The 57671-nt window shown below is 74.4% G+C and carries 25 protein-coding genes (1 of these 25 cut by a window edge); 16 read left to right on the top strand and 9 right to left on the bottom strand.

Annotated features, from left to right (window positions below):
• Nucleotide 1, top strand: partial view of a CGNR zinc finger domain-containing protein gene (locus SNE206_RS19415; protein WP_407914677.1) — a 1-nt sliver only. 551 nt of this gene lie to the left of the window's left edge; a 1-nt sliver of its 552-nt coding sequence is all that appears in the window; the start codon falls outside the window, past its left edge; the stop codon is cut by the window's left edge — 1 of its three bases falls inside, at nucleotide 1.
• 229 nt (nucleotides 2–230) lie between these two features.
• Here the strand turns inward: SNE206_RS19415 and SNE206_RS19410 are convergent, their stop codons facing one another.
• Complete coding sequence (locus tag SNE206_RS19410) at nucleotides 231–347, bottom strand: class III lanthipeptide (RefSeq protein WP_407914676.1); 117 nt, start codon at nucleotides 345–347, stop codon at nucleotides 231–233.
• A gap of 314 nt (nucleotides 348–661) precedes the next feature.
• Nucleotides 662–3247: a class III lanthionine synthetase LanKC gene (gene lanKC, locus SNE206_RS19405; RefSeq protein WP_407914675.1), complete on the bottom strand. Its 2586-nt coding sequence runs from the start codon at nucleotides 3245–3247 to the stop codon at nucleotides 662–664.
• Between the two features lie 1126 nt (nucleotides 3248–4373).
• Here lanKC and SNE206_RS19400 point away from each other — a divergent pair.
• On the top strand, nucleotides 4374–5408 hold the full coding sequence (locus tag SNE206_RS19400; RefSeq protein WP_407914674.1) for a 3-oxoacyl-ACP synthase III family protein: 1035 nt from the start codon (nucleotides 4374–4376) through the stop codon (nucleotides 5406–5408).
• Between the two features lie 78 nt (nucleotides 5409–5486).
• On the opposite strand, the gene SNE206_RS19395 is transcribed toward SNE206_RS19400, so the two are convergent.
• Complete coding sequence (locus SNE206_RS19395) at nucleotides 5487–6770, bottom strand: amidohydrolase family protein (protein ID WP_407914673.1); 1284 nt, start codon at nucleotides 6768–6770, stop codon at nucleotides 5487–5489.
• A 243-nt stretch (nucleotides 6771–7013) separates the two neighbouring features.
• Here SNE206_RS19395 and SNE206_RS19390 point away from each other — a divergent pair, with 243 nt between their 5' ends.
• The 3 genes from SNE206_RS19390 to SNE206_RS19380 all read left to right on the top strand — a co-directional run bounded on the left by SNE206_RS19390 (nucleotide 7014) and on the right by SNE206_RS19380 (nucleotide 10354).
• Nucleotides 7014–8096 (top strand): alpha/beta fold hydrolase, encoded by a 1083-nt coding sequence (locus tag SNE206_RS19390; protein WP_407914672.1) that lies wholly within the window; start codon nucleotides 7014–7016, stop codon nucleotides 8094–8096.
• Nucleotides 8097–8462: 366 nt separating this feature from the next.
• Nucleotides 8463–9800, top strand: coding sequence for a type III PLP-dependent enzyme (locus SNE206_RS19385; RefSeq protein ID WP_407914671.1), 1338 nt, complete (start codon nucleotides 8463–8465; stop codon nucleotides 9798–9800).
• Nucleotides 9797–10354 (top strand): GNAT family N-acetyltransferase, encoded by a 558-nt coding sequence (locus SNE206_RS19380; RefSeq protein WP_407914670.1) that lies wholly within the window; start codon nucleotides 9797–9799, stop codon nucleotides 10352–10354. The genes SNE206_RS19385 and SNE206_RS19380 overlap by 4 nt, the downstream gene beginning before the upstream one ends.
• A gap of 127 nt (nucleotides 10355–10481) precedes the next feature.
• On the opposite strand, the gene SNE206_RS19375 is transcribed toward SNE206_RS19380, so the two are convergent.
• The 5 genes from SNE206_RS19375 to SNE206_RS19355 form a co-directional block, all read right to left on the bottom strand.
• The gene (locus SNE206_RS19375; protein ID WP_407914669.1) at nucleotides 10482–11822 is read right to left on the bottom strand and encodes a glutamine synthetase family protein; all 1341 of its coding nucleotides are present in this window, start codon (nucleotides 11820–11822) and stop codon (nucleotides 10482–10484) included.
• A 173-nt stretch (nucleotides 11823–11995) separates the two neighbouring features.
• Nucleotides 11996–12814 carry an ABC transporter ATP-binding protein gene (locus SNE206_RS19370; RefSeq protein ID WP_407914668.1) on the bottom strand — a complete coding sequence of 273 codons (819 nt, stop codon included), beginning with the start codon at nucleotides 12812–12814 and terminating at the stop codon, nucleotides 11996–11998.
• Nucleotides 12811–14688 (bottom strand): dipeptide/oligopeptide/nickel ABC transporter permease/ATP-binding protein, encoded by a 1878-nt coding sequence (locus tag SNE206_RS19365; protein ID WP_407914667.1) that lies wholly within the window; start codon nucleotides 14686–14688, stop codon nucleotides 12811–12813. The genes SNE206_RS19370 and SNE206_RS19365 overlap by 4 nt, the downstream gene beginning before the upstream one ends.
• 2 nt (nucleotides 14689–14690) lie before the next feature.
• On the bottom strand, nucleotides 14691–15659 hold the full coding sequence (locus SNE206_RS19360) for an ABC transporter permease (protein WP_407914666.1): 969 nt from the start codon (nucleotides 15657–15659) through the stop codon (nucleotides 14691–14693).
• 14 nt (nucleotides 15660–15673) lie between these two features.
• Nucleotides 15674–17257 carry an ABC transporter substrate-binding protein gene (locus SNE206_RS19355; RefSeq protein WP_407914665.1) on the bottom strand — a complete coding sequence of 528 codons (1584 nt, stop codon included), beginning with the start codon at nucleotides 17255–17257 and terminating at the stop codon, nucleotides 15674–15676.
• Nucleotides 17258–17467: 210 nt separating this feature from the next.
• Between SNE206_RS19355 and SNE206_RS19350 the strand changes: the two genes are divergently transcribed.
• From SNE206_RS19350 to SNE206_RS19300, 11 genes are all read left to right on the top strand, one after another.
• A complete protein-coding gene (locus SNE206_RS19350) occupies nucleotides 17468–19171 on the top strand; it encodes a DUF885 domain-containing protein (protein ID WP_407914664.1) in 1704 nt (567 codons plus the stop codon).
• Nucleotides 19172–19462: 291 nt separating this feature from the next.
• Entirely contained in the window at nucleotides 19463–19864 is a 402-nt protein-coding gene (locus SNE206_RS19345) for a DUF5132 domain-containing protein (protein ID WP_407914663.1), read from the top strand.
• 307 nt (nucleotides 19865–20171) lie between these two features.
• Nucleotides 20172–22343: an ATP-binding cassette domain-containing protein gene (locus SNE206_RS19340; protein WP_407914662.1), complete on the top strand. Its 2172-nt coding sequence runs from the start codon at nucleotides 20172–20174 to the stop codon at nucleotides 22341–22343.
• A gap of 102 nt (nucleotides 22344–22445) precedes the next feature.
• Nucleotides 22446–46553, top strand: a complete 24108-nt coding sequence (locus SNE206_RS19335) for a non-ribosomal peptide synthase/polyketide synthase (RefSeq protein ID WP_407914661.1) — start codon at nucleotides 22446–22448, stop codon at nucleotides 46551–46553.
• 3 nt (nucleotides 46554–46556) lie between these two features.
• A complete protein-coding gene (locus SNE206_RS19330; RefSeq protein WP_407914660.1) occupies nucleotides 46557–46772 on the top strand; it encodes an MbtH family protein in 216 nt (71 codons plus the stop codon).
• Between the two features lie 11 nt (nucleotides 46773–46783).
• Complete coding sequence (locus SNE206_RS19325) at nucleotides 46784–48088, top strand: cytochrome P450 (protein WP_407914659.1); 1305 nt, start codon at nucleotides 46784–46786, stop codon at nucleotides 48086–48088.
• Between the two features lie 30 nt (nucleotides 48089–48118).
• Nucleotides 48119–48868 carry an SRPBCC family protein gene (locus tag SNE206_RS19320; protein ID WP_407914658.1) on the top strand — a complete coding sequence of 250 codons (750 nt, stop codon included), beginning with the start codon at nucleotides 48119–48121 and terminating at the stop codon, nucleotides 48866–48868.
• A 9-nt stretch (nucleotides 48869–48877) separates the two neighbouring features.
• Complete coding sequence (locus SNE206_RS19315; RefSeq protein WP_407914657.1) at nucleotides 48878–49078, top strand: hypothetical protein; 201 nt, start codon at nucleotides 48878–48880, stop codon at nucleotides 49076–49078.
• Nucleotides 49079–49080: 2 nt separating this feature from the next.
• Complete coding sequence (locus tag SNE206_RS19310) at nucleotides 49081–49851, top strand: thioesterase II family protein (protein WP_407914656.1); 771 nt, start codon at nucleotides 49081–49083, stop codon at nucleotides 49849–49851.
• A 312-nt stretch (nucleotides 49852–50163) separates the two neighbouring features.
• Nucleotides 50164–52545, top strand: a complete 2382-nt coding sequence (locus SNE206_RS19305; protein ID WP_407914655.1) for an FHA domain-containing protein — start codon at nucleotides 50164–50166, stop codon at nucleotides 52543–52545.
• A 717-nt stretch (nucleotides 52546–53262) separates the two neighbouring features.
• On the top strand, nucleotides 53263–54993 hold the full coding sequence (locus tag SNE206_RS19300) for a ricin-type beta-trefoil lectin domain protein (protein WP_407914654.1): 1731 nt from the start codon (nucleotides 53263–53265) through the stop codon (nucleotides 54991–54993).
• A 164-nt stretch (nucleotides 54994–55157) separates the two neighbouring features.
• Here the strand turns inward: SNE206_RS19300 and SNE206_RS19295 are convergent, their stop codons facing one another.
• Nucleotides 55158–57266 carry a cellulose binding domain-containing protein gene (locus tag SNE206_RS19295; protein ID WP_407914653.1) on the bottom strand — a complete coding sequence of 703 codons (2109 nt, stop codon included), beginning with the start codon at nucleotides 57264–57266 and terminating at the stop codon, nucleotides 55158–55160.
• Nucleotides 57267–57671: the final 405 nt, after the last annotated feature.

The following is a 57671-nucleotide window of genomic DNA, read 5'->3' as shown; positions in this document are numbered from 1 at the left end:
AGCGTGCGTCCGGCGCCGTTCCCGACGCCCGGGCCCGTACGGGCGCGCCGCCGCACCGGCTGATCCGGTGCCGGCCCGTGGCGCCCGGGACGGCGATGCCCGCTCCCGCCCGGGCCGGTCGGCGTTCGCGCCGCACGGCCCGGGCGGACACCAACAGGTGCGGCCCGCCACGGCCCTGGAGCCGACGGTCACCGGAACGCCGGGCGGCGACGCGGCGGTTCCGGTCGGTGCTACAGCGTCTCGTAGTAGTAGCTGGCGAAGATGCTGAGGCACGGGTATGCCGCGTCGGCCTCGGGCTCGGACCGGGTGTCGGCTTCGAGCTGCTGGAGGGCGAGGATCTCGGTCATGGACGGTTCCTTCCTGGTCGGGACGGGGCCGGCGGACGGCGTCGGTCAGGAGAGCTCGGCATCGACCCACGAGCTGGCGTAGATGCTGAAGCAGGGGAAGGCGGACGCCTCCTCCACCTGGTCGAGTTCGAGCTGCTGGAGGGCGAGGATCTCGGTCATGGACGGTTCCTTCCTGGTCGGGACGGGGCCGGCGGACGGCGTCGGTCAGGAGAGGTCGGCGTCGACCCACGAGCTGGCGTAGATGCTGAAGCAGGGGAAGGGGTACGCCTCCTCCACCTGGTCGAGTTCGAGCTGCTGGAGGGCGAGGATCTCGGTCATGGACGGTTCCTTTCGCTTTCCTGTGGGTGGGCGGGATCCAGGGTGAACCAGTCGTCACCCGGGCCGTGGAGGGCTCGGTGCAGCGTCAGCAGGATCCCGGCGCTGCCGCTGGCCACATCGGCGCTGAACCGGAGCGAGCCCGTTCCGAGCCAGCGGACGCCGTCACCGTGGGGGACGGCGTACTTGAGGAGTCCGGTCGCGAGCCGCACCGCGTTCCGGCGGTCGGCGGCGTCCCGGGTGAAGTCGGCGTGTTCCGCGAGCAGGTAGGCCAGTCCGGCGAAGCCGTCGTGCAGGCCGGCCTGCACCGCGCAGGCCTTGCGGGCGTCCGCGACGACGCGGGGCAGTGCCGCGGCGCAGCGTTCGTCCGCCGTGGCGGCCGCGTAGCGCAGCAGGACCGTTCCGATGCCGGCGGATCCCGTGGCCAGGTAGGGCATGACCCGTCTGTTCACGCTGTTGTCGGCGAACGAGAGGGAGCCGTCGGGCAGTTCCACCGCGCGGTCCAGTTCCTCGTGGAGGAGCCCGAGCCCGGCCGCCAGGTAGTGCTGTTCGCCCGTCGCGCGGGCGAGGTGGTGGAGGAACAGCGCCAGTCCGGAGCGGCCGTGGAACAGCCCGCGGGCGTCGTGGGTGCCGAGGGTCGGGGCCAGGTCGGGGGTGCGCAGGACCGCGTCGCCGGCGGCGGCGGCCCGCTCCAGGTGGTGCGGGTCGCCGGTGTGCCGGTGCAGGGCGAGCCAGGCCAGGCCGACCCCGGCCCGGCCGCCGGCCAGTGTGGTCGTGGCGGCCGCCAGCGGATGGCGGTCGGCGGTGCGCAGCAGGTCGACCGCCTCGTCGAGGTGCCCGGCCCGGGCCAGCACCCTTCCGACTCCGGCCGAGCCGACGGCCAGCCCGGGGGGCAGCGTGTCGGCCGCGGCCAGGGCGTCCCGGCGCAGCCGTTTGTCGACGTCGTCCGGGACGGGCAGGCCGGCCCGGTGCAGGGCGTGCACCACGCCGGCCGTTCCGTACGCCACGCACACCGTGTTGGTGTGGAACGCCAGGGGCGACGGGGGGAAGACCCAGTCGGGCCGGCCGGGGTCCGCCAGGTCGAGCAGCCCCTGCGCGGTCCGGTCGGCGAGCCGGGCCAGGCAGCCCAGCGGGTCGGCGTCCACCTCCTCGGGGGCGGGCAGCACCGGGGGTGCGTCCCGGCCGGGCCGGTGGAAGGCGGTGGCCCGCTGCCACAGGTCGCCGGGCACCGGCGCGGTCGCCGCCAGGTCGCGCCGGAGCAGGGCGAGGTTGGCCGGGGTCAGCTGGGGCGCGTTGTGGAACGGTGCCAGCAGGGTGAGGGTGACGGCCGCCAGGCCGTAGCGGTCGGTGAGGAAAGGGTCGGAGGGGTGCTCGGAGGCGAGGCCGGGGGGCGGTGCGAAGCCCGGGGTGCCCATCCGGGCGGGGCGGTCGGCCTGCGGGGTCACGGACTCGAAGTCGACGAGCCGGGCGTCGCCGGCGGGGGTGACGATGACGTTCCCGGGGCTGACGTCGCCGAACCGGAGCCCCAGCGCGTGGAGCCGGTCGAGGGCCGTGTCCAGCGCGGCGAGGACGCGGCGGCAGGCGGCGTGGTACCGGTCGAACTCCTGGACGGGCCGGTCGGCCTGGAGACCGGGCGAGCTGCGGTTGATCCACTTCACCAGCGGGAGGCCCTCGACGTGTTCCATGACGAGGAAGTCGTGCTCCCACGCGGTGAACAGCTCCAGCGGTTCGGGGCAGACGCCCGGGGCGCCCGCGTGCACGGCGGTGAGGGTGTCGTACTCCTGGCGCAGCCGCTCCTGGGCGCTGACGCCGTCCCAGGTGTAGCCGGTGTGCGGGCGTGCCTCCTTGACGAGGACCAGGCGGCCGGTGCGGGTGTCGCGGGCCTCGTACGCGCCGCCGGCGTTGCTCGGCTGCAGCACCCGGACGACCTCGTAGTCGCGGATCCGGATCGCGCCCCGGTGCGGCGCCGGCTCCTCGGCCACGAAGGGATCGGTGACGCCGTCGGGCAGGACGAAGAACGGCTGCCGCACGTCCGGCACCTGGTGTCCGTGCCCGTCCGTCAGCAGTGGTTCCGCGGTGCCGTCGGGCCGCAGCCGGCTCCGGCGGGCGAACGCGCCGTAGCGGTAGTGGACGGTCCGGGAGTCCCGGTAGCGGCGGTCGCTGAGGACGTAGGCGCCCTCCTCGCCGTGCAGGGCGTCGGCGAGGAGGGCGAGCATCCGTCCGGCGGTCCCGGTGTCCGCCGGGTACACGGCGCAGAACTTGCCCGACTGGGACCGGGCCGCGTGCTTGTGGTGGAGGGTGAGGAAGAAGAGGCGCGCCGACACGTGCTTGAACGGCACCCCCTCGGCGAAGCACGTGTCCGCCACCGTGTCGAGGACCTCCTGGGCGCGCTCCAGCCGCGCCGACACGTGGATCTTCCAGCCCTGCTCCGCCCGGCGGACCCCGGGGCCGTCCCACGCCGTCCAGATGTCCCGGTCGGTTCCGTGCCAGCCGGCCGGCACCCGGGCGGGGGCGAAGCGCCGGCCGGGGTCGGCCATCGTGCCGAGGGGCGCGTAGAACTGCTCGTCGGACAGTGCGTCGAACAAGGGTCCTCCTCCAGTGGTCGTGCGTCCGCCCGGGATCAGCCGGTTGGCCGGTGGCGGGCAGGCGCAGCAGGCCCCTGCCGGGGAAGAGCCCGGCCTGCCGCGGGTCGCCGGCCGCGCGGGCACGTCCGAGGACCTCCGGCGACTCCTCGCGGCGGCCCGTGCCCGTTCGGCACCGGCTCGCCGGAGTGCACGCGCAGGGGCAGCGCGACGGACGTCGGCCGGGAGCCCCGGGCCGTCGTCAGGCCGCCGACCCGCAGCAGCCGGAAGTCCCGGTTCCCGCCGAGCGTGCCGCCGTTGCGCGCCGCGACGTTCAAGGATGCCCCCGGGTCCGTCCGCAGTCCCCGGAGCGGCCATCGCCCCGGCGGACAGGACGCTAGGCACCGCGGGTTCCCCAACGGTCAAGCCGCGGTATAGGAACGGTTCTCCACCCCGGGCCGCGGCGACCGTCGCAGGCCTGTGCGCCGACCTGCGCGCCGGTCTCCCGCCGGCCCGGCTCCAGGCCGTCCGCGCCGCGGGTGACGACACCTTCCGTCTCGCCACCGGCCCCGTGTCCGGCTGCGGATCGGGCAACGGCGAATCCTGCGCCGTCATGACCAGGTACTTCCCGAAGATTTCGGCCGGACCGGGCCTTTCCGATTCCTGATTCGGCTTCCGTGACGGCTTGTCGGTTCAGCGGACAATCGGATGAGACGTGCACGGTGGGGCTTTGACCGTCCCGGTTGCCGGGGCTTGGCGGGATGTCACCCTGGCCGAATGCTGCGGTCGGATCGCCTGCTGACCGTGAGGAAGCGAATGATGCCGTTCAGGCCCGTTCCTCCTACTGGCCGGCTTTTCGGTTGCCCTCGGCCGGAACCGCCGACCGTTCGGGCCGCGCCGTCATGCGGCCTTTTGCTTTGCAGACGAACACCGTGGCGAATTCCGGAGCTGTGACGTCAATCGGTCGGACATTCCGTCACGCGCACGGATGACGGCATGACATCCGGGTCCGCTGCGCCGTGGGACGATGCGACGGCGCCGAAATCCGGCGGACCCGGCAACATCGGTCCATGCACGAACTGGCAGAGAAGGAGCGGAACATGGGATTCCCCCGAGGCGAACAGATCGCGCACGATCGGAGTGCCGCGGCATGACCGCCACCCTGGACGAGACGCTGTTCCACCAGACCGGCGCCGGCCTGCCGGTGCCGTTTGCCGTCGCCGGGACCGGGATGCACCTGCCGCCGGCCGTCGTCACCAACCAGCAGCTCACCCGCACCCTGGACACCAGCGACGAATGGATCACCAGCCGCACCGGCATCCGCGAACGCCGCCGCCTGGCCCCGCACCTGGCGACCTCCGACATGTGCGTCGCCGCCGCCCACCCCGCCCTGGACGCCGCCGGCATCGCGCCCGCCCGGCTGGACGCGGTCGTCGTCGCCACCTACACCGGGGACCAGCCGTTCCCGTCGACCGCACTGATCGTCAAGGACGCCCTCGGCGCCCACCGCGCCCTGTCCCTGGACATCACCCAGGCCGCCTGCGCCTCCGGTGTCCAGGCCATGCTGATCGCCGCCCACCTGCTGCAGAACCCCTCCATCACCACCGTCCTGCTCATCGCGGCCGACTGCGCCTCCAGGGTCACCAGCCCCACCGACCGCACCACCGGCGTCTTCTTCGGGGACGCCGCAGCAGCCGTCGTCCTCACCCGCACCGACACCCCGGGAGCGGGCCTGCTCTCCTACGACCTGGGCTCCCAGCTGTCCTACGACGTCCAGATCCCCGCCGGAGGCTCCCGGCTGCCCGCCACCACGGCCACCGTCGCCGCCGGGGAGCACTACCTGCAGATGGACGGCCGCGCCGTCTGGAACGCCGCCACCACGCGTCTGCCCGAGAGCATCACCGGCGCCGTCCGCCGCGCCGGCGTACCGATCGACCGGATCCGCCACTTCTTCCTGCACCAGGCGAACCTGAACATCCTCACCGAGACCATGACCGCCCTGGGCGTTCCCCGCGACCGTGCCCCCGTCACCGTCGACCGGCTGGGCAACACCGGATCGGCCGGCCTGTTCACCGCGCTCCACTCCACCGCCGCCGGGGGCGGCCTGCTCCCCGGAGACGTCTACGTGCTGTCCGGGATCGGCGCGGGCTTCCAGTGGGGAACCCTCTGCCTCCGACACGCCTGACCGGCCCGCAGAACCGCGAGGGGTCGCACGTGCCGGCTCCGGACGTGCCGACCCCGGCCGTGCGGAAGCCGGTCCGTGTCAGCCGAGCTCGTTCTTGTGGACGACGCCGTCCTTGACGATGAGGCGCAGGTTGCGTCCGGGATCGGCGAGGACGGACAGGTCGGTGGTCGGATCGCCGTCGACGACCAGGAGGTCGGCCCATGCTCCCGGAGCGACGACCCCGAGCGGCGCCGCGCGGTAGGGGTCGCGGAGGCCGGACAGGCGGAACAGCTCCGCGTTGCCGGAGGTGGCCGTCCTCAGGGCCTCGACCGGGCCGATGAGGGCGCCGAGCCGGACCAGCATCTCGTTCTGGCGGTGGGCCTTCCCGGGGGCGAGCACCAGGTCGGTGCCGAAGGCCAGCCGCACGCCGTGCTCCACGGCCCAGCCGAAGGTGCGGGCTGCGCCCTCGCACACCTCGCGGTTCTTGCGGTCGCTGTCGGGGGAGGCGTAGTGGTGGTCGTCGACCTCGAACGGCTGGCTGCTCAGCCACACGTCCTTCTCCGCGAGGTGGCGGATGGTGTCCTCGTCGACGAGGTGCCCGTGCTCGATGCAGCGCACCCCGGCCTCCACCGCGCGGCGGACGCCCTGGGAGGTGTAGGCGTGCACGGCCACGTAGGTGCCCCAGTCGGAGGCCGCAGCGACCGCCGCCTCCAGTTCCGCAGGGGTGAACTGCAGCACGTCCAGCGGGTCGTACGCGGAGACGACGCCGCCGCCGGCCATCAGCTTGATCTGCGTGGCGCCCTTCCTCAGCTGTTCGCGCACGGCCGCGAGCACCCGGTCCGGCCCGTCGGCCACCCTGGTGAAGCCGATCCGCTCGGACCGGGCCGGCGGCCCGCCCAGGGCGGTCGGGGCGTCGTGGACCGCTCCGAAGTCGCCGTGGCCGGCCGTCTGGGAGATGGCCGCCTGGCTCGGGTAGATCCGTGGCCCCGCGAACAGTCCGCTGTCGAGGACCCCTCGCAGCGGCGCGGTGTCGCCGGCCATGTCCCGCACCGTGGTGAAGCCGCGCATCAGCATGTCGCGGGCCGCGGCCAGGGCCTGGTAGTAGACGGTGCCGGTCGGTGCGAGCTCCAGCTCCGCCATGGTGCTGCCCGTCGCGAACAGGTGGACGTGGGCGTCGGTGAGGCCCGGGATGAGCGTGCCGCCCCCGCCGTCGAGCACCGTCGTCCCCCGGGGGACGCTGCCCGGGAGGGGGCGGTCCGCCACCACCTCCGCGATCCTGTCCCGTTCGACGCGGACGTACCCCGGCACCGCCTCCCCGCCGATCCCGTCGAAGACGCGCACGTTCGCCACCAGCAGCCCGGTACCCGAGTCGTCGACACCCATGCCGCCATCCTCGACCGGCCACCGGGCCGGTACCAGGGGGACGGGACCGATCGGCCGACGCCCGGCCGGCATCCGGCCGGCATCCGGCCGGCACGGCCCCGCGCGTCCCGCCGTCCCGGGCGGTGACCCCGGGTTCCCGGGCGTGCGCCGTGCGTTCCCGGGCCGTTGCGGGGTGAGGGCGCGGGCGGTCGGGGGAAGAAAACGGACAGGGACCGGTTGTCGGACTGCTGCCACGGAGGACCGATGCGACGGGACGGACGGGTGACGAACTCCCTGCTCGCGCTGCTGAGCCGGGACTGGGCGGGAGTGCCGGTCGCGCTGGCGGTGGCAGGAACGGGCGGCGGCCTCGTCGGGGCGGAGGCGGCCTGGGCGGTCGCGCTGGGTGGTCTGCTGGTGGCTCTCGGCGCGGTGCTGCTGGCCGGGGCCGTCCGTCACCTGGTGCTGGTGGCCCGCGAGGGGCGGAGGAATCCGCCGCCCGGGCGGCTGGTCGATGTGGGCGGTCACCGGATGCACCTCCTCGCCGAGGGGGAGGCCGGGAGCGGGCCGACGGTGGTCTGGGTGCCGGGCGGGCACGCCCCCGGTGAGGAGTTCCGGGAGCTGCACACGATGCTGAGGACCCGGACCCGTTCGGTCCTGGTCGACCGGCTCGGTTCGGGGTGGAGCGACGTCGGGCGTTTCCCGAGGACGACGGCGGGCGAGGCGGAGGAGTTACCGGCGGCGCTGGAGAGGGCGGGGGAGCGCGGCCCGTTCGTGTTCGTCGGCCATTCCTTCGGCGGGCTGCTGGTCGCGAACGTGGCCAGGCGCCGGCCGGACCTGGTGGCCGGGCTCGTCCTGCTGGATCCGACGCCCCTGGAGGTGATCGCCTTCGCACCGGCCGGCGGTCAGCTCGCGGGGATGCGTCGTAGCTTCCTGCTGACCTCGGTGCGGCAGCTGTTCGGCGCGCACCGCGGCCCGGGCGGCCGGACCGGACAGGGCTGCGCCGCCGCGTCGGTCTTCGCCGAGCTGTCGCCGTCCGGGCTGGCGGCGGTGGGCTGGGAGACCGTGGTGTACGACGGGGATCTCGGTGACCTGCCGCTGGTGCTGGTGATACCCCGGGATCTCATCGGGGGCGAGGCGGTGCTGGCCGGCGCCCGGGACGCGGTCGAGGCCGAGCGGATCAGCCGTTTCTACCTCCGGAGCAGGGTTCGGTACCTGGCGGCGTCGACGGAGTCCCGGCTGGTGCACGCGCCGGAGGGGACGGGTCACGACTTCCCGCGCGAGGAGCCCGGGTTCGTGGCCGGCGTGGTCGGGGACCTGGTGCGGGAGCTGCGTGCGGTCAGCCCGTGACCGTCCGCACGGAGCCTGCCAGGACCGGGCAGCAGCGGGAGGAGGAACCCGGGTCCACGCACGTCGGAGCGCCGGCGGGACCTGACCGTCAAGGCGGTGGAGGCTCGCACCGACGCCGTTCGGGTGGTTCTGTCCGTCGGGCGGTGGCCCGCGGCACCGCTGCAACCGCCCGACGGCGCCTTGCCGGAGCGGGATCTCCGTGCGGGGCGCGCAGCAGGTGCAGGCACAGGATCGTGCGTATATGGAGTGCCGCAGGGAGGGAGTCCGGGCCGGGTGTCACAACCGGCCTCCGGGCTCCCTTCCTTCGTCTCGTGCGTGCCAGCAAGCCCCTGGCATCAACCATCCAGTCGGACCGGGAGTTCACACGTGAGGCCTCAGACCACCGACATGGGCCGGACGGCCGACCGTGGCAGAACCGGTCACCGCGCCCTGACCGCACCGGCCACCGTGCCCGCATCCGCCGTCCCCCTCCCCGGCCGGCACGACCACCCCGGCCGGCGCGATCATCCCGGCCGGCGCGATCATCCCGCCCTGCGCGCCGCGCTCGCCGCCGCCGCCGAGGACGCCGTCATCTACGACCTGGACGGCATCGGCCGCCAGTACGCCGCCCTGTGCGCCGAACTGCCCGGCGTCGCCGTGCGGTTCGCGATGAAGGCCTGCCCGGTGGACGAGGTGCTCGGCCACCTCGCCCGGCTCGGCTCCGGCTTCGACGCGGCGAGCCCGCAGGAGATCGCCCAGGCCCTGCGCACCGGGGTGGCCCCCGGACTGATCCACTACGGCAACACCGTCAAGTCGGACCGCAACATCGCCGAGGCCTACCGGCTCGGCGTGCGCGACTTCGCCACCGACTGCCTGGAGGACGTCGCCGCGATCGCCGAACACGCCCCCGGATCACGGGTGTTCTGCCGGATCGCGACCACCGGCGAGGGCGCGCTGTGGGGCCTGAGCCGCAAGTTCGGCTGCTCGCCCGGGGACGCCCCGCGGGTGCTCGACGCCGCCCGCACCGCCGGGCTGGTGCCCTCCGGCCTGTCCGTGCACGTCGGCTCCCAGCAGATGACCGCCGAGGCCTGGGTCGAGGCGATCGAATCGCTGGCCGCCGTCCTGGAGGCGCTCGGCTGGCGCGGCATCACCCCGGACCGGATCAACCTCGGCGGCGGACTGCCCGCCCTCGGCGTGCTGGACCGGCGCGGCCGGCCGCTGGAACCGCCGCTGGACAAGATGTTCGCGGTGATCCGCGAGGGCGTGGAGCGGCTGCGCGCCGTCAACGCAGCCCCGCTGGAATTCCAGCTGGAGCCCGGCCGCCACCTGGTCGCCGACCACGGTGCGATCCGCGCCCACGTGGCGCGGCTCTCCGCCCGCCGCCGGCTCGACGGCACCCGCGAGGACTGGCTGTACCTGAGCTGCGGAAAGTTCAACGGCCTGTACGAGATGGACCAGTTGCAGTACCGGCTGGAGTTCCCGACGCACCCCGGCGGGCAGTTCGTCGACGCCGTGGTGGCCGGCCCGACCTGCGACAGTGACGACGCGTACGCCCAGGAGGGCGGCCTGGTGCGGGTTCCGCGTGCGATCGCCTCCGGCGACCCGGTGTGGGTCCACTCCTGCGGCGCGTACGCCACCGCCTACGCCACCCGGGGGTTCAACGGCTTCGCGCCGCTGCCGTACACCTGCGTCGGCGGCCCGGCCCCGGACGGAGGAGACGCATGACCGGCACCCGGATCCGGCTGCTCCGGGAGGAGGACTGGGACGAGGTGGTCGCGCTGGAGGAACGCGCCTACGCCGCGAGCGGCCTGTCCGAGGGGCGGGAGGCGCTGCGCTCCCGGCACCGGGCCTCGCCCTCGACCTGCTTCGTGCTGGAGCACGCGGGCGGCTTCGGCGGCTACCTGCTCGCACTGCCCTACCCGCTGTTCCGCTGCCCGGACCTGAGCCTGGCCGAGGAAGGCGCGGTGCAGGAGAACGACCGGGGGAGCAACCTGCACGCCCACGACCTGGTGATCACCGAGCGGGCGCGCGGCCGGGGCCTCGCCCCGCGGATGATGCGCCACCTGCACGACACCGCGCTGGCGGCCGGCCACCGGACGGTCTCGCTGGTCGCCGTGCACCGCTCGCAGGCCGTGTGGGCCCCGCTGGGCTACCGGGCCCGGCCCGATGTCGGGCTGCCCGCGAGCTACGGCGCCGAGGCGGTCTACATGGCGAAGCCGCTGGAACCCGCTGTCACCGCTCCGGCTCCCGGGTCCTCGCCCGGAGCCGGAGCGGGCTGACGCATCCAGGGGTCCGGCAGCCGTACGCCGGGGGCCGCGCCCTGCCGGGCTCCGTGAAGCCCGACGGCTGCGAGCAGGTCTTCGACCGGCTCGCAGCCCGGGCCGGAGGAGTGGAGCCGATGCCCCGTCAGTAGCGCCAGCGGACGGCCTCGATGACGTCCGTGTCCGTGTGCATCGCGAACAGCTCCGCCTCCGCCCGCCGGACGGCCAGCACGGCCTCGTACAGCTCGGGGCCGAGCGCCTGCCGCAGCAGTGCGGACTTCTCGAACGCGTCGATCGCCTCCGGCAGGCTCGCCGGGAGGCGCTCGGCGCCGTCGAGGGCGGCGGGGTCGTTCGGGGTCTCGGGCGGGAGGGGCAGGCCGGCGTCCAGGCCGGCGAGCCCGGCGGCCAGCACGCCGCCGATCTCCAGGTACGGATTGGCGGCGGCGTCGAAGCACTTGAGCTCCGCGTTGGCCTGCCCGGCGGCGGAGCCGGTGATCAGGCGCAGCGCCGCCTCACGGTTCTCCAGGCCCCAGCAGCGGTAGGCCCCGGCAAAGCGGGAGGGGACCAGCCGCAGGTAGGAGGCGACGCCGGGCGCGCCGAGGACGAGGAGGGCGGGCAGCTCGGCCAGTACACCCGCGAGGAACTGCTCGGCGTCGGGGTGCAGCCCGTGGCGGCCGGGGCCGCCGTGCCCGAGGTTCCGGCCCTCTCGCCAGAGGCTGAGGTGCAGGTGGCCGCCGTTGCCGACCGAACCCTCGGTGAAGACGGGCGCGTACGAGACCCGCAGGCCGTGCCGGGCGGAGACGGCCCGGACGGTGTGGCGCACCAGCATCGTGGTGTCGGCCGCCTCGACCGGCCCCTCGGCGGCGACCGAGACCTCGAACTGCCCGGCGGCGTACTCGGGGTGGAGCTGGAGCACGGCCAGCCCCTGATCGGTGAGGGCGCGCAGCACATCCCGCAGGTAGTCGGAGTGCTCGACGAAGCGGGTCATCCCGAACGCGGGCCCGGTGGTCGCGGGGGCCCCGGCGGCGTCGGCCACCACCCACTCGATCTCGATCCCGGCCCGCACCGAGAGCCCGCGCCGCTCGACGGCCTCGGTGGCCCGGCGGGCGAAGTGGCGCTGGCAGCCGGGGTGCGGGGTGCCGTCCTGGGTGTAGCGGTCGGCCGGGGCCCAGGCCCAGCCGGGCTGGGCGGCGAGCGGGGTGAGCCGGTCGAGGTCGGGGACGAGCCGCAGGTCGCCCACCGGGCCGGTGCTCGAAGGCGCGGCGGTGATGGAGTCGTCCACCAGGGAGACGTCGAAGCAGGGCACGGCGCCGACACCGTACTCGGCGGCGTGTTCGAGCTGGGCGAGCGGGACGGACTTCACCCGGGTGAGCCCGGCGTTGTCGACCCAGCCGAACACCACCCCGTCGATTCCGTCGGCGGCGAGCTGTGCTTCGGCCGCCCGGGCCCGGGCGGCCCGCTCGGCTCGGGGGTACGTGGTGGTCATGCCGCCCATGCTGGCGTTCTCGGCGGCGGGCGCGCCAGGGGCCATGCGGGAGTTCACTCGTCCGTGAACGGTCGGAGCTGCGACGTGACGAGGGCACGGGCAGGGGCACGGGTGACGGGTACGGGTGACTGGTACGGGCAGTGTCCGGGGAGGTCCCTCCGGTCGGACGACGGTCACGACGGCCTCTCCTCGGACGAGGGCGAGGGCAGGGGCGAGGGCACGGGCCGGGGCGTGCGCAGGCTCGGCACGGCGGCGAGCAGGGCCCGGGTGCAGGGGTGCTGCGGGGTGCGCAGGATCGTCTCGGTGGGGGCGGTTTCGACGATCCGGCCGTGCCGCATGACCGCCACGACGTCGGAGACGTGGCAGACCGCGGGCAGGTTGTGGCCGATGAGGAGCACGGACAGGCCGAGCCGCTGCTGGAGTTCGCGGATCGTGTTGAGCACGGCGGCCTGCACCGAGACGTCGAGCGCCGAGGTGATCTCGTCGGCGATCAGCAGGCCGGGTCCGACGGCCAGGGCGCGGGCGACGGCGACCCGCTGGCGCTGACCGCCGGACAGGTGGCGGGGCAGGCGGTCGGCGAGGCGGGGGTCCAGGCCGACGAGGCCGAGCAGTTCGGCGACGCGCGCGGCCCGGGCTGGCCGGTCGAGCCGTTGGAAGACGGTGGCCGCTTCGGCGAGCGTGCGGCCGACCGTCATCCGGGGGTCCAGCGCGGTGTCCGGGTCCTGGAGGACGACCTGCACGAGGCGGCCGAGCCGGCGCCGGTCGCGGACGGTGCGGACGCGGACCTCCCGGCCGTCGAGCAGGACCCGGCCGCCGTGCACGGGGACGAGACCGACGATCGCGCGGGCCAGGGTCGACTTCCCGGAGCCGGACTCGCCCACGAGCCCGAGCGTGGTGCCGGACGGGATCTCCAGCGAGACGCCGTCCACGGCGGCGGGCCCCGGCCGGCCGGGGTGGCGGACGGAGAGGCCGGCCACCCGGAGGGTGGTCATGGGACGACCGCCGTCGCCGGGTCCACCGCGACCGGTGCCGGGTGCCGGCAGGCGACCCGGTGGCCGGCATCGAGGTCCTCCATCGGCGGAGCCTGCTCGGCGCAGTGGTCCCGGCGGCTCGGGCAGCGGGGCTCGAACGGGCACCCCGGGGCGGGCGCGAGCGGGTCGTGCGGGTCGCCCGGCACGGTCGGCAGCGGCCGGTCGCGGTCCGCGGTGAGGTCCGGGACGGATGCGACCAGGGCCCGGGTGTAGGGGTGCCGGGCGCCGTCGGCGAGGCGGTCGGCGGGCAGGGCCTCGACGACGAGCCCCCCGTACATCACCAGGACCCGGTCGCAGAACTCGCCCACGAGCGCGATGTCGTGGCTGATGAACAGGACCGCGGCGGAGGTGTCCCGCCGGATCCCGGAGAGCAGCCGGGTGATCTGCCGCTGCACGGTGACGTCGAGTGCGGTGGTCGGCTCGTCGGCGATGATCAGGGCCGGCCGCACCGTGAGCGCGGACGCGATCATCACGCGCTGGCGCTGGCCGCCGGAGAGCTGGTGGGGGCGGGAGCGCAGCACCGACGGGGGGAGGGCGACCCGGCGCAGGGCGTCGGAGGCCTCCGAGGCGGCCTGCGCGCGGCTCGCGCCGCGGTGGGCCCGGACGGCCTCGGTGAGCTGGGTGGCGACCCGCAGAGCCGGGTTGAGCGCCGAGGCCGGGTTCTGGAAGATCACCGCCAGCCCCGTCGCGAGGTGGCGGTCCCGCTCCTTCGGCGTCATGGCGGCGAGGTCGGCCCCGAGCAGCCGGAGGGTGCGCCGGGACATCCGGGCCCCGTCCGGGAGGAGGTCGGCGATGGCGAGCGCGGTGAGCGACTTGCCGGATCCGGACTCGCCGACGAGCCCGACGATCTCGCCCGGGCGCAGCGCGAGGCTCACCCCGCGCACCGGCCGGACCACGCCGTCCGGAGTGGGGATCTCGACGTGGAGGTCCTCGACCTGGAGCACGAGGCCGTCCTCGGCGGGCCCTCTCGGGGCCGGGGCCGGTGCCGGGAGCGGCACGGGTGTGCGCGGTGCCGGGTCGCGCCGGGCGACGCCGCCGGCCAGGACCTCGCCGAGCAGTTGGAAGGCCAGGGCCGCGTAGAGGACGGCCAGGCCCGGGGCGAGGGCGGGCAGGGGTTCGGCGTAGATGCGGTCGAGGCCCTGGTTGAGCAGTTGCCCCCAGTCGTAGCCGGGCGGCTGGACGCCCAGGCCGAGGAAGCTCAGCCCGGAGAGCGCGACGAGGGCGGTGCCCGCCGCCGTGGTGGTGCTCAGCAGCAGCGGTTCGGCGATGTTGGGCAGGACGTGCCGCCACAGCAGCCGGTGCCGGCGCAGGCCGAGGACCCGGGCCGCGGCGAGGTGGTCGGTGCCCGCCACGCCGGCCGCGAGGGTCTGGGCGAGCCGGGCGAATCCGGGGACGCCCGCGACCGCGAGGGCGAGCACCGCCCCGCCGCCACCCGCGCCGAACACGACCGCGAGGAACATCGCGACCAGGAGCGCGGGGAAGGCGAGCAGGAGGTTGATCAGGCCGGCGAGCAGCCGACGGGCGCGGGGGCCGAGGACGGCGGTGGACGCCCCGAGGAGGACGCCCGCGGCCGCGCCGAGCAGGACCGCCGTCAGCGCCGGCACCAGGGAGGGTCCGGTGGCCGTCAGGACCCGGGCGAGGAGGTCCCGGCCGAGGTTGTCGGTGCCGAACGGGTGCGCTGCGGAGGGGCCCTGGAGCACCGCGGAGAGGTCGGGGCGGTCGGCCGCCGCGCCGCAGAGGAGCGGGCCGGCCGGTGCGAGCACGGCCAGCGACGCCAGCATGGCCGCCGTGACCCAGGTCAGGGGGGAGCGCCGGCGGCCGGGGGAACGGGGCACGGTCACATCTCCCGGATCGCCGAACGGGGATCGAGCACGGCGAGCAGCACGTCGACCAGGAGACCGGCGAGCAGCACGGTCGTGCCCAGCACCAGCACCGTCGCCTGGACCACCGGGTAGTCCTGCGTGACCACGGACTGCGCCATGGCCGAACCGATGCCGGGCCAGGAGAAGACCCTCTCGACCAGCACCGTGCCGGCGATCAGGGCGGGCAGCAGGCCCCCGGCGACGGTGAGCACGGCGGTCGCCATGTTCGGTGCGGCGTGCCGCAGGTGACGGCGGGCGGGGGACAGTCGTTTCGCCCGGGCGGTGCGCAGGTAGTCCTCGCGCAGCACCTTCAGCGCCTCCCCCCGGACGATGCGCGCCAGGACGGCGGTGGGCGCGAGGGAGAGCGCGAGGACCGGCAGGACGAAGGATCCCGCGCCCGCCGCACCGGCCACCGGGAGCAGCCGGAGGCCGACGGCCAGCAGCGCGGTGAGCCCGGCGGCCAGGACGAAGTCCGGCACCCCGGCGAGGCCGGCGGTGACCGTCGTGAACGCCAGCTCGGTGCGCGGATGCCGCCCGTCGCGGGTGCGGACGGCCGCCAGCAGACCGCAGGGCAGGGCGACGGCGAGGGTCACGAGGAAGGCGAGGCCGGCGATCTCCAGGGTGGCCGGCAGCCGGGTGCGGATCAGTTCCGCGACCGGGGTGCCGGTCACCAGGGAGGTGCCGAGGTCGCCGTGCACGAGGCCGTCGAGGTAGTGCCGGTACTGGGACGGGAAAGGTGCGTCGAGCCCGAGGGCGTGTCTGCGGGCGGCCACGAGGTCGGGTGCGGCGTCCACGCCGAGCGCCGCGCGGACCGGGTCGCCGGGGACGAGGCGGATCATCGCGAACGACGCGGTGAGCACGACCCCGAGGGAGAGGGCCAGCCGGGCGGCGCGGCGGCCGAGGAACGTCGTCCAGGGGTGCCGCAGCAGCCGGGGCACGGGCACGGTGGATCCCCCGGTCACTGGTGGAGGCGGATGCTGGTGGGGACGAGCCGGCCGCCGAAGGTGGTGGCGAAGGTGGTGCGGTGGCCGTAGACGGTGCTCCGGCCGTCGGCGATCGGGAGCGCGTCGGCCGAGCGGAGGAGGGCGGCGGCGGCCCGGTTCCAGGTGTCGCAGCCCGCCGTGTCCGTCTCCCGGAGCGCCCGGGCGACCAGCGCGTCGTACTCGGGGTTGACGACCCCCGCGAAGTTGAGGCCCTGCGCGGGGGCGGGGCCGGAGAAGAAGGGGACGAAGCCGGCCGGCAGGGCGAAGCCCGGCGAGGTGCCGGTCACGACGTCGAACTCGCCGGTCCGGTACATGGCGTTGACGAGGGCGGGCAGGCTCTCGGTGACCAGGGTGACGTCCGCGCCGAGCGCCGTCCAGGTCCGGGCCGTCAGCTCGGCGACGGAGGGCAAGGTCGGGCCGAGGTCGGCGCTGGTGACCAGGCGCAGCCGGAGCGGCCGGCCGTCCTTGGTGAGGGGGCCGCCGCCGGTGCGGGTCCAGCCGGCGGCGCGCAGGGCCCCGGCGGCGTCCTGCGCGGGCAGGTTGGCGGCGGCGAGGTCGGCGTGGCAGAGGGAGCCCTCGGCGCCGAAGTCGGTGGCGGGCCGGCCGGTGCCGCCGACGGCGACGTTGGCGAGCCCCGGGCGGTCGAGGGCGGACACCAGGGCCCGGCGCAGCGCGCGGTCGGCCAGGGGGCGGCCGGGGCGCTGGTTGAAGAAGGTCAGCCCGACGACGGTCGCCACGTCGGTGGTGGTGAGGCCGTGGCCGGTGAGCCGGGCGCGGTCCGGACCGGTCACGTTCGCGATGTCGACGCCCCCGGTGAGCAGCAGGTTCGCGGTGGTGGAGGCCTGGGGCACCACGGAGACGACGATGCGTGCGGGGAGGCCGGGCTCCGCGGTCGTCGCCCCGGCCGGTCCCCAGGCGTAGCCGTCGCGGACGGTGAACTCGTACGGCCCGCCGGGGGTGTAGCGGGTCAGGACGTAGGGGCCGGTGCCCCGGGTGGTCCGCTCCAGCGACCGGGGCCGGTCGAGTCCGGCGGGGCAGACGACCGGCAGCAGGCCGAGGGTGCGGGTGAGGAAGGGGAAGGGGGTGGCGGTGGTCGCCGTCACCGTGCCGGCCGCGTCGTCGGCTCCCGCGGTGAACGGGACGTTCGGGAGGACGGTCCGGGCGCCGGCGAGCTGGTGGGCCGGGTCGCCCGCGTAGGTCAGTGCCCGGGCCACCGCCGAGGCGGTGAGGGGCGTGCCGTCGGAGCAGGTGATGCCCGGGCGGAGGGTGAAGGCGGCGGTGGTGGTGGTGGCCTGCCAGGACGAGGCCAGGCCGGAGACCAGGGTGCCGTCGGCGGTGACGTTGACGAGGGAGTCGTAGGCGTAGTGGGCCTGGGCGGCGCCGAAGGCGGAGTACGGGTCGAAGCTGGGCGTCTCGCTGGTGACCGCGATGCGGACGGTCCCGCGGTCCACCAGGGGTGTGGTCGTCGAGGAGCGTCCCGGGCTGCCGCAGCCGGTCAGCGCGACGGCCGCGGCGGTCACGCCGACCGCCAGACGGGTCGGCAGGGGGCGACGGGGCATGGCGTCATGGTGTCACCGGGATCCGGTGGCGGAGTGCCGGCCCGTGGGCACGGCGGACGCGTCCGAGGAGGGGGAACCGCCTGCCCGCTTGGCCGGAGGCCGCCGGGGCGGGCGGGGGACGGCCGGTGTGATTCGCCCGTTCGTGGGACACCGCGGTCCCTGTCCGGCCGACCGGCGACCGGGAGGGCGTGCCGTCGCCACACTTGCGGTATGAGGACGAACGAACCGGGCCGTGAGATCGGCCGCCTGGTGGACCGTTACTGGCAGTTCCTGCTGGAGCACGACCCGCTGCTGAGGGCCCGTCAGGGGCTCCCGGTCGAGACCCTGCCGGAGGTGTCGCCCGCCGAGGCCGAGGAACGGGCGCGGTTCGCCCGGGGCGTGCTGGACGGTGTCGGGGCGCTCGACGGCGCGGAGCTGTCCGGTGCGGACTCCGACACTGCGGCGTTCCTCACAGCGCTGGCCGAGCAGGAGTTGCGGGCCTTCCGCTGCTACTGGCTGACGCCCGCCGCCACGCCGTACCGGCTGTTCCCGCTGTCGCTGTACGCCGACGCGGTCCTGCGCCCGTTCTCCTTCGCCGGACGGCCGGACGTCGAGCGGTACCTGGGCCTGGTGCACCGGCTGGCCCGGGTGGTCGGCTCGATCGGCGACAAGGTGGCGGGGCAGGCCGCCCGCGGCTTCCGGGTGCCCGCGCCGGCCCTGGCCGGTGTGCGCGCCACCGCGGCGGGGCTGCGGGTCTCCGTGGCGCGCCGGGCGGAGGTGGACGACGACCGGCTCGGCGGGCTGGGGCCGGCCGACCGGGGCCGGATCCGGGACGGCGTACGACGGCTGGTGGAGACCGGTCTGGTGCCGGCCTTCGACCGCCTGCTCGCCGTCGTCGACGACCCGGCGCACCCGGGCGGGGCGCCGCAGGCCGTCGGCTGGGCGCAGTACGAGGGCGGCGAGCAGGCGTACCGGGAGTTCGTCCGGACGCACACCGGGGACGACGTGCCGCCCGAGCGGCTCCACGAGCTCGGCCGCGAGCAGTGCCGCGAGCTCGCCGAGCGGATGGCGGAGCTGCGGGCGGCCCTGGATTTCCGGGGTTCCGAGGGCGGGTTCCACGACCGGCTGCGGGCCGAGCCCCGCCTGTACGCCCGGACGCCCGAGGAGGTCGAGGCCCGGTACCGCGGCCACCTCGACCGGCTGGCCCCGCTGCTGCCGCGCTGGTTCGCCGCCCTGCCGGCCGCCCCGTACGGGCTGGCCCGGCTGGACCCGGCGCTGGAGGCGGGGATGACCTTCGGGTACTACGAGCCGCCGACCGCGGCCGGCCCGGTCGGGCGCTACCGCTACAACGGTTCGGACCTGGACCGGAGGTCCCTGCTCGGCTCGGCCTCGCTGATCTACCACGAGCTGGCGCCCGGGCACCACTTCCACCTCGCCCGGCAGGCGGAGAACCGCGCCCTGCCGCAGCTGCGGCGCGAGGTCGCGGAGTTCGACGCGTTCAACGAGGGCTGGGCCGAGTACGCGGCCGGCCTCGGCTGGGAGATGGGTCTCTACGACGACCCGTGGGACGCGTACGGGCGCCTCGCGCAGGAGCGGTTCACCGCGCAGCGGCTCGTCGTCGACACCGGGCTCAACCTCGGGACGATGGGCCTGGAGCAGGCGCGGGACTTCATGCGCGCCAACTCCACGGAGGCGGACGGCCAGATCGACTCCGACCTGCTGCGGTACTCGACCGACCTGCCGGGGCAGGCGCTCTCCTACCGTGCGGGGTACCTGGAGTTCGTCCGGCTGCGGGCCGGGGCCGAGGCGGAGCGGGGCGCCGGGTTCGACGTGCGGGCCTTCCACGAGGCCGTGCTGGGAGGCGGCGGGCTGCCGTTCCCCGCCCTCCGGCGGCGGGTGGCGCGCGAGCTCGGAGAACCCCGTCGGGCGGGATGAAAAACACCGGCCGGTCGTTCGTTCCACGTGCGTTCGGCAATTGGTGGCGCCCTGGATGCCAGGAGCACTCGCACGGGTGAAATCGGCCTGGACTGTTTGGTCCCGACGGACATGGTTCGACTACGGTGGTGCCGGAGCGGGCGGTGCAACCCGTCGATGAGGGATTCGGTCCGCCGGATGGGGCGGAGAATCCCGGAATCGGGTGCTTCCGTCCGCCCGGCTGTGCGCTGCTTCGGTGTTCGCAGTGCCCGGGTTCCCTGTCATACGTATGCGTAGAGAGGATGGAGCATCATGCCGCCCGTAGTACCGCCCTTCCTGATCGGCCTCGTCGTCGCGCCCCTGGCCAAGCGTCTCCTCAAGCCGCTTGTGCGGGGTGTCGTCAAGACCTCCGTGGGCCTCGTCCTTGAGGTGAAGAAGGCGGCCCATGAGGCCGGGGAGAACATCCACGACCTCGCCGCCGAGGTCGCCGCCGACGTGGTGGCGGCGCAGATCGTCGCCGGTGACATCGGAGTCCGCTCGGGTGACGGCCGGCAGGCCGCCGCCGGGGACGGCTCCCGGAACGGGGGGAGCACCTCCCAGGGCGGGGGGAACGGCTCCCCGGCCGGCGGGAAGGGTGACTCCGCCGACCGGTCCGAGGGTGAGGCGAGGACCTCGAAGATCCGCGCGACCGCCGGTGCGGGCAAGGCGCACTGACGTTCCACCCGGCGGCCCCGGCCGCCCGGGCGCATGTTCCGGCGGGGTCCGGAGGTGTGCCCGGGCGGTGACCGGCCGCAGGCCTTCCGGCCGTATTTCCTCTTTCTCGACAATTCCACTTCCGTCGCCTTGATCCGTCGTGCCCGTGACGATTTCGGCGACCTCCGCAAAACAGGTGATCGTACACATGCCATCTCTGCTGGGTGCCACAGCCGGGAATCTCTCCGTGGATTCGGGCGTGCACTCGCGCTCGGTCATTCCGGGCCGCCAGCGATGGGACGTCAAACCGATTCTCGGGCGGCCCCAGGTGGCCGAAGTCCTCGCCGCGACCCTGCGGCGCATTCCCGGGATCACCCAGGCGCAGGCCAGCCCGGTCACCGGCGGGGTCCTCGTCCGGCACGACGCGCGCGTGAGCGCCACGGACGTCGGCCGCATCGTGCGCAGGGCCGTCACCCTGGTCGTGGAGGGCCTGGCCGGTGCCGCCCGTCCCGCACCGGCGCGGCCCGCCGCCGAACCGGCTGCGCGCGCCGACCGCGGCGTCGTCGTCCGTCCCGTGCTCGCCGTCGGGGGCGGGGTGGCGGCCGGGATCGCCCTGATCCGCGGGTCGGCGCTCAGCCGGCAACTGGTCGCGCTGGGCGGCGTGGTGGTGGCGACCGGGGCCGTCGTCCGGAAGGCGTGGCGCAGGACGGCCGACGCGGCCGACGGCCTGCCCGGGACCGCACGGCACCCCCTGCTGGAGATCGTCGGACCGCACCGCCGGCAGCTCTGCCGCGCCTCCGTCCTGTCGGTCGCCGGCCAGATCTCGGAGATGGCGCTCGGCACCTTCCTCGGCTGGACGGCGCTCGTCCTCATCAAGGGCGGGGCCGCGCCGCTGGTCCGCTTCGGACTGACCACCGCCTCCGCGCAACTCTGGGGACTGGCAGGGCTGGTGGCCGTCGCCTGCGCCGCCGTGGCGGGCCTCTCGTACGCATCGAACCTCCAGTGGCGCAAGCTCGGCCAGGACATCGAGCACGACTGGCGCAACCGGACGTACGCCCACGTGCAGCACCTCGAACTGCGGCACCTGGAGGGCGAGCGGACCACCCGGGTCGCCGGCGCGCTCACCGACGACGTCCGCCAGCTGGGCGCCTTCTTCGCGACCTCGGCCGGCGACCTGCTGCACCTGGGCACGAGCCTGGCCGTCCTGGTGCCGCTGTTCCTCCTGCTGGCACCGCAGATCGCCTGGATCGCGTTCCTGCCCATCCCGGTCATCGCCTGGCTCTCCTTCCACTACCAGGACGAGGTCGCGGCCGCCTACGCCGTCTCCGGCGAGGACCGGGCCAGGCTGCACAGCCAACTGGTCAACACGCTGGAGGCCGGCGCCACCGTCAAGAGCTTCTGCACCGAGGACTACGAGGCCGAGCGCATCGACGGGCTGAGCGGGGAGGTGCAGGAGAGCAGCCGGCGGACCGACCGGAGCACGATCCGCCATGCCGAGATCGTCCGGGTCTGCACGACCAGTTCGATGGCCGGCACGCTGCTGATCGGCGGCCGGTCGGTGCTCGACGGCAGCCTGCCGTTCGAGGTGTTCAGCCCGCTGATCGGGCTGCCCCAGATGGTGATGATGCGGATGAACCGGCTCGGCGGAATCGTCGACCAGTACCAGCGCACGCTCGCCGCCCACGACCGGGTCCGGCGGCTGCACGCCCTGCCGGTCGAGACCGCGGGCACCGGCGGCCCGCTCGACCTCGGGACGGTGCACGGCGAGATCGTCCTCGACGACGTGACCTTCGCCTACCCGGGCCGGCCGCCGGTCCTGGAGGACCTCTCGCTGACCATTCCCGCCGGGCAGGTCACCGCCCTCGTCGGCGCCACCGGTTCCGGCAAGACGACGATCGCCAAACTGTTGATGCGCTTCCAGGACGCGGAGTCCGGCAGCGTGCTGCTCGACGGGCGCGACGTGCGCGACCTGCCGCGGCGCGACCTGCGCCACGCGATCGGGTTCGTCGCCCAGGACCCCTTCCTCTTCGACGGCAGCATCGCCGACAACATCCGCTACGGCAGCTTCACGGCCTCGGACGAGGCCGTGGTCGAGGCGGCCACGATGGCCGAGGCGCACGCCTTCGTCGCGTCGCTGCCCGACGGCTACGACACGGTGATCGGCGAACGGGGCGCCGCCCTCTCGGGCGGCCAGCGGCAGCGCATCGCCCTGGCGCGCGCGATCCTCAAGGACGCGCCGGTCGTGATCCTCGACGAGGCCACCTCCGCCGTCGACAACGAGACGGAGGCCGCCATCCAGCGCACGCTCCGCGTCTTCGCGGCCGACCGGACGATGGTCGTCATCGCCCACCGGCTCTCCACCGTCCGCCACGCCGACCGGATCTACGTCATGGACAAGGGCGGCATCGTCGCCGAACAGGGCACCCACGACGAACTCCTCGCCCGGCACGGGCTCTACGCATCCCTCTGGCAGCTCCAGGCCGGCGAACTCGCCGCCTGACCGCAGTACCCGCGCCAACCGCCGACCGCGTGACACCACCGCGGTCGGCGTGGTCCGGCGCGCCCGGCGATCCCGCCCGCCCACACTTCTGGAGGTACCCCCATGTCCCGTCGCGACGGCGACGTCCTTCCCCTGACGGCGGCCCAGCGCGAGATCTGGTTCGCCGAGCAGCGCTCCCGCACGGCGATCCCGGGCTACCGCGTCGGCGAGTGCCTGGAGATCCACGGGCCGGTGGACCCGGAGCTGTTCGAGACCGCGCTGCGCCGGGTGGTCGACGAGGTCGACGCCCTGCACGTGACGTTCGCCGACGACGGCGAGGGCCCGCACCAGATCCTCCGCGAGACCTGGGCCTGGGCGCCGGTGCACCTGGACCTCGGGGGGGAGCCCGCACCCCGTGCAGCGGCCGTGGAGTGGATGCAGCGGGACCTGATGCGCCCGCTGGACCTCGCCCGGGACCCGCTGTTCGGGCACGCGCTGATCAGGCTGTCGCCGACCGAGTTCCTCTGGTACCTGAACTACCACCACGTGGTGCTGGACGCGATCAGCAGCGCCCTGGTCAGGCAGCGGGTCGGTGACGTGTACTCGGCACTGGCCGGGGGCGGGCCGGTGACGCCGTCCCCGTTCGGTTCCCTGAAGGACCTGGTCGACAGCGACGCCGCCTACCGCGCGTCGGCGGCCTTCACCGCCGACCGCTCCTACTGGACCGGGCGCTTCGCCGACCTGCCCGCCCCGACACGGCTCACCGACAGCCCCGCGACCGACCCGCACCGCGCCCTGCGCCTGGCCGGGGAGCTGGAGCTGCGGAGCCCCGAGGCGTTGCGGGCTGCGGCGGGCCGGGCCGGTGTCCGGTGGTCCCGGGTGGTGATCGCGGCGACGGCGCTCTACGCCCACAGGCTGAGCGGCGCCCGGGACGTGGTGCTCGCCCTCCCCGTCACCGCCCGCCGGGGCTCCGACCGCGACCTGATGTCGGTGCCCGGCACGATGTCCAACGTGGTGCCGCTGCGGCTGACCGTGCGGCCGGACATGCCGTGGCGTGACCTCGTCGCCCAGGTGGCGCAGGAGGTCGACGCGGCCGTCGCGCACGAGCGCTACCGCAGCGAGGACCTGCTGCGGGACCTCGGTGCGCCCGGCAGCATCGGGACGGCGTTCCCGCTGATCGTCAACATCATGGCCTTCAACTCCAGGCCGAGCTTCGCCGGACACCCCGCCTCCGTGCACCACTTCGTGTCGGGGTCGACCACCGACCTGGCGGTCTGGGTGTTCGACTACCGCGACGGCAACCCTCCGCTCCTCCGGCTGCACGGCGCGCCGGAGGCGTACGGCGACGACGACCTCGCCGCCCACCAGCAGCGGCTGCTGGCCCTGCTCGACGCCGTCGCGGACTGCGACCCGGACGAGGCGGTGGGCCGGATCGACCTGCTCACGGCCGGGGAGCACCGCGAGGTGGCGGCCCTCGGCACCGGGCCGGTGGTTCCGGGACAGGCCGCGAGCCTGCCGGAGCTGTTCCGGGAGCACGTGCGGGCGACCCCGGACCTCGTCGCGCTGGTCTGCGGGGACGTCTCGCTGACGTACGCGGAACTGGACGCGCGGGCGAACCGGCTGGCGCACGCCCTGATCGCGCGGGGAGCGGGGCCGGAACGGCTGGTGGCGGTGGCCCTGCCGCGCTCGGCCGAGCTGGTGACGGCGATCCTCGCGGTGCTGAAGACCGGCGCGGCGTACGTCCCGGTCGACCCCGAGTACCCGGCCGCCCGGATCGCGTACCTGCTCGACGACGCCCGGCCGGCCCTGGTGGTCACCGACGCCCGCAGCGGGGACCGCCTGCCCGACACCGGTCCCGTCGACCGGCTGGTGCTCGACGACCCGGCCACGGCCGCCCTGGTGGCGGCCTGCCCGGCGGCCGACCCGGGGGTGGCCGTCGATCCGGGCCACCCGGCGTACGTCATCCACACCTCCGGCTCCACCGGACGGCCCAAGGGCGTGCTGCCGACCCACAGCGGCCTGCTCAACCTGCTCACCGACCTCCGCCAGGCGCACCTCCCGCCGCTGCCGGGCGGCCGGCGGCTGCGGGTGGCCCTGACCACCTCGGTGTCCTTCGACGCGTCGTGGAACCAGCTGCTCGCCCTGTTCGCGGGCCACGAGCTGCACGTCCTGGACCACGCGACCTGGACCGACCCCGACGCCTTCGTCGGTCACGCGAGGCGCTGCGGACTGGACTTCGTCGAGGCCACCCCCTCCTACCTCCGGGTCCTCCTCGCCCACGGGCTGCTGAGCGATCCGCAGCGACGCCCGGCCATGGTCGCGGCGGGCGGCGAGGCCGTCCCCGAGCAGCTGTGGGCGGACCTGCGGGCGGCCGACGGGGTGTCCTGCCTCAACTTCTACGGACCGTCCGAGTGCACCGTCAACTCGGTGGTCGCGCCGATGGGGACGAGCCCCCGCCCGGTCATCGGCCGGCCCGCCACCAACACCCGGCTGCACGTGCTCGACGGCGCCCTGCGGCCGCTGCCGGCCGGTGTGCCGGGTGAGCTGTACATCGCCGGTGCGGGTCTGGCGCGCGGTTACCTGAACCGGCCGGGGCTGACCGCGGGGCGGTTCGTGGCGGACCCTTCCGGGCCGGCCGGTGCGCGGATGTACCGCACCGGTGACCTGGTGCGGTGGGGACCGGACGGGAACCTGGAGTTCCTGGGCCGCACCGACGACCAGGTCAAGATCCGCGGATTCCGGGTGGAACCCGGCGAGATCGAGGCCGTCCTCGCCGGGCACCCCCGGGTCGCGCGGGCCGCCGTCACGGTGCGCACCGACGGGGAACCCCGGCTGGTCGCCTACGCCGTCCCCGCGGCGGGGCAGGTCCTCCGGCCGGACGTGCTGAGGACCTGGCTGCGGGAGCGGCTGCCGGAGCACATGGTGCCGTCGGCGTTCGTGGTGCTGGACGCCCTGCCGCTGACCCCGAACGGCAAGCTCGACCGGCGGGCCCTGCCGGCCCCCGAGCCCCAGGCCGCCGCCCCGGGCCGCGCCCCGCGCACCGCGACCGAGCACCTTCTCGCCGGCCTGTTCGCCGAGGTGCTGGGGGTCGCCGGGGCCGGGCCGGACGACAGCTTCTTCGACCTCGGCGGGCACTCCCTGCTGGCCACCCGGCTGGTCGCCCGGGCACGGTCGGTGCTGGGCGTGGAGCTGAGGCTGCGCGACCTGTTCGACGCGCCGACGGTGGCGGAACTGGCGGCGGCGGTCGACGTCGCGGGCCGGGCCCGGCCCGCGCTCACGGCGCGCGAGCGGCCCGGGGCGGTCCCGCTGTCCTTCGCGCAGCGCAGGCTGTGGTTCCTGCACCGCATGGAGGGCCCCAGCGCCACCTACAACATCCCGCTGACGCTGCGGCTCTCCGGAGACCTGGACCAGCGGGCCCTGGAGACCGCCCTGGCGGACGTGGTCGAGCGGCACGAGAGCCTGCGCACCGTCTTCCCGGTGGTCGACGGCGTGCCGTGCCAGCAGGTGCTCGACCTCGACGCGGCCCGGCCCCGGCTGCGGGTGACCGCGGCCGGCGGGCGCGACCTGCCGAACCGGCTGACGGAGGCGGCGCGGTACGCCTTCGAGCTCTCCCAGGAGCCGCCGCTGCGTGCCGAACTGTTCCAGCTCGGCACCGAGGAGCACGTGCTGCTGCTGGTCGTGCACCACATCGCCGGTGACGGCTGGTCGACGGGGCCGCTCCTGCGGGACCTGACCACCGCCTACGCGGCCCGTGCCGAAGGGTCGAAGCCGGAGTGGTCGCCGCTGCCGGTCCAGTACGCCGACTACGCCCTATGGCAGCAGGAACTGCTGGGCGACGGCGCGGACCCGGACAGCCTGCTGAACGGCCAGCTCGCCTACTGGCGGGAGCAGCTGGCGGACCTGCCCGAGCAGGTCGAGCTGCCGTTCGACCGGCCCCGGCCGGCGGCGATGTCCTACCGGGGCGCCCACCTGCCGGTGCGGATCGACGCCGAGCTGCACCAGGGCCTGCGCGCGCTCGCCCGTGACGGCGGCGCCAGCCTCTTCATGGTGCTCCAGGCCGGACTGGCCGCCCTGCTGGGCAAGCTCGGCGCGGGCAACGACGTCCCGATCGGCACGCCGATCGCCGGCCGCACCGACGAGGCCCTGGACGACCTGGTCGGCTTCTTCGTCAACACCCTGGTGCTGCGCACCGACCTGTCGGGCGACCCGTCGTTCACCGAACTGCTGGGCCGGGTGCGCTCCGACGCCCTGGCCGCGTACGCGCACCAGGACGTGCCGTTCGAGCACCTGGTCGAGGCGCTGAACCCGACCCGGACCCTGGCGCACCACCCCCTGTTCCAGACCATGCTCGCCCTGCAGAACGCGCCGCTCGGCACGTTCGACCTGCCGCGGCTGCGGGTGGCGACGGACCTGGTGCCCACCGGGACGGCCAAGTGCGACCTGACCTTCGTCCTGGCCGAACAGCCCGGCGCGGACGGGCTGTCGGGTCTGGTGGAGTACGGCACCGACCTGTTCGACGAGGCCACCGTGGCGGAGATCGTCGACCGGTGGCTGCGGCTGCTCCGCGCCGTCGTCGCCGACCCCGGCCGACGGATCGGCCAGGTGGACGTGCTGTCCGCCGACGAGCTCCGCGCGCTGCTCCCCGCCGACGCCGACGCCGACCGGAGCGGGGAACTGCCGGAGAACAGCCTGACCGCGCTGTTCGAGCGGCAGGTGCGGGCCGACCCGGCTGCCGTCGCCCTCACGGACGGCGGAGTCACCCTGACGTACGGCGAGCTGAACGCCCGGGCCAACCGGCTCGCGCACGCCCTGATCGACCGGGGCGTGGGACCGGAGCAGTTGGTGGCACTGGCCCTGCCGCGCTCGGCGGAGCTGGTCGTGGCGGTGCTCGCGGTGCTCAAGGCCGGCGGCGCGTACGTCCCGGTGGACCCGGCGTACCCGGCCGCCAGGATCGCCTACCTGCTCCGGGACACCCGCCCCGCGCTGCTCGTGACGACCGGCCGGACCGGCGAGCTGCCGGGGGCGGACCACGTGGACCGGCTGCTGCTGGACACCACCGACCTGGACGGCCTGCCGGACACGGACCCGGGGGTCGCCGTCGATCCCGGCCACGCCGCCTACGTCATCCACACCTCCGGCTCCACCGGCAACCCCAAGGGCGTGGTGGTCCCGCACCGCAACGTGGTGCGCCTGTTCGACACCACCCGGGAGCTGTTCGGCTTCTCCGCCGACGACGTCTGGACCCTCTTCCACTCCTACGCCTTCGACTTCTCGGTGTGGGAGCTGTGGGGCGCGCTGCTGCACGGCGGCCGCCTGGTGGTCGTGGACCACGAGACCGGCCGCACGCCCGGCCGGTTCCTGGAACTCCTCGTCCGCGAGCGGGTGACGGTGCTCAACCAGACGCCGTCCGCCTTCTACCAGCTGATGCAGGCGGACGCGGAGGCACCGGAGACCGGCCGCGAACTCGCCCTGCGCACGGTGGTGTTCGGCGGCGAGGCGCTGGAACACGCCCGGCTGGCGAGCTGGTACGACCGGCACCCGCAGGACGCGCCGCGGCTGGTCAACATGTACGGCATCACCGAGACCACCGTGCACGTCACGTACGCGGCGATCGACCCCTCGGGCACCGCGGCCGGCGAGGTCGGAGCGGCCCTCCCGGACCTGCGGACGTACGTGCTCGACGGCGGCCTGCGGCCGGTGGCCCCGGGCGTGCCCGGCGAGCTGTACGTCGCGGGCCCCGGGCTGGCGCGCGGCTACCTGAACCGGCCGGGCCTGACCGCCGGGCGGTTCGTGGCGGACCCGTTCGGACCGCCGGGATCGCGGATGTACCGCAGCGGCGACGTGGTGCGCCGCCGCGCGGACGGCGGCCTGCGCTACGTCGGCCGGGCCGACCAGCAGGTCAAGGTGCGCGGCTTCCGCATCGAGCTCGGCGAGATCGAGGCGGCGCTGGCCGCCCACCCCGGCGTCGCCCAGGTCGCCGTCCTCGCACGGCAGGACCGGGCCGACGACACCCGGCTGGTCGCGTACCTGGTGCCCGCCGCGGGCGCCGCACCGAGGCAGGCCGACCTGCGCGGGTACCTGCGCGAGCGGTTGCCGGAGCACATGGTGCCGTCGGCGTTCGTGGTGCTGGACGCGCTGCCGCTGACCGCCAACGGCAAGCTGGACCACCGGGCCCTGCCCGCCCCCGGCCTCGCCCCGGCGGCCACCGCCCGCGCGCCGCGCACCCCGCAGGAGCAGATCCTCTGCGAGCTGTTCGCCGAGGTCCTGGGCGTGACGTCGGCCGGCGTCGAGGACGGCTTCTTCGACCTGGGCGGGCACTCCCTGCTGGCCACCCGCCTGGCCGCCCGGATCCGCGCGACGCTCGGCGTGGAGATGCCGCTGCGCACCCTGTTCGAGGCGCCGACCCCGGCCGGCCTGGCCGCCGCCCTGGTGGCGGCCGGACCGGCGCAGACCCCCCTGACCCGGCGCGAGCGCCCCGAGGTGATCCCGCTGTCGTTCGCGCAGCGGCGGCTGTGGTTCCTGCACCAGCTGGAGGGCGCCGGCGCGAGCTACCACATCTCCCTGGCCTGGCGGCTGTCCGGGGACCTGGACCGGCGGGCCCTGGAGGCTGCCGTGGCGGACGTGGTGGCCCGGCACGAGAGCCTGCGCACCGTCTTCCCGGCGGTGGACGGCGTGCCGCACCAGCAGGTGCTGGACGCCGTGGCGGGCCGCCCGCGGCTGCTCGTGAGCCGCACCACCGAGGCCGGGCTGCCGGCCGTCATGGCGGAGGCGAAGGCCCGCCGGTTCGACCTGGCGGCCGATGTGCCGCTGCGTGCCGAGCTGTTCGAGCTGGCACCGGACGAGCACGTGTTCCAGCTGGTGCTCCACCACATCGCGGGTGACGGCTGGTCGCTGGGCCCGCTCGCGCAGGGCCTGACCGCCGCCTACGCGGCGCGCTGCCGCGGCGAGGAGCCGCAGTGGGAGGAGCTGCCGGTCCAGTACGCCGACTACACCCTGTGGCAGCACGAACTGCTCGGCGACTCCGCCGACCGGGACAGCCTGTTCGCCGGCCAGGCGGCCTACTGGACGGAGGCGCTGGCCGGCCTGCCGGAGCTGATCCAGCTGCCGACCGACCGGCCCCGCCCGGCGGTCGCCTCGCACCGGGGCGGTTCCGTGCGGGCCGGGCTGGACGCCGAGCTGCACCGCGGCCTGCGCGAGCTCGCCCGCGCCCACGGGACCAGTCTGTTCATGGTGCTCCAGGCAGGACTGGCGGCGCTGCTGAGCAAGCTCGGCGCGGGCGACGACATCCCGGTCGGCAGCCCGGTCGCGGGCCGGACCGACCAGGCGCAGGACGAGCTGGTCGGCTACTTCGTCAACACCCTGGTGTTCCGCACCGACACCTCGGGCGATCCGACGTTCGCCGAGCTGCTCGGCCGGGTCCGGGACACCGCGCTGGCCGGGTACGCCCACCAGGACCTTCCGTTCGAATACCTGGTCGAGGTCCTGAACCCGTCCCGGTCGCTGGCGCACCACCCGCTGTTCCAGGTCATGCTGGTGCTGCAGAACGCACCCCGGGCCGACTTCGCGCCGCCCGGGCTGCGCGTCGGCGACATGCCGTCGACGTCGACCACCGCCAAGCTCGACCTGATCTTCACCCTGTCCGAGCGGCACGCCCAGGACGGTCCCCCCGGGCCTGGCGGCCCGGGAGGCGCCCCCGCCCCGGAGGGGATCGACGTTTTCGTCGAGTACACCAGCGACCTGTACGACCCGGCCGCCGTCGAGACGATGGTCGGGCGGTGGGTGCGGCTGCTCCGCGCCGCGGTCGACGACCCGCGGCGGCGGCTCAGCCGGTTCGGCCTGCTCACCGCGGAGGAGCACGGCGAGCTGACGGCGCTGGGCACCGGCCCGGCCGCCGAGGCCTTCACCGCGAGCCTGCCGGAGCTGTTCCGGGCCCAGGTGCGGGCGACTCCGGACGCCCTCGCGCTGGTGGGGCCGGAAGCCTCGCTGACGTACGCGGAGCTGGACGCGCGGGCGAACCGGCTGGCGCACGCCCTGATCGCGCGGGGTGCGGGGCCGGAACGGCTGGTGGCGGTGGCGCTGCCGCGCTCGGCCGGGCTGGTGGTGGCGATCCTCGCGGTGCTGAAGGCCGGCGCGGCGTACGTCCCGGTCGACCCGGAGTACCCGGCCGCCCGGATCGGGTACATGCTCGACGACGCCCGGCCGGTCCTGGTGGTGACCGACGCCCGCACCCGGGAGCGGCTGCCGGAGGCCGGTCCCGCCGGGTGGCTGGTGGTCGACGACCCGGCCACGGCCGCGCTGGTGGCGGGCTGCCCGGTGACGGACCCCGCGGTGGCCGTCGATCCGGGCCACCCGGTCTACGTCATCTACACCTCCGGTTCCACCGGCAAGCCCAAGGGCGTGGTGGCGACGCACGGCGGCCTGTCCAACCTGTTCGCCAACCAGCGCCCGCTGCTCTTCGGGACGGGCAAGCGGGTACGGATGGGGCTGACCACGTCCGTCTCGTTCGACGCCTCCTGCGACCAGATGTTCGCCCTGTATGCCGGCCATGAGCTGCACGTCCTGGACGAGGCGACCTGGACCGACCCGGAGGCCTACCTCGGGTACGCCGTGCGGGCCGGGCTGGACACCGTCGGCGGTACCCCGTCCTACCTGCAGGTCCTCGTCGAGAACGGCCTGCTGGACGACCCGCGGTGGCGTCCGCCGATGGTCGCGCTGGGCGGGGAGGCCGTTCCGGAGCGGCTGTGGGAGCGGCTGCGGGCCGTCGAGGGGGTGTCCTCCCTCAACTACTACGGGCCGGCCGAGTGCACGGTGGACTCGGTGGTCGCGCCGCTGGCGTCGAGCCCGCGTCCGGTGATCGGCCGGCCGCTCGGGGGCGTCCGGCTGTACGTGCTCGACGGTGCCCTGCAGCCGCTGCCGGCCGGTGTGCCGGGTGAGCTGTACATCGCCGGTGCGGGCCTGGCGCGCGGTTACCTGAACCGGCCGGGTCTGACCGCCGGGCGGTTCGTGGCGGACCCGTCCGGGCCGGCCGGTGCGCGGATGTACCGCACCGGTGACCTGGTGCGGTGGGGCCCGGACGGGAACCTGGAGTTCCTGGGACGCACCGACGACCAGGTCAAGATCCGCGGATTCCGCATCGAACTCGGCGAGATCGAGGCCGTCCTGGCGGAACACCCGCAGGTCGCGCGGGCCGCCGTGACCGTCCGGCAGGACCGGGAGCAGGACACCCGCCTGGTCGCCTACCTGGTGCCCGCCCCCGGGGCGGAGCTCCGGCCGGAGGACCTGCGGGCGCACCTGCGCGAGCGGCTGCCGGACTACATGGTGCCGGCCGCGTTCGTCTCTCTCGACGCCCTGCCGCTGAACGCCAGCGGCAAGCTGGACCGGCGCGCACTGCCCGAGCCCGGGTCCACCGTGGCACGGACCGGCCGGGCACCGCACACCCCTGAGGAGCACGTGCTGGCGGGGCTGTTCGCCGAGGTGCTCGGCCTGCCTCAGGTCGGGGCCGACGACGACTTCTTCGACCTGGGCGGGCACTCCCTGCTGGCCACCCGGCTGGTGGCCCGGGTCCGTACGACCCTGGGCGTGGAGCTGGCGCTGCACACCCTGTTCCGCAGCCCCACCGTGGCCGGGCTGGCCGCCGGGCTGGGCGGCGCGGACCGGGCCCGGCCCGCCCTGGTGCGGGCGGAGCGGCCCGGGCTGGTGCCGCTGTCGTCCGCCCAGCAGCGGCTGTGGTTCCTGCGCCAACTGGAGGGCGCCGACTCGGTCTACAACATGCCGCTGGCATGGCGGCTGTCCGGACCGCTGGACCTGGCGGCCCTGGAGCAGGCGCTCGGCGACGTCGTCGACCGGCACGAAACCCTGCGCACGGTCTTCCCGGCCGTCGCCGGTGTGCCCCACCAGCAGGTGCTGGCCGCCGGAGAGGCCCGCCCGAGGCTGGCGGTCACCCCGGCCGACGAGCCGGCCCTGCCGGAACTGCTGGCGGGGTCCGCAGCACGCGGATTCGACCTCGCGGCCGAACCACCGCTGCGCGCCGAGGTGTTCGAGCTCTCGGCGGACGAGCACGTGCTGCTCCTGGTGATGCACCACATCGCCGGTGACGGCTGGTCGCTGGGCCCGCTGGCCGCCGATCTCGCCACCGCGTACGCGGCACGCCGCCAGGGCGGCGAGCCGCAGTGGGCGCCTCTGCCGGTGCAGTACGCCGACTACACCCTGTGGCAGCACCGGCTGCTCGGCGACGCGGCCGACCCGGACAGCCTGTCCGCCCGTCAGACGGACTACTGGAAGCGGACGCTGGCGGACCTGCCGGAGCAGATCCGGCTCCCCGCCGACCGCCACCGCCCCGCGACCCCCTCCTGCTCCGGCGGCCACCTCGCGATCGAACTGGACGCCGAACTGCACGCCGGGCTGGTCCGGCTGGGCCGCGACCACGGCGCCAGCGTCTACATGGTGCTGCAGGCCGCCCTGGCGTCGCTGCTGGACAAGCTCGGCGCGGGCACGGACATCCCGGTCGGCAGCCTGATCGCCGGCCGGACCGACCAGGCCACGGACGACCTCGTCGGGTTCTTCGTCAACACCCTGGTGCTCCGCACGGACACGAGCGGCGACCCGTCCTTCGCCGAACTGCTGGGCAGGGTCCGGGAGAACGCGCTCGGCGCGTACGCGCACCAGGACCTGCCGTTCGAGCACGTCGTCGAGGCCCTCAACCCGTCCCGGTCGCTCACCCGCCAGCCGCTGTTCCAGGTGCTGCTCGCGCTGCAGAACGTGCCCCGCACCGAGTTCGCGCCGAGCGGTCTGGCCACCGGGATCGTCCTGGTGCGGACGCCGACGGCGATGTTCGACCTCGGCTTCCACCTGCTGGAGCGCGGCGGCACCGGCGGCCCGGCCGAGGGCATCGTCGGGCGGGTCGAGTACAGCACCGACCTGTTCGACCACGCCACGGTGGAGGCCCTGGTCGCCCGCTGGCTGCGCCTGCTGACGGCGGCGGTCGCCCAACCGGACCGGCCGCTGAGCCGGATCGACGTCCTCACCGCGGAGGAGCGGCACGAGCTGCTGGTCGTGCGCAACGACACCGCCCGGCCGGCTCCCGGCGCCGGCCTGCCCGCCCTGTTCGAGGCGCAGGTCCGCGCGACCCTGGAGGCCCCGGCCGTGGTGTCCGAGGGCACCGTGCTGACCTACCGCGAACTGAACCGCCGGGCCAACCGCCTGGCGCACGCGCTGATCGCGCGCGGGGCCGGGCCGGAGCAGATCGTCGCCCTGCGGCTGCCGCGCTCCGCCGAGCTGGTGGTCGCCGTCCTCGCGGTGCTCAAGACGGGCGCGGCCTACCTGCCGGTCGACCCGGACTACCCGGCCGCCCGCATCGCCTCCATGCTGGAGGACGCCCGGCCGGCCGTGGTGCTCGACGGCCTCGCGGCCGTCACACCGGCCGGCGAGCAGCCGGAGACCGATCCGGCCGTCCCCGTGGACGCCCGGCACCCGGCCTACGTCATCTACACCTCGGGCTCCACCGGCCGCCCCAAGGCCGTGGTGATGCCCGCCGCCGGACTGCTGAACCTGCTGGCGTGGCACCACCGGGCCGTCGGCGGCGAACCCGGCACGCGCACCGCGCAGTTCACCGCGATCAGCTTCGACGTCTCGGTCCAGGAGATGCTCTCCGCGCTGCTGTACGGCAAGACCCTCGTGGTGCCGACCGAGGAACAGCGCCGCAGCGCCGAGCTGTTCGCCCACTGGCTGGAACGGCACGGGGTCGAGGAGCTGTTCGCACCCAACCTGGTGATCGAGGCGCTCGCCGAGGCCGCCGGGGAGGCCGGGCTGGAGCTGCCGAGCCTGCGACTGGTCGCCCAGGCCGGTGAGGCGATGCGCCTCGGCGGTGCGGTGCGCCGCCTCCAGGCCCGGCGGCCGGGCCGGGTGCTGCACAACCACTACGGGCCCGCCGAGACCCACGTGGTCACCGCCTACCCGCTGCCGGCCGACCCCGCCGACTGCCCGCTGCCGGTGCCGATCGGCCGTCCGATCGACAACTGCCAGGTGTATGTCCTGGATCCGGCCCTGCGGCCGGTCGCCCCGGGCGTGCTCGGCGAGCTGTACCTCGCCGGGGCGGGCCTCGCCCGCGGCTACCTGAACCGGCCCGGGCTCACCGCGACGCGCTTCGTCGCGGACCCGTACGGTCCGGCGGGCTCGCTGATGTACCGTACCGGCGACCTGGTGCGCTGGCGCGCCGACGGCGAGCTGGAGTTCGCCGGGCGGGTGGACCACCAGGTGAAGGTCCGCGGGTTCCGGATCGAGCCGGGCGAGATCGAGGCCGAGCTGACCGCGCACCCGGGCGTCGCCCAGGTCGCCGTGCTCGCCCGCGAGGACCGCCCGGGCGAGACCCGGATCGTCGCGTACGTCGTCCCCCCGGCGGGGACCGGCGCGACCGCGGCGGAGCTGGCGGCGTACCTGCGTGACCGGCTGCCCGACCACTTGGTGCCGGCCGCGTTCGTGGTGCTGGACGCGTTGCCGCTGACGCCGAACGGGAAGCTGGACCGGGCGGCGCTGCCCGCGCCCGAGCAGCCGGGCACGATCGGCGGGCGGGCGCCGCGCACGCCGCAGGAGCAGATCCTGTGCGGGCTGTTCGCCGAGGTGCTGGGCCTCGCCCGGGTCGGGGTCGACGACGACTTCTTCGACCTCGGCGGGCACTCCCTGCTCGCCACCCGCCTGGTCTCGCGGGTCCGGGCGACCCTCGGGGCCGAGCTGGAACTGCGCAGCCTGTTCCGGACCCCGACGCCCGCCGGACTCGCCGCCGGGCTGCACGGCGCCGGCACCGCGCGGCAGGCCCTGGTGCCCCGGCCCCGCCGCGAACCGATGCCGCTGTCGTTCGCCCAGCGCCGGCTCTGGTTCCTCCAGCAGTTCGGGGCGCCGAGCGCCACCTACCACATGCCGCTGGCCCTGCGGCTGTCCGGAGACCTCGACCGGGGCGCGCTGAGCACCGCGCTCGCGGACGTGGCGGCCCGGCACGAGACCCTGCGCACGGTCTTCCCGCACATCGCCGGTGTCCCGCACCAGCGGGTGCTGGACACCACCGAGGGTGTCGTCCCGCTGACCGTGCGCGCGGCCGACGCGGCGGAGGTGCCCGCCCTGCTGCGCGAGGCGGCGGTGCGCGGCTTCGACCTGACATCGGAAGTGCCGCTGCGGGCCGAGCTGTTCGCGCTCGCGCCGGACGAGCACGTGCTGCTGCTCGTCATGCACCACATCGTCGGGGACGGCTGGTCCATGGGCCCGCTGGCCGCCGATCTCGCCACCGCGTACGCGGCACGCCGCCAGGGCGGGGCGCCGGCATGGCCGCCGCTGCCGGTGCAGTACGGCGACTACACCCTGTGGCAGCAGGAGATCCTGGGCGACGAGCACGACGCCGACAGCGTGTTCGCCCGCCAGGTCGCCTACTGGACGGAGGCGCTGGCCGGGCTGCCCGAGCAGCTGCAGCTGCCTGCCGACCGGCCGCGCCCGGCCACCATGTCGTACGGCGGAGACCTGCTGGAAATCCGGATCGACGCCGAACTGCACGCGGCTCTGGCGGAGTTGGCGCGACGCTCGGGTACGACCCTGTTCATGGTGCTGCAGGCGGCCCTCGCCGCGCTGTACACGCGGCTGGGGGCGGGCACGGACATCGCGATCGGGAGTCCGATCGCTGGGCGCACCGACGAGGCGCTGGACGATCTGGTCGGGTTCTTCGTCAACACGCTGGTGCTGCGCACCGACACGAGCGGTGATCCGAGTTTCGCGGAGCTGCTGGGGCGCGTGCGGGAGACGGCGCTGTCGGCGTACGCGCACCAGGACGTGCCGTTCGAGCACCTGGTGGAGGCGCTGAACCCGTCCCGGTCGCTGTCCCACCACCCGCTGTTCCAGACCGGGCTGGTCGTGCAGAACGCGCCGGGAGGTGACTTCGAGCTGCCGGGCCTCCAGGTCTCCGGGGTGACCGTGCCCACCGGCACCTCACGGCTCGACCTGACCTTCGGGTTCGCGGAGGAGCACGGGCCCGACGGTGCGCCGGCCGGGCTCAGCGGTGCGGTCGAGTACAGCACCGACCTGTTCGACCGCTCGACGGTCGAAGCCCTCGTCGCCCGCTGGACCAGGCTGCTGGCCGCGGTCGCCGCCGCGCCGGACCTGCCGGTCGGCGGGATCGACCTGCTGTCCGCCGGGGAGCGGCGCGAGCTGCTGCCCGCCGCCGCCGCCGAGACGGCCGCGGTGGGCCTGCCGGGGCTGTTCGCGGTGCAGGTGGCGGCGGCGCCGGACGCGGTGGCGCTGGTGTGTGGTGATGTCGAGTTGACGTACCGTCAGTTGGATGTGCGGGCGAACCGGTTCGCGCATGCGCTGATCGCACGGGGGGTGGGGCCGGAGCGGATCGTGGCGGTGGCCCTGCCGCGTTCGGTGGAGTCGGTGGTGGCGGTCCTGGGGGTGTTGAAGGCCGGGGCGGCGTACCTGCCGGTGGATCCGGCGTACCCGCAGGCGCGGATCGCGTTCATGCTGGAGGATGCCCGTCCGGTGCTGCTGGTCGACGATCCGGCGATGGTGGTCGGGGGGGACTGGCCGGACACCGATCCGGAGGTCGCGCTCGACGTCCGGCATCCGGCCTACGTGATCTACACCTCGGGCTCGACGGGCCGCCCCAAGGGCGTCGTGGTGAGCCACACCGGGGTGTCGAGCCTGGTGGCGGCGCAGGTCGAGCGGCTCGGCGTGGCGCCGGGCAGCCGGGTGCTCCAGTTCACCTCGCCCAGCTTCGACGCGTCCTTCTGGGACCTCTGCAGCGCCCTGCTCACCGGCGCAGCCCTCGTCCTGGCCCCGTCCGAGGCCCCGCTGGAGGCCTTGACGGACCGCCGGCTCGACGTCACCCACGTCACGCTGCCGCCCTCGGCCCTGGCCGCGGTGGAGAGCGCCGAACTCACCGCCGGCACCCTGGTGGTGGCGGGTGAGGCGTGCCCGCCGGAGCTGGTGGACCGCTGGGCGCCGGGCCGACGGATGATCAACGCCTACGGGCCGACGGAGACGACGGTCTGCGCGACCATGAGCGACCCGCTGTCGCCCGGCACGGGCACGCCGCCGATCGGCCGGCCGGTCGCGGGATTCCGGGTGTACGTCCTCGACGAGCGGCTGCGCATCGTGCCGCCGGGAGTGGCGGGGGAGCTGTACGTCGCGGGCGCGGGCCTGGCGCGTGGCTACCTGAACCGGCCCGGACCGACGGCCGGGCGGTTCCTCGCCTGCCCGTTCGGCCCGCCCGGGAGCCGCATGTACCGCACCGGCGACCTGGTGCGCCGGCTGGGCGACGGCGGGCTGGAGTACGTCGGCCGCGCCGACGACCAGGTGAAGGTCCGGGGCTTCCGCGTCGAACTCGGCGAGATCGAGGCGGCGCTGGCCGGGCACCCCGCCGTCGCCCGGGCCGCCGTCCTCGCCCGGGACGACCGGCTCGTCGGCTACGTGGCGACGCGTTCCGACGCGACCGTCCGACCGGCGGAGCTGGCGGCGTACCTGCGTGACCGGCTGCCCGACTACCTGGTGCCCGCCGTCTTCGTGCTGCTGGACACGTTGCCGCTGACGCCGAACGGGAAGCTGGACCGGGCGGTGCTGCCCGCCCCCGACCCCGGCCCGGCCGAGGCCGGGCGGGCGCCGCGCACCCCGCAGGAGCAGATCCTGTGCGGGCTGTTCGCCGAGGTGCTGGGCCTCGCCCGGGTCGGGGTCGACGACGACTTCTTCGACCTCGGCGGGCACTCCCTGCTCGCCACCCGGCTGGCCGCACGGGTGCGCTCGGTGCTCGGCGTGGAGCTGGGGCTGCGCGCGCTGTTCCAGGCGCCCACCGTGGCGGGCCTGGCCGGGGCGCTGGCCGGGGCAGGCCACGCCCGCCCGGCGCTGACCGCGCACGAGCGGCCGGAGGCGGTGCCGCTCTCCTTCGCCCAGCGCCGGCTCTGGTTCCTGCACCGCATGGACGCCGCCGCCGCGACCTACCACATCCCGCTGGCGCTCCGGCTGACCGGGACGCTCGACCGGGCGGCGCTGGACCAGGCCCTGGCCGACGTGGTGGCCCGGCACGAGAGCCTGCGGACGGTCTTCCCGGAGGTCGACGGCGTACCCTGCCAGCGCATCCTGGACCCGGCCGCGGCCCGGCCCCGGCCGCGGCGGACCGAGGTGTCGGAGGCCGAACTGTACGAGCGGCTCGCCGGGTCCGCCCGGCGGCCCTTCGACCTGACATCGGAAGTGCCGCTGCGGGCCGAGCTGTTCGCGCTCGCGCCGGACGAGCACGTGCTGCTGCTGGTCATGCACCACATCGTCGGGGACGGCTGGTCCACCGGTCCGCTGGCCCGCGACCTGGCCGAGGCGTACGCCGCCCGGTGCGAGGGCCGCGCGCCGCACCGGCCGGCCCTGCCGGTGCAGTACGCGGACTACACGCTGTGGCAGCGGGACCTGCTCGGTGACGCCGCCGACCCGCAGAGCCGGTTCGCCGAGCAGCTCGACTACTGGAAGCGACAGCTGTCCGACCTGCCGGAGCTGCTCCAACTGCCCACCGACCGGCCGAGGCCGGCTGTCGCCGGCTGGCGCGGGGACCACGTCGGCCTGGAGCTGAGCCCCGAACTGCACACCGCTCTGGTGGAGTTGGCGCGACGCTCGGGTACGAGCCTGTTCATGGTGCTGCAGGCGGCCCTCGCCGCGCTGTACACGCGGCTGGGTGCGGGGACGGACATCCCGATCGGTTCGCCGATCGCGGGGCGTACCGACGAGGCGCTGGACGATCTGGTCGGGTTCTTCGTCAACACGCTGGTGCTGCGCACCGACACGAGTGGTGATCCGAGTTTCGCGGAGCTGCTGGGGCGGGTGCGGGAGACGGCGCTGTCGGCGTACGCGCACCAGGACGTGCCGTTCGAGCACCTGGTGGAGGCGCTGAACCCGTCCCGGTCGCTGTCCCACCACCCGCTGTTCCAGACCGTCCTGGCCGTGCAGAACGCGCCGATGGGCCGGTTCTCCCTGCCCGGACTGGACGTCGCCACCTACGCGGTGGCCACCGGGACCGCCAAGTTCGACCTCGGGGTGAGCCTGGTCGAGCAGTTCGGTCCGGACGGCAGCCCGGCCGGGATCGTCGGCGCGGTCGAGTACGCCACCGACCTGTTCGACCGCTCGACGGTCGACGCCCTCGCCCGGCGCTGGACGCTCCTGCTGGAGGCGGTCACCGCCGACCCTGACCGGCCGATCGGACGGATCGAGCTCCTCGACGCCGACGAGCGGCACCGGCTGCTGGAGCGTGGCAACGCGACCGCCCGGGAGGTGGCCGCCGTCCCGGTCCCGCAGGCGTTCGCGGTGCAGGTGGCGGCGGCGCCGGACGCGGTGGCGCTGGTGTGTGGTGATGTCGAGTTGACGTACCGTCAGTTGGATGTGCGGGCGAACCGGTTCGCGCATGCGCTGATCGCGCGGGGGGTGGGGCCGGAGCGGATCGTGGCGGTGGCCCTGCCGCGTTCGGTGGAGTCGGTGGTGGCGGTCCTGGGGGTGTTGAAGGCCGGGGCGGCGTACCTGCCGGTGGATCCGGCGTACCCGCAGGCGCGGATCGACTTCATGCTGGAGGACGCCCGTCCGGTGCTGCTGGTCGACGATCCGGCGATGGTGGTCGAGGGGGACTGGCCGGACACCGATCCGGAGGTCGCGCTCGACGTCCGGCATCCGGCCTACGTGATCTACACCTCGGGCTCGACCGGCCGCCCCAAGGGCGTCGTGGTCGCGCACGGCGGTGTGGCGAGCCTGGTCGCCGGGCAGATCGAGCGGTTCGCGATCGAACCCGGCAGCCGGGTGCTCCAGTTCGCCTCACCCAGCTTCGACGCCTCGGTGTCGGAGATCTGCACCGCCCTGCTGTGCGGCGCGGCCCTGGTGCTGCCCCCGGCGGCGGACCCGGTCGCCGCGCTGACCGACCCGGGCCTCGCGGTCACCCATGCGACCGTGCCCCCGTCCGTCCTCGCCGCCGTGCCGGAGGGCTCGGTGCAGGTGTCGACGCTGGTGGTGGCGGGTGAGGCGTGCCCGCCGGAGCTGGTGGACCGCTGGGCGCCGGGCCGACGGATGATCAACGCGTACGGGCCGACGGAGACGACGGTCTGCGCGACCATGAGCGACCCGCTGTCGCCCGGCACGGGCGTGCCGCCGATCGGCCGGCCGATCGCCAACGCCCGGGTGTACGTGCTGGACGAGCGGCTGCGGCCGGTGCCCCCGGGAGTGGCGGGGGAGCTGTACGTCGCGGGCGCGGGCCTGGCACGCGGCTACCTGAACCGGCCCGGACTGACGGCCGGGCGGTTCCTCGCCTGCCCGTTCGGCCCGCCCGGGAGCCGTATGTACCGCACCGGCGACCTGGTGCGCTGGCTGGGCGACGGCGGGCTGGAGTACGTCGGCCGCGCCGACGACCAGGTGAAGGTCCGGGGCTTCCGCGTCGAGCCCGGTGAGATCGAGGCGGCGCTGGCCGGGCACCCCGCCGTCGCCCGGGCCGCCGTCCTCGCCCGGGACGACCGGCTCGTCGGCTACGTCGTCCCGCGCCAGGACACGACCCGGGACGGCGGCCTCGAAGCCGACCACGTGGGTGAGTGGCAGGACATCTACGACGCCCTGCCCATCGCTCCCGGGGAAGCCGCCTTCGGCCAGAACTTCGTCGGCTGGAACAGCAGTTACGACGCCACTCCGATCCCGGTCGAGCAGATGCGCGAGTGGCGGGACGCAACCGTCGCCCGCATCCTGGCCCTGCGCCCCCGCCGGGTGCTGGAGGTCGGCGTCGGCACCGGTCTGCTGCTCTCGCAGATCGCACCGCACTGCGAGACCTACTGGGCGACGGACTTCTCCGCCACCGCGATCGACGCGCTGGCCGCCCAGGTGGCGTGCGAGGAGCGGCTCGCCGGGCGCGTGGTGCTGCAGACCCGTCCGGCGCACGACACCGACGGGCTGCCCGCCGGGGAGTTCGACACCATCGTGATCAACTCGGTGGTGCAGTACTTCCCGTCGGCCGACTACCTCGCGGAGGTGATCGGGAAGCTGATGCGGTTGCTCGCCCCCGGCGGCGCCCTGTTCATCGGCGACGTCCGCAACCTGCGGCTGCTGCGCCCGCTGGCCACGGCCGTCCAACTGCGCCGGACCGGCGCCGGCGCCGACCTCGCGGCGGTGCGTCGCGCGGTGGAGCAGGCCGTTCGGGTGGAGAAGGAACTGCTGGTCGACCCGGACTTCTTCACCGTCCTGCGGGAGCACGGCACGGGGCTCGGCGCGGATGTCGGTACGGGGCTCGGTACGGATGCCGGTACGGGGCTCGGCGCGGATGCCGGTACGGGGCTCGGCGCGGATGTCGGCGCGGTCGTGGTGGAGGTCAAGCGCGGCCGTCACCACAACGAACTGACCCGCTACCGCTACGACGTGACGCTGCACAAGGCGCCGGTCACCCCGGCGTCCCCGGGCCGCTCCGTCGAGCTGGAGTGGGGGCGGCAGGTCGCCGGGGCGGACGGGCTGCGCGAGCTGCTCGCCGGGTCGCCCGCGGAGGTGCTGCGGATCACCAGGGTGCCGAACCGCCGGGTGGCGCGGGAGTCCGCCCTCGCCCGGGCGGTGCAGGACGGGGACGGTTCGCTCGACGAGCTGCTGGAACGGCTGCACGCCCCGGAGGAGGGCGACCTTCCCGACCCGGACGATTTCCACGCCATCGGGCGGGAGTTCGGCCGCCGGGTGAACGTCACCTGGTCGGCCACCGCGGCCGACACCGTGGACGTCGTCCTCTCCGACCCGCGGACCCTGCCGGGCTCCCCGGTCGAGCCGTACCGCCCGGCCCGGGCCGCCGGCCGGACGCTGTCCTCGCTGACCAACCGTCCGACCGGCAGCCGGGGCACCGGCGCCCTCCTCGGCGAACTCCGCGACTGGCTGCGCGGGCGGCTGCCCGACTACCTGGTCCCGTCCGCCTTCGTGGCGCTGGATGCGCTGCCGCTGACGGCCAGCGGCAAGCTCGACCGCCGCGCCCTGCCCGCCCCGGACCCCGGCCCGGCCGCGGCCGGGCGGGCACCCCGCACCCCGCAGGAGCAGCTCCTCGCCGAGCTGTTCGCCGAGGTGCTCGGGCTGGCGCAGGTCGGGGTCGAGGACAGCTTCTTCGACCTGGGCGGGCACTCCCTGCTGGCGACCCGGCTGGCCTCCCGGGTGCGGGCGACCCTCGGCGCGGAACTGGAGGTCCGGACGCTGTTCGAGACCCCGACCGTGGCCGCCCTGGCGGCCCGGCTGGACGGCTGCGGAACGGCGCGGCCCGCGCTGACCGCCCGGCCCCGGCCGGACCGGGTGCCGCTGTCCTTCGCCCAGCGCCGCCTGTGGTTCCTGCACCGGATGGACGGGCCGGGCGCCACCTACAACATGCCGCTCGCGCTGAGCCTGACCGGTGAACTGGACCGCCCGGCCCTGCACGCCGCGCTCGCGGACGTGATCGCCCGGCACGAGAGCCTGCGGACGGTCTTCCGCGAGACGGACGGCGTGCCGTACCAGGTCGTGCTGGACGCGTCGCAGGCGTACCCGGAGCTGCCGCTGGTCGAGCTCGACGACAGTGCGCTCGCCGAGCGGCTGGCGCGGACGGCCCGGCGCGGCTTCGACCTGGCGGCGGAGCCGCCGGTCCGGGCGGAGCTCTACGCGCTCGCCCCCGACCGGCACGCGCTGCTGGTCGTGGTGCACCACATCGCCGCCGACGGCTGGTCCATGGGCCCGCTCGCCGGTGACCTGGCCGCGGCCTACGCGGCCCGCTGCCGGGGCGGGGAGCCGCAGTGGTCCCCGCTGCCGGTGCAGTACGCCGACTACACCCGCTGGCAGCGCGACCTGCTCGGCGACGCCGCCGACCCGGACAGTCTGTTTGCCCGGCAACTTGCATACTGGAAGGGTGAGTTGACGGGCGTACCGCAACAGCTGCAGCTGCCCGCCGACCGGCCCCGGCCGCCGGTGGCCTCCCAGCAGGGCGACCGGGTCGTGGTCCGGCTGGACCCCGAACTCCACCAGGCCCTGCGGGACCTGGCCGCCGCGCGCGGCGCCAGCATGTTCATGGTGCTCCAGGCCGGCCTCGCCGCGCTGCTCACCCGGCTCGGCGCCGGTACGGACATCCCGGTCGGCAGCCCGATCGCCGGCCGCACCGACCAGGCGCTGGACGAGCTCGTCGGGTTCTTCGTCAACACCCTGGTGCTGCGCACCGACACCGGCGGCGACCCCGGCTTCGCCGAACTGCTCGGCCGGGTACGGCAGAAGGCGCTCACCGCGTACGACCACCAGGACGTGCCGTTCGAGTACCTGGTCGAGGTGGTCAACCCGGTACGGTCGCTGGCGCACCACCCGCTGTTCCAGATCATGCTGGCCCTGCAGAACGCGCCGCTCGGCGAGTTCGCGCTGCCGGGGCTGGAGACCGGCCACCTGGAGGCGCCGACCGGCACCGCGCGGGTCGACCTGACGTTCAGCCTGGCCGAGCAGTTCGGCCCGGACGGCGGCCCCGCCGGCCTGGTCGGCGCGGTGGAGTACGCCACCGACCTGTTCGACGCGCGGACCGTGCACCTGCTGTTCGAGCGCTGGGCCCGGCTGCTGCGCACGGCGGCCGCCGACCCGGACCGGCCGATCAGCCGGATCGACATCATGTCCGACGAGGAGCGCTGCCGGCTGGTGTCGGCGTCCAACGGCGCCGTCGTCGAACTGCCCGGCGCCGCGGTGCCGGAGCTGTTCGCCCGCCAGGTGCGGGCCACCCCGGAGGCGGTGGCCGTCGTCGCGGGCGGCACCGAACTGACCTACCGGGAGCTCGACCTGTGGTCCAACCGGCTGGCGCGGGCGCTGGTCCGCCAGGGCGTACGGCCGGAGACGCCGGTCGCGGTGCTGCTGGAGCGCTCGGCGGAGCTGGTCGTGGCGATCCTGGCGATCGTCAAGGCCGGTGGCGCCTACGTGCCGCTGGACTCGCGCTTCCCCTCCTCCCGGATCGACCTGATCATGCGGGAGAGCGGGGCGGCCGTGATGCTCACCCAGGAGGTGCTGACCGCACTGGTGCAGTCCGAACCCGATCCGTCCGACGTCGAAGTCCCCTGCGAACCGCAGCAGCTGGCGTACATCATGTACACCTCCGGCTCGACCGGCCGGCCGAAGGGCGTCGCCGTCACCCACCGCGACGTGGTGGGACACGCGCTCACCCCCGAATGGCGCGGCGGCGGACACGAACGGGTGCTGATGCACTCCCCGACCGCCTTCGACCTGTCGACCTACGAGCTGTGGGTGCCGCTGCTCAACGGCGGCCGGATCGTGGTCGCACCGCCCGGGCAGCTCGACCTCGACCTGCTGCAGCACACGATCGCCGCACACGGGGTGACCGGACTGTGGCTCACCGCCGGCCTGTTCCGCCTGGTCGCCGAAGAGCGCCCCGGCCTGCTCGCCGGGGTGCGCGAGGTCTGGACCGGCGGCGACGTGGTCTCGCCGACCGCCGTCGCACGGGTCCTGGCGGCCTGCCCCGGCATCGAGGTGGTCAACGGCTACGGGCCCACCGAGGCCACCACCCTGGCCACCTGCCACCCGGTGCGCGCCCTCCCCGAGCACGCCGCGACCGTGCCGATCGGCGGGCCGATGGCGAACATGCGCGCCTACGTGCTCGACGCGGCACTGCGGCCGGTGCCGACGGGCATGGTCGGCGAGCTGTACCTCGCGGGCACCGGAGTGGCCCGCGGCTACCTCGGCCGACCCGGCCTGACGGCGGAGCGCTTCACCGCCGACCCCTACGGGCCGGCCGGGAGCCGGATGTACCGCACCGGCGACCTGGCGTGGTGGCTCCCCTGGGGGCACTCCCGGCCGGAAGCCGGTGGAGGGACGCTGGAGTTCGCCGGACGCACGGACCACCAGGTCAAGCTCCGCGGCCTGCGGATCGAGCCCGGAGAGATCGAGGCGGTCCTGGCGGGCTGCCCGGGCGTCGCCCAGGCGGCCGTGGTCGCCCGCGAGGACCGGCCGGGCGACAAGCGGCTGGTCGCCTACCTGGTGCCCGCCCCCGGGGGCGGGCCGGAGACGGCCGCACTGGCCGGCCGGCTGCGCCGCGAACTGCCCGACTACATGGTGCCGGCGGCGTTCGTCACCGTGGACGCGCTGCCGCTGACCGCCAACGGCAAGCTCGACCGGGCCGCCCTGCCCGCCCCCGAGTACGGGGCGTCGGACGCCGGGCGGGGCCCCCGGACGCCGCAGGAGCAGCTGCTGTGCGGCCTCTTCGCCGAGGTCCTCGGCCGGGAGCAGGTGAACATCGACGACAGCTTCTTCGACCTCGGCGGGCACTCGCTGCTGGCCGCCCGGCTGGCCTCCCGCGTCCGCGAGACCCTCGGGCTGGAGCTGGGCCTGCGCATGCTGTTCGAGGCACCGACCGTGGCCGGGCTCACCGAGCGCCTGGTCATGGACAATCCCGACGACGCGCTGGACGTGGTGCTGCCGCTGCGTTCGACCGGCACCGGCACACCGCTGTTCTGCATCCACCCCGGCGGCGGCATCAGCTGGTCGTACAGCGGGCTGCTGAACCACATCGGTCCCCAGCACCCGGTCTACGCGATCCAGGCGCGCGGCCTGCGCCGGCCCGAAACCCTGCCCGCGTCCTACGAGGAGATGGCGGCCGACTACGCCGAACAGATCCGGAAGATCCAGCCGGAGGGCCCGTACCTGCTGCTCGGCTGGTCCGCCGGCGGGCTGATCGCCCACGCGATCGCCTGCGAGCTGCAGGCGCGCGGCGAGCGGACCGCACTGCTGGCGATCCTCGACGCCTACCCGGTGAAGGACGTGCGGTTCGAGGAGATGCCCGTGCCCACCGAGCGGGACGTGCTCGTCGGTGTGCTCGACGTCGACCCGGACGAGCTGGGCGACCAGGTGGTGACCTACGCCGAGGTCGCCGAGGTCCTGAACCGGCGGGGCAGCGCGCTGCAGGGCCTGACCGAGCGGCAGATCGAGGTCATCGTCAACATCATGATCAACAACGCGAGGCTGGCGGTCGACTTCGTCCCCGGTGGTTTCGACGGAGACCTGCTGCTGTTCAACTCCACGATCGACCGGGACGGCAACGACGCCGGTCCGGAGACCTGGCGCCCGTACATCGGCGGCCGGATCGAATCGCACGAGATCACCACCCGGCACGACCGGATGACCCAGGCCGGCTCGCTGGCCCAGATCGGACCGGTCCTGGCCGCCAGGATCGCCGGGGCCACCGGTGACACCGATGACACCACCCTTGCCCACCAGGAGGACTGACCCATGACCAACCCCTTCGACGACCAGGACGGCACCTTCCTCGTGCTCGTCAACGACGAGAACCAGCACTCGCTGTGGCCGCAGTTCGCGGACGTCCCCGCCGGCTGGACCGTCGCCCACGGCCCCGACACCCACGCCGCCTGCCTGGAGCACGTCGAGCAGGCCTGGACCGACATGCGGCCCAGGAGCCTCGCCGACGCCATGAACGCCCAGCGGTAGCGCGGCCCGCAGTGAACCCGACCGAAACCACCGGCGAGGCCCGCGACACCGCGGGCCTCGCCCCGCCCGCCGACCTCCCTGCCCCCGCCGCCCCCGCCGACCTCGCCGCCCCCGACGACCTCGCCGCGGCACTGCTCACCCCCGGGGCCCGGCAGGACCCGTACCCGTTCTACGCCCGCATGCGGCAGGAGAGCCCCGTCCACCGCAGCGCCCAGGGCGTCTGGTACCTCACCCGGTACGCCGACGTCGAGACGGCGCTGAGCGACCCGCGGCTGTCCAACGACCGCGACCGGATGACCCGCGCCTACAGCGCGCTCGGCGGCGACCTGAAGGCCCTCAGCCGGCTCACCGACCGACTCGGCCGGGTGATGACCAACACCGACCCGCCGGACCACGCACGGCTGCGCAAGCTGGCCAACCGGGCCTTCACCGCCCGGCGGGTCGAAGCCCTGCGCGACGGCATCCAGCGGATCGTCGACCGGCTCGTCGACGCGGCGGTCGCGGCCGGTCCGGCCATGGACCTGATCGAGGCGGTCGCCGCCCCGCTGCCGATGTCCGTGGTCTGCGAACTGTTCGGCATCCCGGACGAGGACCGGCCGCAGGTCAAGGACTGGTTCCGCCGCTTCGGCCGGCTCAGCGAGGACATCGACAAGTCCGAGGCGGCGATCGAACAGTACGAGGAGTACCTGTCCGGGCTCATCAGGCAGCGCCGGCGTGAACCGGGCGACGACCTGATCAGCGCCCTGGTCGCCACCCAGGCGCAGGACGACCGGCTCACCGACTCCGAACTGCTGTCCACCTGCTTCGTCCTCATCACCGCGGGCGACGAGACCACCACCCACCTCATCGGCAACGGCGTGCTCGCCCTGCTGCGCCACCCGGAGCAGCTCGCCCGGCTGCGCGCGGACCCCGGCCTGATCCGCGACGCCGTCGAGGAACTGGCCCGCTACGACACGGTGACCCAGGCGATCGTCCGGGTCGTCGCGGAGGACCTCCGGATCGGCGGGCGGACGCTCCGCGAGGGCGAGCTGGTGTACCTGTTCCTCGCCGCGACCAACCGCGACCCCGAACGCTTCGAGGACCCGGACCGGCTCGACCTCACCCGCCCCGGCAACCGGCACCTGAGCTTCGGCAACGGCCCGCACTTCTGCCTCGGCGGCCCGCTGGCCAAGCTCCAGGCGGAGGTCGCCGTCGGCACGCTGGTCCGTCGGCTGCCACAGCTGCGCCTCGCCGACGAAGCCGCCGGCGGGGCGGCCCTCGAATGGCGGCCCAACCCGCTGCAACGACGGCTGAGCGCCCTCCCGCTCACCTACTGACACATGAACGACGACGAAGGAGAACCGACCATGGCCCGAGAGTTCGAGGTCCGCCGGGAGCAGGACCTGCCCGCCACCCCCGAGCAGGTCTGGGACGCGGTCGCCACCGGCGCCGGGAACCTCGGCTGGCTCTACCCCATGGAGGTCGAGCCGCGCGTCGGCGGAAAGGCCACCCGGGGTGACTCCACCGTCGTGGCGTGGGAGCCGCCGCGGCACTTCGCGGTCCGGGCGACCCAGGACGGCGGGTTCTCCAACACGCTCACCTACCGGATCGAGCCGGCCGACGACGGCACGAGCCGCTTGCGCATGGGAATCCACTGGGTGCACACGGGCGTCGTCGACGACACCTGGAGGTGGGACGCCAAGTCGGACGCGGCCGAGAAGCACGTCGACTTCTACCAGCACGGCCTCGCCGAGTACCTGCGGCACTTCGCCGGCCGCCCCGCCGTCTACGCCAGGGCCCAGCGCCCCGGACCCACCGACGACCCGGCCGACTTCGCCGCCCTGCGCCGCCACCTCGGCCTCCCCGAGGACGCGGTCGTCGGCGACCGGCTGCCGCTCCGCGTCCCGGGCCGGGACGGCGGCCCGGAGGAGGTGGTCGTGGACTGGCTCAGCACCGATTTCGTCGGCCTGCGCGGCCCGGACGCGCTGTACCGGTTCTTCAACGGCAGCACCTGGAACGTACCGATCTGGCTGGGCCACCACCTGTTCGCCGAGGACGCCGACGAACAGACGGCCGCCAAGGCATGGACCGCCTGGCTCAACGACACCCGAGCATAGGAGACCCCGATGGAAACCTCTGTGGAAACACTCCTCTACGCCGCCGAACTCGTCGAGGAGAACGGCAGCTACACCCTCGTCGTCCAGGACGTGGCACGGGACACCGTCCAGACCACCCCGGTCCCCAGGGCCATGGTGGACAAGCTCCCGGTCTTCCTCTCGGCACTCGCCGCCAAGCTCGGCCCCGCACCGTCACGCAGCCGGTGGTAGCCGTGGGACACCCGGACACCAGGCCGTCACCCGTACGGAGCGACCCCGGCGTCTGGTTCCGCGTGCACCGGCGTGCACAGCGGCCCAGGCTGCGGCTGGTCTGCTTCCCGCACGCGGGCGGCACCACCCATCTCTTCCACGGGTGGCCCGCACTCCTGCCGGCCGACGTCGAGCTCCTGGCGGTCCGCTACCCGGGCCGGCAGAACAGACTCCTGGAGCCCTTCGCCCCCGACCTGCCGACCCTCGCGGAAGAGATCCACACCGCCCTGGAGGCGTACCTGGACCGACCGCTGGCACTGTTCGGTCACAGCATGGGCTCGGCGGTGGCCTACGAGGTCGCCCGGCGGCTCGACGACCGCGGCCTCACGCCCACCCGCCTGCTGGTCTCGGGCCGCGTCGCCCCGCACCGCGCCGCAGCCACCGAACTGCACACCCGGGACGACGAGGCGCTGATCGCGAACGTCCGCCGACTGGGCGGCCCCGGCACGGAGGCCTACGACGACCCGGACCTGCGCGAGCTGATCCTCCCGGCGCTGCGCGCCGACTACCGGCTCATCGAGACGTACCGCCCCCGGCAGCCGAAACCCCTGCGTGCACCCATCACCGCGTACGCAGGGGAGAGCGACCCGTACTGCCCACCGGACGGTGTCCGCGCCTGGTCCGAACTGACCGGCCCCGGAGGTTTCGAGCACCGCTGGTTCCCGGGCGGCCACTTCTACCTGGACCCCTCCGAGGCCGACCTGCTCGCCGACATCACCGCCCGGCTCGCATGAGCGTGCGGCGGCCCGGCCCGGCCCGGGAGGGAACCCGGCCGGGCCGCCGACACGGCACCCGGTACCTGTCGCGTGCTGCCAGCCCCACGCCGGGTCGTCAAGGACCGGATCGTCACGGACCGGGTACGCACGGTGCTCGGCCACGGCGGTCGGTCCGGAGGCGATCGGTCCGGAGACGATCGGGTCGGAGGCGCTGGGGCGGGTGCGACCCGCCCGGCAGGGGGCCGGCGGGCCGGGATCGGCGGCCGTGACCGGGAGGCGGCCGCGCCCCGTCGCGAGATCGATGACCGGACAAGCCTTAGAATCCGAACTATGGGAGAGCGCCCGGGCGCGCCTGCCGCGCCGCCACTGGTTCTCGTCACCGACACGGACTCGCAGCTGATCGATCCGTGCCGCGCCTACCACGTCGGCCGCGACCCGACCGGCGAGATCGTCCTCGACGACCCCCGGGTCTCCTGGCACCACGCCGTGCTGCGCGCCACCGCCGGACACTGGCTGCTGGAGGACGTCGGCAGCACCAACGGCACCTTCGCCGACGGCCGCCGGATCCAGCACGAGGACATCGGCCCCGGCGTCCGGCTGCGGTTCGGCAGCCCGGCCGACGGCCCGTCCGCCACCTTCGCCGACCTGCCCGCACCGGCCTCCGGCGAGCGGACCTCGCTGCTCGCCCCGCAGGCCTCCAGCGTGTTCCGCCAGCCGAGCACCGTGCTGCGGCTGCCCGGCCGGACGGTGCGGATCGGACGGGCCCGCGACAACGACCTCGTCCTCGACGACCTGGAAGCCTCCCGGCACCACGCCGAGCTCCGCATCCTGCCGGACGGCGGCCACGAGATCGTCGACCTGGCCAGCCACAACGGCACCTACGTCAACGGCCGCCCGGTGGAGCGGGCCCCGGTCGGCCCGGCCGACATCATCGGCATCGGCCGCTCCGCACTCTGCCTCTCCGGCGACGAACTGGTCGAGTACACCGACACCGGCGAGGTCTCGCTCGACGTCCAGGGCCTGGTCGTCCGGGTCGGCCCGGACCGGCGCGTGCTGCTGGACGGCGTCGGCTTCCCCCTCGCCGAGAAGACGCTGCTCGCGGTGGCCGGCCCCAGCGGCGCCGGCAAGTCCACCCTGCTCAACGCGCTCACCGGGCTGCGCCCCGCCGACGAGGGCACCGTCCTCTACGACGGACGCGACCTCTACCGCGACTACGCCGAACTGCGGCGCCGGATCGGCCTGGTGCCGCAGGACGACATCCTGCACACCCAGCTGACCGTGCGCCGCGCGCTCTCCTACGCAGCCGAATTACGCTTCCCCGGCGACACCGCCAAACACGAGCGGGAGGCCCGGGTCGCCGAGGTGATCCGGGAACTCGGCCTGGACAGCCGCGCCGACCTGGTGATCTCCAGCCTCTCCGGCGGCCAGCGCAAACGCGTCAGCGTCGCCCTGGAACTGCTCACCAAACCGTCGCTGCTCTTCCTCGACGAGCCCACCTCCGGGCTGGACCCGGGGATGGAGCGCTCGGTGATGCGGATGCTGCGAGGCCTCGCCGACGACGGCCGCACGGTCGTCGTCGTCACCCACAGCGTGCTCAGCCTGAACGTCTGCGACCGGCTGCTGGTCCTGGCCCCCGGCGGCCGGACCGCCTACTACGGCCCGCCCGACGAGGCACTGCCGTTCTTCGGCTTCACCGAGTGGCCGGAGGCCTTCGAGGCCTTCGAGAGCGAGGACCACGCCGCCTGGCAGCGCCGGTTCCGGGAGTCCCCGCAGTACCGGCAGTACGTGGCCGCCGGAGCGGCGCAGGCCGTCCACCCCCGGTACCCGGCCGCGCCGGACGGCGGGCACCCCGCCGGGAGACGGATCGGCCCGGGGCAGCCGCAGGGCTGGTTCTCCCAGCTGTCCACACTGGTCCGCCGGTACACCTCGGTGCTCGCCGCCGACCGGCTCTTCCTCACCGTGATGATCGCCCTGCCGTTCGTCATCGGCGTGATGTGCCGGGCGATGGCCGGCACATCGATCTCCTCGGAGAACGCGATCAACGTCGTGCTCACGCTCTGCATCGGCGGCGTGCTCACCGGCTCCGCCAACGCGGTCCGCGAGGTGGTCAAGGAACGGCCGATCTACCAGCGCGAACGCGTGGTCGGCCTGTCCAGATCGGCCTACCTGGTCTCCAAGGTGGTGGTGCTCGGCACGGTCACGGTGGTGCAGGCGGCCGTGCTGACCACCGTCGGCCTGGCGGGCGTCGACCTGAGCCCGACCCTGCCGACCGGACACCAGGTGGAAAGCGGGGTGGTGCTGCCGCCGCTGGCCGAGCTGGTCATCGCCGTCGCGTTGCTCTCGTTCTCCTCCATGATGCTCGGCCTGCTGGTCTCCGCGCTGGTCCGCAAGGAGGAGGCCACCATGCCGATGCTGGTGCTCCTCTCGGTGGTGCAGATCGTGTTCAGCGGCGCCATGCTGAAGCTGTACGGGGTGCCCGGCCTGGAGCAGTTCGCCTGGCTGGTGCCGTCGCGATGGGGTCTGGCCGCGATGGCCCAGACCATCGATCTGCACGCGGTCTTCCCGACCGGGATCACAGCCGATCCGCTGTTCCGGCCCGACCGCTCCCGCTGGCTGCGCTGCATGGTGATGCTGATCGCCCTCTCGGTGGCGCTGGGCCTCGCCGTACTGGCTCTGCTGCGCCGGCAGGAACCGGCGATCATGCGGAAGTAGCGGAAGCAGGGGAAGGTAGCGGAACGGCCGGGAGCACGAGGACCACCGGGAAGGAGCCGGAGCGGCCGGCCGGAGGGCCGCCGGTCACGAGCGTCACCGACAACGGTGGCCCGTTCCGCGTGTTCCGTCCGTTCCGTTCGCGGCCGGTTCGCCGCCCGCGGCCGCCCGCGGCCGGTTCGCCGCCCGCCGGGCGTACGAGGAGGTCTGCGGGCTGTTCCCGGTGCCCGCCGAGCGCCGTCGGCAGCGCGACGTCCAGCATGCCGTGCCGGCGGCGACCGTCACCCTTCGTCACCACCGGATGCGGCACGGAGCCGCTGACGGTACGGACCCAGGCCCGGCGCCCCTCGCCGTGGCAGGAGCCCGCCGACTCGTGTCAACTGTCAGGTCGGGCAGGCAGCTTCACCGAAGCGCGCCGGACCTCGTGCGGGCCCGGTCCCCCTGGGGCGCAGATGTCGGGCCATCGTCCGGCACTGCCGCCACCGATGCCGCACCGCCCTGTCGGACGGTCTCCGTGACGGACCCGTCCCTGACGCCGTGCCGGCCGAACGCACTCATGACACAGTCTCTGACCAGCCGGAACGGCGAACCGTTGCTGTGGTGCCGGCGAGTGTGGGCTTCCGCCGTGTCCGGGTTGCGGGGAGTGCGTTCCGCGGGCTTCCGGAAGATGGATGCGTCGACCTTCTTGTCGAACGGATGGCCGATCGCCATGCTGCATACATGACATTTCTCATTGCGCGGACACAGCTCCGTGCGTGGAAGAGAGCGCTCTCACTGGTCCCCGTCCTCGCGGTCACGGTGGCGGCCACCGTCGTCGCGACAGCGAGCGCCGAGGCGGCGGTGCCCCCCACGCCCTCGGGCTTCTCGCTCACCTGGAGCGACGACTTCAACGGTGCGTCCGGGACCGGTATCGATCAGAGCCTGTGGAAGTACGACACCGGGCCGGGCAGCAACTTCGGCACCGGTGAGATCGAAACCATGACCAGCAGCACCTCGAACGTCTACCACGACGGCCAGGGCCACCTGGTGCTCCAGGCCCTGCATTCCGGTTCCGACCCGCGGAGCGGATGGACCTCCGGGCGCGTGGAGACCCAGTCGGCGGGCTTCGGCGCCCCGGCGGGCGGAGTCGTGCGCATCGAGTCCGTCCTGCAGCAGCCGAACGTCAACACCGCCAACGGTGCGGGGTACTGGCCGGCGTTCTGGATGCTCGGCGCACCCCTGCGCGACGGTGTGACCTGGCCGAAGTCCGGCGAGATCGACATCATGGAGGACATCAACGGCCGCAGCTCCGTCTTCAGCACGATCCACTGCGGCGTGAACCCGGGCGGTCCGTGCAACGAGTCGACCGGCATCGGCTCGGGCGAGCGCGCCTGTCCGGGCTGTCAGACCGGCTTCCACGACTACGCGGCGGAGATCGACCGCTCGGTGTCGCCGGAGCAGGTCCGGTTCTACCTCGACGGGAACAACTTCTACACCGTCAACGCCAACCAGGTGGATGCGACGACCTGGGCCAACGCGATCGACCACCCGTTCTTCATCATCTACGACCTGGCGATCGGCGGCGGCTTCCCGGACGCCTTCGGCGGGGGCCCGAACGCGGCCACGGTCTCGGGCGGCAAGCTGATCATCGACTCGGTGGCCGTGTACAACAAGGGCGCCGGCTCCGGTGGTGGTGGCGGCGGCTCCGTGACGGGCCAGTCGATCACCGGCCCCGGTGGCAAGTGCGTGGACGTGGCGGGTGACGACGCCGGCGGCGACGGTGCGGCGGTGCAGCTGTGGGACTGCCAGTCGGGGGCCAAGGACCAGCACTGGACCTGGGGCGGCCAGACCCTGCAGACCCTCGGCAAGTGCCTGGACATCGCCGGCGGCAACAGCGCGGCAGGTACGAAGCTGCAGCTCGCCACGTGCAACAGCGGTGGCTACCAGGCGTGGGTGCGGCAGTCCGACGGTTCGCTGCGGAACCCGATCAGCGGCCGGTGCATCGACTCCCCGTCCGGCGCCACCGCGAACGGCACCCGGCTGCAGATCTGGGACTGCAACGGCTCCGGCGCCCAGAAGTTCGCCATCGGCACCCCGGTCTACGGTCCGGGTGGCAAGTGCGTGGACGTGGCGGGTGACGACATCGGCGGCGACGGCACCGCGGTCCAGCTCTGGGACTGCCAGCAGGCGACCGCACTCGACCAGAAGTGGACCTGGAGCGGCCAGACCCTGCGCACGCTGGGCAGGTGCCTGGACATCGCCGGCGGCAACAGCGCCGCAGGCACGCAGCTCCAGCTGGCCACCTGCAACGGCAGCGGCTACCAGAACTGGGTCGCCAACACCGACGGTTCGCTGTCGAACCCGACCAGCGGCCGGTGCATCGACTCCCCGTCCGGTGCCACCGCGAACGGCACCCGGCTGCAGATCTGGGACTGCAACGGCTCCGGCGCCCAGAAGTTCTCCCTGGCCTGAGAGCGGGCAGGACCTCGGCCGTGCACGGCAAGGGGCCCCACCGGACGGTGGGGCCCCTCGACTTCGTGCTCGGCGCGACCGCGGACGCGACCTTCTCGTCGGCCCGGAGAAGCGCACCGGATGGGGGCGGCGGGGTGCCGCCCCCACCGGTGCGGGGGTGCGGATCAGATGATGGTCCGGCAGACCGTTCCGTTCAGCCTGAAGACCGTCGGGGACGGGTTGGCGCCGTTGTTGCCGCCGACGAAGCCGAAGTTGACGGAGTTGCCGCCGTTCGGCGCGAGCCGCGCGTTGTACTCGCCGTTGGTCACACGGACGTGCTGCCCCGTGCTGGTGATGTTGGCGTTCCACCACGAGGCGGCGGACTGACCGGTCGAGGGCCAGTCGAAGTCCAGCGTCCAGCCGTTGATGTCCGCCGGGCCGAGGTTGCTCACCACGACGTTGGAGACGAAGCCGTTGCCCCAGCCGGTGGTCACCTGGTACGAGACGGCGCAGGTGCTGTCGTTCGGTGTGCCGGTGGTGAAGGTCAGCGGGACGGAGGGCCGGGAGAGGCGCCCCGCCTGGTCCCGGGCCAGCACGTTGACCGTGTGCCGGGAGCCCGGCGGCAGGTTGTAGAGCGTGGCGGAGGTGCCGGTGGACGAACCGAGCAGCTGGATGGTGGTGCCGAGCTGCTCGTAGACCTCGTAGCGGTCCACCGAGCCGCTGGCGGCCGGCCAGTTCAGGGCGACGGTGCCCGCGCCCACCGCGGTGGTCCGCGGCGCACCGGGGGTGCCGACGGTGGCGGCGGACGAGCCGGTGCCGCTCTTCGGGTGCACGGTCAGCACGGTGATGGAGTACGGGGCCAGGGTCGCCGAGGCGGCGGTGGCGGTGCCGGTCGCGTCCACCAGGCCGTCGTCACCGGGCGCCCACCGCTGGACCGAGGGCGCCGCAGAGCCGGCGGTGAAGCCCTGGTACCGCAGGTCCACGGTGTGCTGGGCGGAGGAACTCTTGTTCAGCAGCAGAACGCTGAGGTCACCGTTGGCCCGGAGCACCGCGTGCGACGACACCTCGGCGCCGGAGGAGCCGGAGGCCACCATGCTGTCGCCCGGGTCGCTGAGGGCGCCCAGCGACTTGATGCCGTGGTACGGCGCGAACGGGGTGTTCACCGCAGGCTCGCAGACGCTGCCGGAGCAACTGCCGTTCGACAGCATGCCCATGTCGCCGTAGTCGGTCTCACCGCCCACGGTGGTGATGGCGCCTGCGCCGTTGTGGGTGTCCCACCAGTCCACGCTGAAGACGCCGTTCTCCAGCGCCGTGATCACGGCCTCCGCGGCGAACAGGCCGTTGGGGCGGCTGGTGAAGGCGCCGCCGCCGGAGTTGGAGTTCACCTCGGTCATCGCGATGCCGATGTTCGCGGAGTCGGCACCCGCGTACTGGTTCACCAGGTTGCGCACCTCGCGGAGCTCACCGGGCAACTGCTGTACGGCGGCCAGCGACTGGTCGCCGTTGCTGGTGTTGGGATACCAGTGGACGCTGACGAAGTCGATGTCGTGGGCGACGGCGGCGAGCACGGTGTGGTTCCAGTCGCCGGTGTCGCCGGCGGCCACCAGGCCGTCCGGCCAGTTGCCGGGCATGGTGAGCACCGCACCGATCTTGACGGTGGGGTCGACGGCCTTCATGGCCGCGGCGTACGCCTTGACCTCCCTGGCGTACTGGTCCGGCGTCTTGTCGGCGTGGACGTCGTTCTCCCAGCCGTTGCCGTAGACGCCGTTGCCGTAGATCTCGTTGCCGATCTCCCAGTACTTCGCCGCGTAGCCCTTGGTGACGTTGGCGTACCGGACCCAGTCCGCGGCCTCCTGGGCCGTGCCGGAGCCGTAGTTGGCGATCAGGATCGGCTGGGCGCCGGAGGCCTTCACGGTTCCCATGAAGGCGTCGAAGTCGGTGCCGGGGGCGACGTAACCGCCGGGTGCGGTGTTGTCGACCCAGTGGTAGATGTCGGAGTAGGAGCCGCCCGGGTAGCGCAGCGCGCCGATCCCGGCAGCCTTGTACAGGGAGACCACCTGGGGGTCGTTCATGAACGAGTCCCAGATGGCGGTGTTGGCGCCGAGCGCGGTGGAACTGACGGTGCCCAGGCCCGCGTTCGCGTTGACCGTGACCGTGGTGTCGCCGGTGGCGGCCGGGTCGGCCGCAACGGCGGGGGTGGACAGCGGCAGCGCCGCGGCCACCACGGCCAGGGCGGCCGAGGCCGTCACGGCGAGGGGGCGGCGGAGCCGGTCTGGTCTCTTGCGGAACAGCATGGGGGGTGTTCCTCCCGGGTGGGACGCCGGCCCGGGGCCACGCCGCGGAGCCGGACGATGGACGGGGAACTGTGCGGCGTACGGCGCCGCTTCAACCGTCGACGATGCGTGAGACGGGTGCCTTGGGAGCGCTCCCATGATGGGAGGGTGCGCCGGGCATGTCAATCTTCCTGACACGTTGAGACGCAGGATCGCACCGGTGGGCGCATCTCCGGTCCACCGCCGGGCTGTTGAGGCGTTCCCCGACCGCACCCGGTGCAGCATGAGCCCGCTGTCGTGGACCGGCGCGTCGGCCCGAAGGCCCTGCCCGTTCCTACGGCCTCCGAACCGGCCACGGGCCCGCTCGCCCTGCCGCCCTGTCGGCCTGTCGGGGGAGCGGGCCCGTGGCCCGATGTCGGAAGTCCG

The sequence above is a fragment of the Kitasatospora sp. NE20-6 genome, from assembly GCF_045862635.1.
Note: the sequence above shows the minus strand (reverse complement) of the source record. Positions and strands in the feature narration are given on the sequence as shown.

Bases quoted from the DNA above. Each gene is read 5' to 3' on its own strand.
- SNE206_RS19410 (WP_407914676.1), bottom strand. From the start codon at position 347: ATGACCGAGATCCTCGCCCTCCAGCAGCTCGAAGCCGACACCCGGTCC.
- SNE206_RS19400 (WP_407914674.1), top strand. From the start codon at position 4,374: ATGACCGCCACCCTGGACGAGACGCTGTTCCACCAGACCGGCGCCGGC.
- SNE206_RS19395 (WP_407914673.1), bottom strand. From the start codon at position 6,770: ATGGGTGTCGACGACTCGGGTACCGGGCTGCTGGTGGCGAACGTGCGC.
- SNE206_RS19390 (WP_407914672.1), top strand. From the start codon at position 7,014: ATGCGACGGGACGGACGGGTGACGAACTCCCTGCTCGCGCTGCTGAGC.
- SNE206_RS19380 (WP_407914670.1), top strand. From the start codon at position 9,797: ATGACCGGCACCCGGATCCGGCTGCTCCGGGAGGAGGACTGGGACGAG.
- SNE206_RS19375 (WP_407914669.1), bottom strand. From the start codon at position 11,822: ATGACCACCACGTACCCCCGAGCCGAGCGGGCCGCCCGGGCCCGGGCG.
- SNE206_RS19370 (WP_407914668.1), bottom strand. From the start codon at position 12,814: ATGACCACCCTCCGGGTGGCCGGCCTCTCCGTCCGCCACCCCGGCCGG.
- SNE206_RS19355 (WP_407914665.1), bottom strand. From the start codon at position 17,257: ATGCCCCGTCGCCCCCTGCCGACCCGTCTGGCGGTCGGCGTGACCGCC.
- SNE206_RS19350 (WP_407914664.1), top strand. From the start codon at position 17,468: ATGAGGACGAACGAACCGGGCCGTGAGATCGGCCGCCTGGTGGACCGT.
- SNE206_RS19345 (WP_407914663.1), top strand. From the start codon at position 19,463: ATGCCGCCCGTAGTACCGCCCTTCCTGATCGGCCTCGTCGTCGCGCCC.
- SNE206_RS19335 (WP_407914661.1), top strand. From the start codon at position 22,446: ATGTCCCGTCGCGACGGCGACGTCCTTCCCCTGACGGCGGCCCAGCGC.
- SNE206_RS19330 (WP_407914660.1), top strand. From the start codon at position 46,557: ATGACCAACCCCTTCGACGACCAGGACGGCACCTTCCTCGTGCTCGTC.
- SNE206_RS19320 (WP_407914658.1), top strand. From the start codon at position 48,119: ATGGCCCGAGAGTTCGAGGTCCGCCGGGAGCAGGACCTGCCCGCCACC.
- SNE206_RS19315 (WP_407914657.1), top strand. From the start codon at position 48,878: ATGGAAACCTCTGTGGAAACACTCCTCTACGCCGCCGAACTCGTCGAG.
- SNE206_RS19305 (WP_407914655.1), top strand. From the start codon at position 50,164: ATGGGAGAGCGCCCGGGCGCGCCTGCCGCGCCGCCACTGGTTCTCGTC.
- SNE206_RS19300 (WP_407914654.1), top strand. From the start codon at position 53,263: ATGACATTTCTCATTGCGCGGACACAGCTCCGTGCGTGGAAGAGAGCG.
- SNE206_RS19295 (WP_407914653.1), bottom strand. From the start codon at position 57,266: ATGCTGTTCCGCAAGAGACCAGACCGGCTCCGCCGCCCCCTCGCCGTG.